This is a genomic window from Stenotrophomonas sp. IS26, assembly GCF_054188265.1.
The window spans coordinates 282753-340423 of the sequence record NZ_JBSZJV010000001.1; the positions used below are offsets into that span (position 1 = coordinate 282753).

At 67.1% G+C, this 57671-nt stretch carries 38 protein-coding genes (2 of these 38 cut by a window edge); 22 read left to right on the forward strand and 16 right to left on the reverse strand.

Annotation, left to right across the window (positions count from 1 at the left end; genetic code table 11):
- A protein-coding gene (locus tag ACW6W5_RS01250; protein ID WP_121040596.1) for a DUF4126 domain-containing protein crosses the window boundary here: on the reverse strand, positions 1–495 show its 5' portion. The gene continues 132 nt to the left of window position 1, outside the view; the window shows 495 of its 627 coding nt (coding positions 1–495); the start codon lies at positions 493–495; its stop codon lies beyond the left edge, outside the window.
- A gap of 181 nt (positions 496–676) precedes the next feature.
- Between ACW6W5_RS01250 and ACW6W5_RS01255 the strand changes: the two genes are divergently transcribed.
- The 5 genes from ACW6W5_RS01255 (at position 677) to ampE (ending at position 4325) form a co-directional block, all read left to right on the forward strand.
- The gene (locus ACW6W5_RS01255; protein WP_121040594.1) at positions 677–1426 is read left to right on the forward strand and encodes a DUF6776 family protein; all 750 of its coding nucleotides are present in this window, start codon (positions 677–679) and stop codon (positions 1424–1426) included.
- A 4-nt stretch (positions 1427–1430) separates the two neighbouring features.
- A complete protein-coding gene (locus tag ACW6W5_RS01260) occupies positions 1431–1892 on the forward strand; it encodes a bactofilin family protein (RefSeq protein WP_121040591.1) in 462 nt (153 codons plus the stop codon).
- Between the two features lie 54 nt (positions 1893–1946).
- Positions 1947–2336 (forward strand): iron-sulfur cluster insertion protein ErpA, encoded by a 390-nt coding sequence (gene erpA, locus ACW6W5_RS01265; RefSeq protein WP_019185327.1) that lies wholly within the window; start codon positions 1947–1949, stop codon positions 2334–2336.
- 69 nt (positions 2337–2405) lie between these two features.
- On the forward strand, positions 2406–3311 hold the full coding sequence (nudC, locus tag ACW6W5_RS01270) for an NAD(+) diphosphatase (RefSeq protein WP_152150924.1): 906 nt from the start codon (positions 2406–2408) through the stop codon (positions 3309–3311).
- 120 nt (positions 3312–3431) lie between these two features.
- Positions 3432–4325, forward strand: a complete 894-nt coding sequence (ampE, locus tag ACW6W5_RS01275; RefSeq protein WP_152150926.1) for a regulatory signaling modulator protein AmpE — start codon at positions 3432–3434, stop codon at positions 4323–4325.
- 8 nt (positions 4326–4333) lie between these two features.
- Here ampE and ACW6W5_RS01280 read toward each other — a convergent pair whose 3' ends face one another.
- The 8 genes from ACW6W5_RS01280 to ACW6W5_RS01315 form a co-directional block, all read right to left on the reverse strand.
- Positions 4334–4753: a DUF2752 domain-containing protein gene (locus ACW6W5_RS01280; RefSeq protein ID WP_152150928.1), complete on the reverse strand. Its 420-nt coding sequence runs from the start codon at positions 4751–4753 to the stop codon at positions 4334–4336.
- Positions 4753–5112 carry a CD225/dispanin family protein gene (locus ACW6W5_RS01285; protein ID WP_121040583.1) on the reverse strand — a complete coding sequence of 120 codons (360 nt, stop codon included), beginning with the start codon at positions 5110–5112 and terminating at the stop codon, positions 4753–4755. The genes ACW6W5_RS01280 and ACW6W5_RS01285 overlap by 1 nt, the downstream gene beginning before the upstream one ends.
- A gap of 111 nt (positions 5113–5223) precedes the next feature.
- Positions 5224–7113 carry an MFS transporter gene (locus tag ACW6W5_RS01290; protein WP_152150930.1) on the reverse strand — a complete coding sequence of 630 codons (1890 nt, stop codon included), beginning with the start codon at positions 7111–7113 and terminating at the stop codon, positions 5224–5226.
- Positions 7114–7252: 139 nt separating this feature from the next.
- Positions 7253–9430, reverse strand: a complete 2178-nt coding sequence (gene yccS / locus ACW6W5_RS01295; RefSeq protein WP_152150932.1) for a YccS family putative transporter — start codon at positions 9428–9430, stop codon at positions 7253–7255.
- A 225-nt stretch (positions 9431–9655) separates the two neighbouring features.
- Positions 9656–11758, reverse strand: coding sequence for a TonB-dependent siderophore receptor (locus tag ACW6W5_RS01300; RefSeq protein ID WP_226956564.1), 2103 nt, complete (start codon positions 11756–11758; stop codon positions 9656–9658).
- A gap of 241 nt (positions 11759–11999) precedes the next feature.
- The gene (locus tag ACW6W5_RS01305) at positions 12000–15125 is read right to left on the reverse strand and encodes an efflux RND transporter permease subunit (RefSeq protein WP_152150934.1); all 3126 of its coding nucleotides are present in this window, start codon (positions 15123–15125) and stop codon (positions 12000–12002) included.
- Between the two features lie 34 nt (positions 15126–15159).
- A complete protein-coding gene (locus ACW6W5_RS01310) occupies positions 15160–18399 on the reverse strand; it encodes an efflux RND transporter permease subunit (RefSeq protein ID WP_152150936.1) in 3240 nt (1079 codons plus the stop codon).
- Between the two features lie 88 nt (positions 18400–18487).
- Entirely contained in the window at positions 18488–19663 is a 1176-nt protein-coding gene (locus tag ACW6W5_RS01315; RefSeq protein ID WP_428999809.1) for an efflux RND transporter periplasmic adaptor subunit, read from the reverse strand.
- Positions 19664–19957: 294 nt separating this feature from the next.
- Here ACW6W5_RS01315 and ACW6W5_RS01320 point away from each other — a divergent pair, with 294 nt between their 5' ends.
- The 8 genes from ACW6W5_RS01320 (at position 19958) to ACW6W5_RS01355 (ending at position 29399) form a co-directional block, all read left to right on the forward strand.
- Complete coding sequence (locus ACW6W5_RS01320) at positions 19958–21286, forward strand: M20 family metallopeptidase (RefSeq protein ID WP_152150941.1); 1329 nt, start codon at positions 19958–19960, stop codon at positions 21284–21286.
- Between the two features lie 83 nt (positions 21287–21369).
- Positions 21370–22188: an NADPH-dependent 7-cyano-7-deazaguanine reductase QueF gene (queF, locus tag ACW6W5_RS01325; protein ID WP_152150943.1), complete on the forward strand. Its 819-nt coding sequence runs from the start codon at positions 21370–21372 to the stop codon at positions 22186–22188.
- Between the two features lie 94 nt (positions 22189–22282).
- On the forward strand, positions 22283–22576 hold the full coding sequence (locus ACW6W5_RS01330; RefSeq protein ID WP_121040566.1) for a LysM peptidoglycan-binding domain-containing protein: 294 nt from the start codon (positions 22283–22285) through the stop codon (positions 22574–22576).
- 40 nt (positions 22577–22616) lie between these two features.
- On the forward strand, positions 22617–23120 hold the full coding sequence (locus ACW6W5_RS01335) for a hypothetical protein (protein ID WP_121040564.1): 504 nt from the start codon (positions 22617–22619) through the stop codon (positions 23118–23120).
- Between the two features lie 319 nt (positions 23121–23439).
- Positions 23440–24009 carry a hypothetical protein gene (locus ACW6W5_RS01340; protein WP_226956565.1) on the forward strand — a complete coding sequence of 190 codons (570 nt, stop codon included), beginning with the start codon at positions 23440–23442 and terminating at the stop codon, positions 24007–24009.
- Positions 24010–24279: 270 nt separating this feature from the next.
- On the forward strand, positions 24280–26505 hold the full coding sequence (locus tag ACW6W5_RS01345) for an NADP-dependent isocitrate dehydrogenase (protein ID WP_152150945.1): 2226 nt from the start codon (positions 24280–24282) through the stop codon (positions 26503–26505).
- A gap of 183 nt (positions 26506–26688) precedes the next feature.
- The gene (gene aceK, locus ACW6W5_RS01350; RefSeq protein WP_152150947.1) at positions 26689–28401 is read left to right on the forward strand and encodes a bifunctional isocitrate dehydrogenase kinase/phosphatase; all 1713 of its coding nucleotides are present in this window, start codon (positions 26689–26691) and stop codon (positions 28399–28401) included.
- A 146-nt stretch (positions 28402–28547) separates the two neighbouring features.
- The gene (locus ACW6W5_RS01355) at positions 28548–29399 is read left to right on the forward strand and encodes an energy transducer TonB (RefSeq protein WP_152150949.1); all 852 of its coding nucleotides are present in this window, start codon (positions 28548–28550) and stop codon (positions 29397–29399) included.
- 8 nt (positions 29400–29407) lie between these two features.
- Here the strand turns inward: ACW6W5_RS01355 and ACW6W5_RS01360 are convergent, their stop codons facing one another.
- From ACW6W5_RS01360 to ACW6W5_RS01370, 3 genes are all read right to left on the reverse strand, one after another.
- Entirely contained in the window at positions 29408–30994 is a 1587-nt protein-coding gene (locus ACW6W5_RS01360; RefSeq protein ID WP_152150951.1) for a sensor domain-containing diguanylate cyclase, read from the reverse strand.
- A 174-nt stretch (positions 30995–31168) separates the two neighbouring features.
- The gene (locus ACW6W5_RS01365) at positions 31169–32185 is read right to left on the reverse strand and encodes a cupin-like domain-containing protein (protein ID WP_152150953.1); all 1017 of its coding nucleotides are present in this window, start codon (positions 32183–32185) and stop codon (positions 31169–31171) included.
- A gap of 111 nt (positions 32186–32296) precedes the next feature.
- Positions 32297–35308 (reverse strand): TonB-dependent receptor, encoded by a 3012-nt coding sequence (locus ACW6W5_RS01370; RefSeq protein ID WP_152150955.1) that lies wholly within the window; start codon positions 35306–35308, stop codon positions 32297–32299.
- Between the two features lie 421 nt (positions 35309–35729).
- Between ACW6W5_RS01370 and ACW6W5_RS01375 the strand changes: the two genes are divergently transcribed.
- A complete protein-coding gene (locus ACW6W5_RS01375) occupies positions 35730–37007 on the forward strand; it encodes a sugar MFS transporter (RefSeq protein ID WP_183073714.1) in 1278 nt (425 codons plus the stop codon).
- Between the two features lie 9 nt (positions 37008–37016).
- Here the strand turns inward: ACW6W5_RS01375 and ACW6W5_RS01380 are convergent, their stop codons facing one another.
- Positions 37017–38024, reverse strand: coding sequence for a LacI family DNA-binding transcriptional regulator (locus ACW6W5_RS01380; RefSeq protein WP_152150957.1), 1008 nt, complete (start codon positions 38022–38024; stop codon positions 37017–37019).
- Positions 38025–38413: 389 nt separating this feature from the next.
- Here ACW6W5_RS01380 and ACW6W5_RS01385 point away from each other — a divergent pair, with 389 nt between their 5' ends.
- Positions 38414–40945 carry a glycoside hydrolase family 3 protein gene (locus ACW6W5_RS01385; RefSeq protein WP_152150959.1) on the forward strand — a complete coding sequence of 844 codons (2532 nt, stop codon included), beginning with the start codon at positions 38414–38416 and terminating at the stop codon, positions 40943–40945.
- A gap of 60 nt (positions 40946–41005) precedes the next feature.
- Here ACW6W5_RS01385 and rho read toward each other — a convergent pair whose 3' ends face one another.
- Positions 41006–42784: a transcription termination factor Rho gene (gene rho, locus ACW6W5_RS01390; RefSeq protein WP_152150961.1), complete on the reverse strand. Its 1779-nt coding sequence runs from the start codon at positions 42782–42784 to the stop codon at positions 41006–41008.
- A gap of 222 nt (positions 42785–43006) precedes the next feature.
- Entirely contained in the window at positions 43007–43336 is a 330-nt protein-coding gene (gene trxA / locus ACW6W5_RS01395) for a thioredoxin TrxA (protein ID WP_019183509.1), read from the reverse strand.
- 559 nt (positions 43337–43895) lie between these two features.
- Here trxA and rhlB point away from each other — a divergent pair.
- From rhlB to ung, 5 genes are all read left to right on the forward strand, one after another.
- Positions 43896–45605 (forward strand): ATP-dependent RNA helicase RhlB, encoded by a 1710-nt coding sequence (rhlB, locus tag ACW6W5_RS01400; RefSeq protein WP_121040408.1) that lies wholly within the window; start codon positions 43896–43898, stop codon positions 45603–45605.
- 151 nt (positions 45606–45756) lie between these two features.
- Positions 45757–46443, forward strand: coding sequence for a cell division ATP-binding protein FtsE (ftsE, locus tag ACW6W5_RS01405; protein WP_121040406.1), 687 nt, complete (start codon positions 45757–45759; stop codon positions 46441–46443).
- On the forward strand, positions 46440–47390 hold the full coding sequence (gene ftsX / locus ACW6W5_RS01410) for a permease-like cell division protein FtsX (protein WP_152150963.1): 951 nt from the start codon (positions 46440–46442) through the stop codon (positions 47388–47390). The genes ftsE and ftsX overlap by 4 nt, the downstream gene beginning before the upstream one ends.
- Before the next feature lie 7 nt (positions 47391–47397).
- Positions 47398–48240, forward strand: a complete 843-nt coding sequence (locus tag ACW6W5_RS01415; protein ID WP_121040403.1) for a response regulator — start codon at positions 47398–47400, stop codon at positions 48238–48240.
- Complete coding sequence (gene ung, locus ACW6W5_RS01420) at positions 48237–48956, forward strand: uracil-DNA glycosylase (RefSeq protein WP_121040401.1); 720 nt, start codon at positions 48237–48239, stop codon at positions 48954–48956. Before ACW6W5_RS01415 ends, ung begins: the two co-directional genes overlap by 4 nt.
- A 17-nt stretch (positions 48957–48973) precedes the next feature.
- On the opposite strand, the gene ACW6W5_RS01425 is transcribed toward ung, so the two are convergent.
- A complete protein-coding gene (locus ACW6W5_RS01425) occupies positions 48974–49333 on the reverse strand; it encodes a helix-turn-helix domain-containing protein (protein WP_121040399.1) in 360 nt (119 codons plus the stop codon).
- Positions 49334–49801: 468 nt separating this feature from the next.
- Between ACW6W5_RS01425 and ACW6W5_RS01430 the strand changes: the two genes are divergently transcribed.
- Positions 49802–51829 (forward strand): DUF11 domain-containing protein, encoded by a 2028-nt coding sequence (locus ACW6W5_RS01430; RefSeq protein ID WP_193222734.1) that lies wholly within the window; start codon positions 49802–49804, stop codon positions 51827–51829.
- Between the two features lie 46 nt (positions 51830–51875).
- Positions 51876–57671, forward strand: the start of a protein-coding gene (locus tag ACW6W5_RS01435; protein WP_152150968.1) for an Ig-like domain-containing protein. 6564 nt of this gene lie beyond the right edge of the window; 5796 of the gene's 12360 nt are visible here — the first part of the coding sequence; the start codon lies at positions 51876–51878; its stop codon lies off the right edge, out of view.

Here is a 57671-nt window from a genome sequence, read left to right on the forward strand (position 1 = left end):
CACCAGGATCAGCGCCAGCCATGGGTGCGCCAGCGCGAGCGCGAGCCCGCCGACCACCACGGTGTCTTCGGCGGCGGAGGCGATCCAGTTGCTGGCCGGTTCGGGCGAGGTGTTGAGCAGGGCGCGGGTACCGGATTTGAGCCCGTGGCTGGCCAGCGCGACGCCGGCGCCGGCCACCAGCGCGGTGCCGCTGAGCTCGCCGCTGGGCGAGAGCGTGGCGGCGGCCAGGAACGCACCGGCCGGGACCCGGGCCAGGGTCTGGACCAGATCCCAGACCGAGTCGACCCCGGGGATCTTGTCGGCGAAGAATTCGGCGATGGCCAGCACGGCCGAGGTGCCCAGCACCCACCAGGACTCCGTGGCCTGCAGCGCGGGCGGCAGGTCGACCCAGCCGAGCAGGCCGGCCAGGCCGACGCCGAACACGGTCAGGTACACGCGGATGCCGGCCAGCCAGGCCAGCAGGATGCCGATCACGAACAGGTGGGCTTCGGTCATGGCACGCGCTCCGGCTGCAGAATGTGCACAGGCGCACACTATCGGGGATGACGTCCATGAACGCCACTGCCTCGATCCCGGCCCTGCGCGGACAAGGTCTTTCCCCTGACTTACACTAGCCCGTCGTTCCAGACAGGGGCCGTTGCGACAGCGCCGGCAGGCGCGGTCGCCCAGGACTGCCATGAATAAACCCACACCTTCCCGCATCCAGATCCGCCGGCCGGGCGCGCCGCCCGTGCAGGACCGCAAGCGCCTGCTGGTGCTGGGCGGGGCCTGGCTGCTGTCGCTGATCCTTGCCGTGCTGCTTGGCGCCTGGCTGGGCTCGCCCGGCGGTGACGTCGGCACCCAGCTCAAGGCGGCCGAGACCCGCAACGAGCGCCTCCAGCAGCAGCTCATCGAACTGCAGCAGCGCCAGGCGACCCTGCAGGCCTCCGACCGCATCAGCCGCGCCGCCAACAACGAAGTCCAGACCTCGCTGGGCGAGCGCGATGAAGAAATCGCCGGCCTGCGCGCCGACGTGGCCTTCTATGAGCGCCTGGTCGGAGCGACCAGCCAGCGCAAGGGGCTGAACACCCATTCGGTGGAGTTCTCGCCGGAGACCGGCGGCACCTGGCAGTACGCCGTGGTGCTGACCCAGAACCTGAACCGCGGGGCGATCAGCCAGGGGCAGATGCGCTTCACGGTGGAAGGCGTCAAGGACGGCAAGCTGACCTCGGTCAGCTGGGACGAGCTGCACCAGCGCACCAAGGTACCGGGCCAGGACTATTCCTTCCGGTATTTCCAGCAGCTCACCGGCAGCGTGATGCTGCCACCAGGCTTCACCCCGCAACGTGTGCGGGTCACGCTGGGATCGGGCGCGGGGGGCGCCACCCAGGTATTCGATTGGAAGCAGGCCGGAGCACCGGCGGCATCGGCAAAAGAAGGGGAGTAAGCCCATGTTTGGCAGCAACAAATCCAACCGCGACGGACATCTGGTCGTGGACGCGCTGATCGGCGCGCAGGTGGTGATCCGCGGGGACGTGGAATTCAGCGGTGGCCTGTATGTGGAAGGCACCATCCAGGGCAAGGTGATCGCCCAGGACGGCGCCAGCAATGCCACCCTGACGGTGGCCGAGCACGGTGCCATCGAGGGCGAGATCCGCGCCCAGGTGGTGGTCATCAGCGGCCGCCTGGATGGCGATGTGCACGCCACCGAGCGGGTCGAGCTGACCCCGAGCGCCCGCGTGACCGGCAACATCCATTACCAGGTGGTGGAAATGCACGCCGGCGCCCAGCTGACCGGCCGCCTGATCCATACCTCGGCGCAGATGGCCCTGCCGCCGCCGTCGGGGGATGCGGACCAGGGCAAGGGCAAGGACACTGCGGCCCGCAAGAAGCTGGCCGAGGCGATGGCCTGAATCGCGCCCGCGCGACAACTTGAAACCGTGCTCATGCACCCCCATGCTGGGGGCATGAGCACGCTTGTTTCCCTGCCCGGCGCTCCCGCCGCCGCGCCGAACTACCAGTCCCTGGACCGTCCGCTGAACTTCACCGAGGCCGCTGCGGCCAAGGTCAAGGAGCTGATCCAGGATGAGGGCAACGCTGCCCTCGCCCTGCGCGTCTACATCGAAGGCGGCGGTTGTTCCGGCTTCCAGTACGGGTTCGAGTTCGATGAGAACCGCGCCGAGGACGATCTGGCGGTGGATACCGCCGGCGTCACGCTGCTGGTCGATCCGCTGAGCCTGCAGTACCTGATGGGCGCCGAGGTGGATTACACCGAAAGCCTGACCGGCGCGCAGTTCGTGATCCGCAATCCGAACGCCAAGACCACCTGCGGCTGCGGCAGCAGTTTCAGCATGTGATGTGCGCGCAACCGGCCTGACGGTCGGTTGCCGCTTGCCAGTCCCGCCGAATGTGGGCAGGCTCTTGCGATGTCCAAATTCTCTTCGCAGCTTTCCGGTTTCGCTTTCGTCAGCGAGCCGCTGGAGCGCGCCGATACCCTGCGCGATGACGCCGATGCGTTGTTGCGCCTGTGGCCGGACGCGCGTGTATTGGTGCTCGACCAGGACGGCACCGCGCTGGCCGGCCACGATGGTCAGCCGCTGCCGCTGACCGGCGCGGATCTGGGCGGTGGCCCGGGCACCGCGATCTTCCTCGGCCTGCGCGGCGAGCAGGCGTGGTTCTCGATGGAGGCCGCCGGGCTGTCGGTGACGGCGCCGCAGCGGGTCGACCTGCGCCAGTCCGCCGCGACCTGGTCCATCGCCGATTCCACCGCCTTCTGTTACGCCCGGGGCATGTCCTACTGGCAGTCGCGCACCCGCTTCTGCGGGGTGTGCGGCGGCGCGGTGACCTTCAGCCGCGGCGGCTTCGTCGGCCGGTGTGGCCAGTGCGCCACCGAACACTACCCCCGGGTCGATCCGGCGGTGATCGTGGCCGTGGAGAACCAGGGCCGGCTGCTGCTCGGCCGCCAGGCGAACTGGGCCCCGCGCCGTTATTCGGTGTTGGCCGGCTTCGTCGAGCCTGGTGAATCCCTGGAGCAGACCGTGGTCCGTGAGGTCTTCGAGGAGAGCCGGGTGCGCGTGCGCGAGTGCCGCTACCTGGGCACCCAGCCATGGCCGTTCCCGGGCGCGCTGATGCTGGGCTTCGCCGCCACGGCCGAAGACGACGTACCGACCGTGAACGGCGAGCTGGAAGATGCGCGCTGGTTCACCGCCGAGGAAGTGGGCGCCGCCCTGGCCCGGGATGTCGAGGATGACGGCGAAGGCATCCGCCTGTCCCCGCCGATCTCGATCTCGCGCAGCCTGATCGAGCACTGGTACCGCCAGCAGATCGCCTGACCGTCGCCTGCCGTTGCCGCAGGCTGAACACGCGGCGCGGTACATTACCAACGGCCCGGGGAATTGCCGGGCCGCAAGGCATAGTAGCGGCGCGTCCCACGTCCCGAGCCGGAGGCTTACATGTTCACCACCCTGGTCGCCGTGCTGGTTGCCTTGGCCCTGGGCCATGTCGCGCCGGGCGCGGCCGTCGCGCTGCGGCGTTTCGGCCTGTACCGGCGCTGGCTGCAGTGGCTGGGCCGGCACGCCGCCGAAGACGGGGTCTGGCGCGGCCGCAAGGGCGCCTGGCTGGCGGTGCTGCCGTTCGTGGCAGCGCTGGGCCTGCTGCAGTGGCTGTTCGATGACCGCGTCTACGGCCTGCCGTCGCTGTTGTTGGGCGTGCTGGTGCTGGTGATGTGCTGGGGCCCGCGCGACCTGGACCGCGATGTCGAGGCGGTGATCGACGCCGATGACCCCCACGCACGCCACCTGGCGATCGCGCAGTTGCAGTCCGCCGGTGGCAGCCTGCAGGAAGACGTCCCCTCGCTGGTCGAAGCAACCGTGCTCAACGCGCTGAGGCGCTGGTTCGCGGTGCTGTTCTGGTTCCTGCTGCTGGGCCCGGTCGGCGCGCTGCTGTATCGCCTGCTGGCCTCGCTGGCGGTTGGCCCGATGCGCTCGCTGGCCAGCGTGGAAGCGGTCGCCGGTGCGCGCGGCGTGCTGGCCTGGCTGGAGTGGCCGGTCGCGCAGCTGATGTCGCTGTCGATGGCGCTGGTCGGCAATTTCGATACCGCGTTCAAGGCCTGGCGCGAGGCGCACGGCAATCAGTGGTCGGCCTCGACACACTTCCTCGGTGCGGTCGCGCGGGCAAGCGTGAGCGCCGAGCTGCGCGAGGATGCGCACGATTACAGTGATGCGGGGATGGTGCCGGTGTGGCGTCGTCTGCCGGAGCTGCGCGATGCGATGAGCCTGGTGTGGCGCATGCTGCTGCTGTGGATGGCGGTGCTGGCGCTGCTGGTGATCGCCGGTTGGGTCACCTAGCGGTAGGCTCAGCCCGGCGCCAACCAGGTAAACGGCACCCACGGCAGGTTGCGTGCGATCCAGTACGCGGGCAGCAGGATCAGCCAGAAGGCGGGCTTCATCAGCAGCGTGATCAGCGGCTGCAGCGCGCGTGGCCGCCAGCCCAGTGCCCAACCAAGTACCAGCGGGGCGATGGCCAGCATCAGCATGGCCAGCGGATTCATCGAGAACGCGGTGACCACATCGCCGTGGGCCAGCGCGTGCAATGCACGCGTCAGCCCGCAGCCGATGCAGTAATACCCGGTGACCGCCAGAAAGCTGCACGGCGGGAACGGACTGCTGGCGCTGTTGGGGTCGTAGTGCCGCAGCACCCAGACCCCCGCACCGGCCGCCAATGCGGCCGGCGGCAACGCCGCCAGCAACCAGCGCCTGCCGTGCAGCGCGATCATCAGCTGGCGCTTTCGATCTGCTGCTGGAACTGCTGCATCTGTTCCATGTAACCGTCCACGCCCATGAAGGCCAGCGAGATCACGAACAGCACCACGCCGGCGATCAGGAAGCCGGTGGTGACCCAGGCCCAGATCTTGGCGTTCTTGGAGGCACGACGTGCGCCTTCCAGGTCGCCCTGGTTGAGCAGGCCGTTGACCTTGCTGGCGAACACGATTGCGACCACACCGGTGACGATGCCCGGGAAGCTCAGGCACGACAGGCAGCACACGAAGAACGCCAGGATGGTGACGACGATCGACCAGATCAGGTGATTCGGGATGCTGCCCGGGGCGGGCGGCAGGGGGGCGGTGGCATTCATCAGCGAAACTCCATTTGCTTGGGTGGGTGGGTGCGTACGAGGTGTCCCGGGCGGTAATCTAACCGATGTGCCTGCCTCTATGTATACGGTTACATGCAGGCAGGGCAGGGCTCATGCCTGATCGCCGCGAAGTTGCCTGACCTGGGTTTCCAGCATCGGCGCGGTGGCGACCTCGCCGGCGATCGGCGCGGATGCGACGACCTCGACATGCGCGCGGAAACGGCGTGGCACACGCATGCGGCCCAGGCGCGTGTCGCGGCGGCTCCACATGCTCGACCACATTCCGCGCAACGCCATCGGCACCACCGGTACCGGGCGACGCGCCAGGATCTTCTCCACGCCCGATTTGAACGCGCCCATCTGCCCATCGCGGGTCAACGCGCCCTCGGGGAAAATGCAGACCAGCTCGCCCTCGGCCAGCGCCTTGTCCACCTCATCGAACGCGGCCTGCATCAACGCCGGATCCTCACGTACGCCGGCAATCGGGATCGCCTTGGCGGTGCGGAAGATCCAGCGCATCACCGGGATGTTGAAGATCTTGTAGTACATGACGAAGCGCACGGGGCGCGGAAGGGTCGCCGACAGGATCAGCGCGTCCATGTAGCTGACGTGGTTGCATACGATCAGTGCCGCTCCCTCGTCCGGCACGTTGGCTTCGATGCCGTGCGGACGCAGCCGGTACAGCGCGCGCACCATCACCCAGCTGAGGAAGCGCATCAGGAACTCGGGCACGATCGTGAAGATGTAGATCGACACCACGGCATTGGCGATCGCCAGGGCCAGGAACAGCTGCGGGATGGTCCAGTCCAGCACGCGCTGGGTGAGCAGGCCCAGGCCGGCGGCCAGGACGATGAAGCCCGAGTTCTGGATGTTGAGCGCGGCGAACACGCGCGACATTTCCGATTTGGCCGTGCGGCTCTGGATCAGGGCGAACAACGGCACCACGAAGAAGCCGGTGAACAGGCCGATGCCGATCAGATCGATGATGATGCGCGCGCTGCCCGGGGCCTGCACGAACTGCCAGATCGACAGCCCGGCCGCGGCGGCTTCGCCGACGCGGGCGAAGTACAGGTCGAGCATGAAGGCGGTCATGCCGAACGCGCCCAGCGGCACCAGGCCGATCTCCACGGTGCGCCCGGACAGCTTTTCGCACAGCAGCGAACCGGTGCCGGTACCCAGCGAAAACAGCGCCAGCGCGAAGATGTAGAGCAGGGAGCCGCCACCGAGGTTGACCTCGGCATAGGTCGGCAGCTGTGAGGTCAGCATCGTGCCCACGAACCAGAACCAGGACACGCCGAGAATCGCGTTGCGCACGGCCTTCTGCTTCTTGGCCATGCGCAGCACCGCCAGCGACTCGGGCAGCGGATTCCAGTTGATCTTCAGATCCGGCGCGCCGGCATCGACCTTCGGGATCATCCGCGCGGTGAGGTTGCCCGCCACGGCCAGTACGATCACGGCGGTCGCGGCGACGATCGGGCCATGGCTGCCGGACACCGCGAAGATCAGGCCCCCGGCGATCATCCCGGTGAGGATCGACAGCGAGGTGCCCATCTCGACCAGGCCATTGCCGCCGGTCAGCTCCTCGGGCTTGAGGATCGAGGGCAGCACCGAGTACTTCACCGGCCCGAACAGGGTGGACTGCATGCCGGTGCAGAACAGCGCGACCAGCAACACCGGCATGCTCTCGGTCAGGAAACCGAGTGCGGCCAGCGACATGATCGCGATTTCCATGGTCGTGGTGATCACGATCAGCCGCGATTTCTCCAGCTTCTCCGCGATCTGCCCGGCCAGCGCCGAGAACAGGAAGTACGGCAGGATGAAGATCGCCGGCGCCAGGTTGGTATACAGCGAGCGCTCTTCGATCGGCGTGCCGAGGAAGAACAGCAGCGCGATGATTGCCTGGCGGTAGACGTTGTCGTTGAACGCGCCCAGCGACTGGACGATGAAAAACGGCAGGAAACGGCGTTGCCTGAGCAGAGCGAACTGACTATGGCCGGACATGGAGACTCCTTGCGAACCGGCGCAGCCTAGCATTCTCCCTGTTGGCGCAGCATGGCAGCGGCGCGCGTCGCCCCGGGGCGGTCGCTCACGACCGTGGGTCGTGAGACGTTCAACATCCGTAGCGGCCAACGGTCGATACCTACCCCAGCGTGCGCGCGGCCTCGTTGGCGGCACTGCGCAGCTTGGGCAGCAGGCGCAGCATCAGCCCCATCTGGGTGCGGATCAGCTGCAGCTTGGGCGGCATGTCGTCCGGGATCTGCTCCAGCTGCTCGGCCAGGGCCCGGTCGCCCTCGTTGGCGTCTTCGGCCACCGGTTCGCGCTGCTCCAGCGCGCGCGCGATCTGCTGCATCGCCTGCTGCACCCGTTCGCCGCCAGACAGCGCGAGCGGATCCTGGCCGTAGCTGTCCAGCTGGGTGCGGTGGGCGCCCAGTGCGGAGAGATGGCCGAGCAGGGTGTTGGACAGCGCCAGGAAGCGGAAGCCGGCATCCAGATTGCGGCGCACGTGACCAGGCTCGCGCAGCATGTTCGACAACGCAGTGGACAGCGCCGCATCGGCGTTGTGCATGTCACGGCGCGCGATACGGTACGCCAGGTCGTCCTGCATGCCGCTGCCGTACTGGCCGAGCACGGCGTGCAGGTACTTGGCGCAGTTGTCGAGCACACGCGCCATCACCAGGTTCAGTCGCCGGCCTTGCCAGTCGGGCAGGATCAGGAAGGCGGCCGCCGCGGCGATCGCGCAGCCCAGCAGCGTATCCACCAGGCGCGGCCAGATCAGCAGGAAGCCATCGCCGATCAGGTTGAAGCAGGTCAGTGCCATCACCGTGATCGCCGCCGAGGCCACCAGGTAGCGATCGCTGCGGGTGAAGAAGAACAGCAGTGCCGAGAGCAGCGCGATCAGCAGTTCGATGCGCAGGTCCTGGAACAGCTGCATCAACGCCCAGGTCAGCACCAGACCGATCAGCGTGCCGGCGATCCGTTGCGCCAACCGCTGGCGGGTCGCACCGAAGTGTGGGCGGCACACGAACACGATGGTGAGCAGTACCCACGAGCCGTTCTGGGCGTTGAACAGGCGGATCGCGGCGAAACCGACGATCAGCGCCAGCGCCATGCGCAGGCCATGCCGGAACAGCACCGAGCCGGGCGTGAGCTGCTGGCGGATGCGCACGCCCATCTCGCGCAGGGTGTGCGGGTTGGTATCGCGCAGGCGGGTATCGACGTTGTCCAGGGTGGACTCGGATTTCTCGGCCTCGGACAGGCGACGTTCGATGCTCTGCAGGTTGTGGCCGAGCAGTTCCAGCGAGGCCAGCAGACGCTGCCACTGCGGGTTGTGCTGGGCGCGCAGCCAGGTGAGCGAATCGGTCAGGTCGGCGGTGGCCTGCTTGGTGCGCTCGCCGTACTGGAACGGCTGGCGCAGGCGGATTGCCTGGCCGAGGTTGGCGCAGGCCTCACCCTGCAGCGCAAGCAGGCGCTGGCAGCGGTACAGCACGTCGCTGTGGAAGAACGCTTCAGTCAGGGCGCCGTAGGGGTAGTGCGAGGAGCTGGCGCGTTCGTGGAAGTCCTGGGCCATGTAATACAGGCGCAGGTACAGGCCGGACTGCACGCCGGGCCGGCCGGAGCGGCCAAAGCGCGCCAGGATCGCGGTCTTGGCGATGTTCAGCGCCTCCACCACGCGCCGGTTCTGCTCGGCCAGGGCCAGCTGGCGCTTCTGCACGTCGGCATCGCGCACCGGTTCGAACAGATCGGCCTTGAGCTGCAGGTAGCGGCCCAGCTCCAGGTACAGGCGCGCCACCCGCTCGCGAACGGGGCGATTGGCGAACAGGGCGGTCCACAGGATCGAGAGCAACGCGTACCAGACCGCACCGGCCAGCAGGTGACTGACCGCATTGATCGCCTGGGACAGATCGGCCGCGCCGTGCTGCTCCAGCCCGATCATGGTGTAGATGGCCAGCGTTACCGTGGCCTGCGCGATCGAGGCATAGCGCTCGCCGAGCGCGCCGAGCAGGGTCAGCCCGAAGGTCGCGACCGCCAATGCGGTGATGAACCACCACGGATGCGGGAACAGCAGCACGACCGCGGCGGCGGCGGCCACGAAGCACAGCAGCGACAGCGCCACCGATTTGATCCGGCCCCACCAGTTGTCGTCGGTCTCGGCGATCGCGCTGGCGATGATGCCCAGGAACACGCCGGGCAGCGCAGGCAGCTGGTCCAGATACCAGCACAGCCCCATCGCCGCGGACAGCGCGATGAACACCCGCAGGCCATAGCTGGCCTTCTCATGCGCCCACAGGCGGCTGACGCGGGTTTCGAACGAAGGCATGGCGACTCGGCGGAAGGCAGGCCACCATTATTGCCGGAGCGGGGTGAAGGGGACACCTCTGTCTGCGGGGCTGGGTCGGCGTGGGTGGGTTGCCGGGACACGCAGCAAGTACGTCCTTGTAAGCTCGATTCGCGCCATCCATGGCGCGAAACGGTCCCGTCCACCCACCCACGCCGACCCTCCGACAGTGGGTCGGTGCGCATCGAAAAGCGGGACCGGTGCAATTTACATATCGAACCGCACGCTCACCGCGAAGGTGCGCGGCAGGCCCACGCCTGCGTTGGACCAGTACTTCTTGTTGGCCAGGTTCTCCACGCCGGCGCGCCAGGTGACCGGATGGCCGGCGGCCTGCATGCGGTAGCCCACGCCGGCGTTGACCAGCGTGTAGTCGGGCAGCTTGAGCGTGTTGTCGGCGTCGTAGTAGACGTCGCCGTAGTAGCGGGCCAGTGCGTACACGCTCAGGCCCTCGATCTGCGGGATGCTGTAGTCGGCGTGCAGCACGCCCTGCCAGCGGGCCGCGCCGGCGGTGCGGTTGCCTTCCTGGCTGGCGCTGCCCGGGGAGAGTTTGTCGTAGGTCGGGTCCAGCCAGGTCACGCCGCCACCGAGGGTGAAGGCATCGGTCAGGCGCACATCGCCACTGACTTCCACGCCTTCGTACAGGGTGATGCCGTCCTGCACCAGCAGCTTGCCGGCGGACGTGATCAGGTCGATGTTCGCGCCGCGCTCCAATCGGAAGGCGGCCGCATTGGCGCTCCAGCGCGGGTACTCGATCTTGGCGCCGATCTCGTACTGCTTGCTGATGGTGGGGTCGAGCACGTCGCCGGCGTTGATGTAATCGCTGCCCACGCGGCTGCCGGCTTCCAGCGATTCGACGTAGCTGGCATACAGCGTCACGGCATCGGTCGGCTTGTACATCAGGGCGTAGGTCGGGGTGACCGGATAGGTGTGGTACGCGCCCTTGTTTTCGAAGTCGTTGTAGCGCGCGCCGGCCAGCAGCGACCAGCCATCGGCGAAGCTGACGGTGTCGCTCACGAACACCGCCTGCTGCACGGTTTCGCTGCCGCGGCTGAGCACGCGTGAGCCGACCGCATCATGGCGCAGCGTCGGACGCTGATAGATGTTGCCGCGGCCGAGCGTGTTCCATTCGTACGGGCGGTCCCAGCCCAGGCCCGTCTGGTGGGAGACGCCGGCAACGACCTGGTGCGACAGCGGGCCGGTCTGGAAGCGGCCCTGCACGATGGCCTGGGCCAGCTTCCACTCGCTCTTGCCGCCGAGCTCGTAGGTGTTGATGTCGTAGTCGCCGTTGACGTCATCGATGTAGGCGAAGATCTTGTTGACGTCATTCCAGGAGGTGGTCACGCCATAGCTCAGGCTGGCCTTCCAGTCGCTGTTGATCTGCCAGTTCAACGCGGTGGAGAGCAGGCTGGAGCGGGTGTCGTAGTAGCTGCCGTCGATGCTGTTGTCGATGTCGCCGGCCAGCGGGCGCGGCAGCTCGGTCAGGCCGATGAAGTAGTACTGCGGGGATTCGTTGCTGAGATCGCGCGACTGGAACACGCCGTCGAAGGTCCAGGTGAGGCGGTCGCTCAGGCGTGCATCCAGCGACAGCGCGCCGACCTTGCGGTTCACCTCGCCGCCGTTGAAGGTCTCGCCTTTCTCCTGGTACGCATTGAAGCGGTAGCCGAACATGTCTTCGTTGCCGAAGCGCCCGCCCACATCGACCTGGCCGCTGACGATGCCCGCCTCGCGCCAGCCGAGCTGCGCCGACAGCGTGGTGACCTCGGTCGGCTTCCTGGTCACGTAGTTGACGATGCCGCCGGGCTGGCCGAAGCCATACATGAAGCCACCGGGACCCTTCAGCAGTTCCACCTGCTCCATCACTTCCAGCGGCCACTCGGTGCCCCACGAAGAGACCTGCAGGCCGTTGACGCGGTAGCTGTCGTAACTCAGATCGATGCCGCGGTTGCGGATCGGCGAGCTCCAGCCGCTGGCGTAGGCGCTGACCTGGGTGACCACGGACGGATCGGTGAGGAAGGCCTCGCCAAGCGAGACCACCTGGCGCTTCTCGATGTCCTCGCGGCCGACCACCGAGATCGCGAAGGGGGTATCGCGCACGGCACGGTCGCCCAGGGCGCCGGTGTCGGTATGGGTGCGTTCGGCGGTGACCTTGATCGCATCCAGGTCGGTGGCCGAGCGCGTCCGGACGCCGCCATCCGGTGCGGACTGGGCGTGGGCGGTGCAGGCCGCGGCCAGGGAAAGAGCGAGCAGGGCCGGGCGCAGGGCACGGCGGCCCGGCACCACGGCCGGGAGCGAAGACACAGACTGGCGCATGTTGTGGGGGTCCTCCGCGGACAGCAGCACACCGTCCGCGATCAGAAGAAGGCGGAAATAGAGGGGTGGCTGAGTCGTCAGGCGTGCCGCGTCAGCGGCAGCGGGGCATCGCGGGGGGCAGTGCAGGACCGTGGCTGATGCGAATTGTTCTCTTTTGGGCCGGAGGCGTCAATCCGGCGGGATGCCGACCCACGGTCGGTACCCCGCCGCGCAGGGGCCACTCACTGCAGACGCACTGCCTTCATCGCGCGGCAGCGGCCCGTTTCAACGCACGCTTCTCACGGCGCCGCGCCCGGCGAGCCACCCAGCGCTCGCGCAGGCACGAGAAGATCACGTACAGCGCCGGGGTGCTGAGCAGGGTCAGGCTCTGCGAGAACAGCAGGCCGCCGATCATCGCGATGCCCAGCGGGCGGCGCAGTTCGGAGCCTTCGCCCAGCCCGATCGCCAGCGGCACCGCGGCCAGGATCGCCACCATGCTGGTCATCATGATCGGGCGGAAGCGCACGATGCTGGCTTCGCGTGCGGCTTCCAGCGGCGTCTTGCCATGCTCGCGCTGCGCCACCACCGCGAAGTCGATCATCATGATCGCGTTCTTCTTGACGATGCCGATCAGCAGCACCAGCGCGATCATCGAGATCACCGACAGCTCGGTGTTGGTGCCATACAGCGCCAGCAGCGCGCCCACGCCCGCCGCCGGCAGCGTGGACAGGATGGTGACCGGGTGGATCAGGCTTTCATACAGCATGCCCAGCACCAGGTAGACGGTGATGATGGCCGCCATCACCAGGATCAGCATCGCCATCGGGTCCGAATCGAAACCGAACCCGGCATCCTCGGCCAGGCGGATGTCGCCAGGCATGCGCATGCCATTGACCGTGCTGTCGATGATCGCCTTGGCCTCGCCCATGCTGGTGCCGGGGGCGAGGTTGTAGCTCAGGTCCATCGTGGTGTACTGGTTTTCGTGGGTGATCTGCGACGGCGCCAACCCTGGCACCTGTTCGGCGACCGCTGTGATCGGCACCATCTCGCCATTGCCGGCCCGCACGTAGATCTGGTCCAGCGCGCCCGGTGTCGCGGTCTGCTCGGGCAGGGCGTTGACCACCACGCTGTACTGGTTGATGTCCGAGTAGATCGTGGAGATCTGGCGCTGGCCGAAGGCGCCGTAAAGCGCGCCATCGATGGCACCGACCGACACACCCAGGCGAGCGGCCTTGGCGCGGTCGATCACGATGTTCTGGCGCAGGCCGGCGCTGTCCACGTCGGTGCCGACGTCGGCCAGCTTCGGGTTCTTCTTCAGCGCGGCCTGCAGTTTGGGCAGCCACTCCTGCAGCTGGGCCAGGTCGTTGCCCTGCAGCGAGACGCGGTACTGCGCGCCCTGGCTGGCCCCCCCGCCGTCATTGCTGGGCAGATCCTGGATGGCACGCAGGCGCAGCTGCAGATCGGGGTAGCGGTCGGCCTTGGCGCTCAAGCGCGCCAGGGCCTGAGCGGTGGTTTCGCGGCGCCCGTCCTTGCGTGATTTCAGTTCAACGTTGAACTGCGCGCTGGAGCCCTGGCGGCCACTGCCCAGGCGCACGCCCACGGTCTTCACCGCCGGGTCGGCCATCAGCATGTCGGTGATGCGCCGCTGGCGGTTGACCATATCCTCGAAGGAGACCGTGGCGCTGGAGTTCGCGCGGCCCCAGATCAGGCCGGTGTCCTGGGGCGGGAACGCGCCCTTCTTGACCGCGCCGAACAGGAAGATGGTCGCGCCGATCAGCAGCAACGGGGTCAGCGACAGCAGCAATGCATGACGCAGCGAGAAGTCGAGCAGCTTGACGTAGATCCGCAGCATGCGGTCGTGGCCGGCATCGAGCAGGCGGCCGAAGCGACTGGGTGCGCCGGCGTCGGCATGCGCGCTCAGGAAGCGGCTGCACAGCGCCGGGGTCAGGGTGAGCGAGATGACCATCGAGACCACGATGGCCGCCACCAGGGTGACGGTGAACTCGCGGAAGAACGCGCCCATCATGCCCTTGGCGAACAGCAGCGGGATGAACACCGCCACCAGCGAGGCGGTGATCGAGACGATGGTGAAACCGATCTCGCGCGCACCGGTGAGGGCGGCCTGCATGCGCGTCATGCCTTCATCGAGGTGGCGCATGATGTTCTCGATCACCACGATCGCATCATCGACCACGAAGCCGATCGCGATCACCAGCGCCAGCAGGCTCAGGTTGTTCAGGGTGAAGCCCAGCACGTACATCACCAGTGCCGCACCGGCCAGCGACAGCGGCACGGTCACTGCCGCGATCAGGGTCGGTGCCAGCCGGCGCAGGAACAGCGCCATGGTCAGCACCACCATCGCCAGTGCGATCAGGAGGGTGATCTGCACTTCATGCAGCGAGGAGCGGATGGTCGGGGTGCGGTCGAAATAGGGGGTGAGCGTGGTGCCCGGTTCCAGGTAGTCGCGCAGGGTCGGGATCTGCGCCTTCACCCGGTCCACGGTTTCCACGATGTTGGCACCGGCGCGGGTGAACACGTACATCACCACCGCCGGTTTGTGGTTGAACCACGCGGCCTGGTAGGCATCCTGCTGCCCGTCGTAGACGTTGGCGATGTCCTGCAGGCGGATCACGCGGCCGTTGTCGGCGGTCTTGATGACGAGCTGGGCGAAGTCGGCTGCGCGCGCCACCGAGTCGTTGGCGATGATCGCGGTGGTGGTGTTGCCATCGGTGAGGAAGCCGGTCGGCGAGGTCACGTTGGCCGCGCGCACCGCGTTGCGCAGGTCATCGGCGGTCAGGCCGAGGGCGTTCATCAGGCGCAGGTTGACGTCCACGCGCACGGCCGGCGTGGAGGCACCGGCGATATCCACCGAGGACACGCCGGTGATCTGGCGCAGGCGCTGGGCCAGCAGCGAATCAGCGACGTTGTAGAGATCATCAGCCGACTGCGTTTCCGAGGTCAGCGCGATCGCGATGACCGGGTCATCGTTCGGGTTCGCCTTCTGGAACATCGGCGTGCCCAGCCCGGCGGGCAGGTCGGCCTGGGCCGAGTTGATCGCGGTCTGCACATCCAGCGCGGCCGAATCGATGTCGCGGTCGCTCTGGAAGATCATGAAGACCAGCGAGCTGCCTTCCGAGCTGGACGAGCGCATGCGGTCGATGCCCGGCAGCTGGCCGAGGTGGCGTTCCAGCGGCGCGGTCACCGTGGAGGCCATGGTCGTGGCATCCGCGCCGGCCTGGTTGGCGTGCACGAAGATCACCGGGATCTGGATGTTCGGCAGTGCCGACACGCCCAGCTGCAGGTAGCAGATCACGCCGACCACGAACAGGCCGATGGCCAGCAGGGCGGTGCCGATCGGGCGGCGGATGAACGGGCCGGAGATGTTCATCGAACGCCTCCGCAACGGCCTGCGGTGCTCATCATCACGCTTGCGGCTCCTGCACCGGGCCATGGCCATGGCGCAGCGCACGCTGTTCGCGGCGCTGGCGCAGGCGCTCGGAGAAGCGCTCCATGTACAGGTAGATCACCGGCGTGGTGTACAGCGTCACCAGCTGCGAGAGCAGCAGGCCGCCGACGATGGCGATGCCCAGCGGGCGGCGCAGTTCCGAGCCGATGCCGGTGCCCAGCGCCAGCGGCAATGCGCCGAGCATCGCGGCAGCGGTGGTCATCATGATCGGGCGGAAGCGCAGCAGGCAGGCACGACGGATCGCTTCATGCGCGTTGGCACCGGTGCGGCGGGCCTCGATCGCGAAGTCGACCATCATGATGCCGTTCTTCTTGACGATGCCGATCAGCAGCACGATGCCGACGATGCCGTCCACCGACAACGGCAGCCCGCACACCATCAGCGCCAGCAGGGCGCCGACGCCGGCCGGGGGCAGGGTGGAGATGATGGTGAACGGATGGATGTAGCTCTCATACAGCACGCCCAGCACGATGTAGATCAGCACCAGCGAGGCCAGCAGCAGCCACACCACGTCGGTCTGGCTGCCCGTGAACTCGGCGGCCTTGCCGATGAACTGCGCATGCACCTGCGAGGGCATGTCCAGGCCGGCCTTGGTCTCTTCGATCGCCTTGACCGCATCGGACAGGGAGTAGCCCGGCGCGATGTTGAACGACACCGTGACCGCGGGCAACTGCTGCTGGTGGCTGACCACCAGCGGGGTACTGGTGACCTTGCCCTCGGCCAGCGCCGCCAGCGGGATGATGTTGCCGGCGCCGACCGGAATGCCGGTGTTCTGCGCGCCGATGCCGGTGGCGGTGGACGAGTTGGACGAGGTGACCTGGCCGAAGTTGGTGGCATTGCTGCCGGTCAGTGCGCCAGCGCCATTGGAGGCCACCGCCAGCTGGTTCATCAGCGCGGTGCTGGTACGGAACTCCGGGGCCACTTCCAGCACCACGCGGTACTGGTTGAGCTCGGTGAAGATGGTGGAGATCTGGCGCTGGCCGAAGGCGTCGTACAGGGTGTCGTCGATGGTCTGCATCGGCACGCCAAGCACGCTGGCCTTGTCGCGGTCGATGGTCAGCTCGAGCGCGCGGCCCTGGTTGGACAGGTTGTTGTCCACGTCGGCCAGTTCCGGCCGCTGGCGCAGCGCCTCGGTCAGGCGGGTGGCCTGCAGCGCGACCTGCGCGCTGTCCACGTCCGACAACGAGTACTGGTACTCGGTCGCGGCCACGCGGGTATCCAGGGTGACGTCCTGCACCGGCTTGAGGTACAGCGCCACACCGGGAATGCCGGCGACGGCCTTCTGCAGCCGCGGCAGGATCTTGTCGAGCCCATCGCGGTCGCCGCGCTCCTTGAGCACGATCGACAACTGGCCCTGGTTGAGCGTGGGGTTCATGGTGCCGGCGCCGATGAAGGCCGAGACACCGGTCACTGCCGGATCGCTGCGCAGCGCTTCGGCCACGGCCTTGGTGCGCTGCTCCATCTGCGGGAAGGCGATGTTCTGGTCGGCCTGCACCACGCCGGTGATCAGCCCGGTGTCCTGCTCGGGCAGCAGCCCCTTGGGGATCACGATGTACAGCACCACGGTCAGTACCAGTGCGCCGGCGGCGACGGCCAGGGTCAGCGGCTGGTGATCCAGCACCCAGTCCAGGCTGCGCTCGTACAGGCCGACGGTGCGCGACCACACGGTGGTCCTGCCCGCCGCGGCGGCGCGCTCGTGCGCATCCTCGCCTTCGGGCAGCGCATCGGGCTTGAGCAGGTAGGCGCACATCATCGGGGTGAGCGTCAGCGAGATCAGCATCGACAGCGTCACCGCGATGCTCAGCACCCAGGCGAATTCGTGGAACAGGCGGCCGGTGACGCCGGGCATCAGCAGCAGCGGCAGGAACACCGCCACCAGCGAGATGGTCAGCGAGAGCACGGTGAAGCCGATCTGCTGCGCGCCGATCTCGGCCGCTTCCGGCCCGCTCTTGCCCTGTTCGATGTAACGCACGATGTTCTCGATCATCACGATCGCATCGTCGACCACGAAGCCGGTGGCCACCACCAGCGCCATCAGCGAGAGGTTGTCCAGCGACATCCCGGCAAACGCCATCACACCGAAGGTGCCGGCCAGTGACAGCGGCACCGCCACCGAGGGGATGATGGTGGCCCACAAGCGGCGCAGGAACACGAAGATCACCGCGACCACCAGGCCGATGGTGAGGATCAGGGTGAACTGCACTTCATGCACCGAGGCGCGGATGGTCTCGGTGCGGTCGTTGAAGATGTCCAGGTGCACGTCGGCCGGCAGCACGTTCTGCAGCTGCGGCAGCAGCGCCCGGATGCGCTCCACGGTCTGCACGATATTCGCGCCCGGCTGGCGGCGCACTTCCAGCAGCACCGCCGGCTTGCCATCGGCCCACGCGGCCAGCTGGTCGTTCTCCACGCCGTCGATCACGTTGGCCACATCGGACAGGCGCACCGGGCGGCCGTTCTTGTAGCTGATGATGGTGTCGCGGTACTCGGCGGCGCTGGTCAGCTGGTCATTGGTGCCGATCGAGTAGGACTGGGTCTTGCCGTTGAGCGAACCCTTGGGCGCGTTGACGTTGGCCTGGGTCAGCGCGCTGCGCAGTTCTTCCAGGGTCAGGCCCATGTTGGACAGCTGCGCCGGGTTGACCTGGATGCGCACGGCCGGGCGGACGTTGCCGGCGATGGACACCAGGCCGACGCCCTGCACCTGCGACAGGCGCTGGGCGAGGATGGAGTCGGCGTAGTTGTTGACGTCGCGCAACGGGCGCGTGTCGGAGGTGAGCTTGAGGGTAACGATCGCCGCGTCGGCCGGGTTCACCCGGTTGTAGACCGGCTGGTAGGGCAGCGAGGAGGGCAGGGTGGCCTGGCGGATCGCGGCCTGCACATCCTGCGCGGCGATGTCGATGTCGCGGTCCATCGAGAACTGCAGGATGATCGTGGACAGCCCCGCCGACGAATCGGAGGTCATGATCTCCAGCCCGGATATCTGCCCGAACTGGCGCTCCAGCGGCGTGGTCACCAGCGAGGCCATGGTGACCGCGTTGGCACCGGGGTACTGGGTGGTCACCACCAGGCTGGGCGCATCGATCTCGGGCAGCGCCGACACCGGCAGCTGGCGGTAGCCGAGGATGCCGAGCAGCAGCAGGCCCGCCATCAGCAGCGAGGTGGCGATCGGGCGGCGGATGAAAATCGTCGAAAAGCCCACGGGCGGGTCCTTGCTGGTGCGTCGTGCTGCGTTGGATCAGGCGAACGCCGGCGCATGGGCCGGCGTCAGGAACGTGGGGCGGGCGCGATCAGCGCGGACCGCCACCGCGGCGTCCACCGCCACCCTGCTGCTGGGCGGCCTTGAGCTCGGCTTCGGTGGGTGCGGCCGGGGTTTCGCCCGGCTTGAGCGCGGTCACCTTGGCGCCTGGCTTGAGCCGGAACTGGCCTTCGCTCACGACACGCTCGCCGCCCTTCAGACCCTCGGTGATCTGCACCTGGCTGTCGCCGACTTCCACGCCGCTCTTCACCGTCTGCATGGCCACGGTGCTGTCCGGCTTGACGATGTAGACGTATTCGCCGTCCGGCCCGCGCATCACGGCCTGGGTCGGGATCACCACGCCGCCGGCGATGGTGCGCAGCTGCATGCGGACATTGACGAACTGGCCCGGCCACAGCGAGTTGTCTTCGTTGTCGAACAGGGCGCGCGCGCGGAAGGTGCCGCTGTCGCTGCTGATCTGGTTGTCCACCACATCCAGCTTTCCGCCGTCGGTAAGGACGTGCGCGTCGTTGCGGTCCAGTGCGGCGATGTCCACCGGGCCGGCGGCCTGGGCCTGGCGCACGGCCGGCAGCTGGCGCTCGGGCAGGTTGAACACGACATGGATCGGGTGGATCTGGGTCAGCGTCACCAACGCCGTGCCGGCGCTGACGATGTTGCCGGCGTCGACCGCACGGATACCGGCGATGCCGGAAATCGGGGCGGTCACGCGGGTGTACTGCAGCTGCACCTGGGCGGCGCGCATGCTGGCCTCGTTGGCGGCCACGGCACTTTCGAACTGGGCCACCTGGTTGCGCTGGGTATCCAGGTCGGTCTTGGCCACGTACTGGCGGTATTCGGCCGAATTGGAGCGCTGGTAGTTGGAGCGGGCGGTGGCGAGCTGGGCCTGGTTCTGGCGCTTGGCGGCCGCGGCCTCGTCGTAGCTGGCCTGCAGGGTGCGCGGATCGATCTGCGCGAGCAGGTCGCCCTTCTTCACTTCCTGGCCTTCCTTGAAGTTCAGGCTGATCAGCTGGCCGCCGACCTGCGGGCTGACGGTGACGGTGTTCATCGCCGCGACCGTGCCCAGTGCGCTCGCGTAGACCGGCACATCCTGGCGGACGGCATCGATCACCGTGACCGGGACCGGGCCGGCATTGGCCGGATCACCGCCCTGGCGCCCTTCAGCTGCCGGGCCGCCTGCATCCCCCTTCTTGCCGCCGATCAGGCGCATTCCGACCACGGCAATCACCAGCACTGCGACCACCAGCAGCACGATCTTCCAGAAACGCGACATTCAATAACTCCTGAGGGGGCTGGCGGAGGGCGGGGGGCCCGGTTGGCTAGGCGCAAAGCATACTCGTCGCCCGTGGCCTTTCATGCATGACGGATGGGACGGGCGATCAGACCGGATGTGACGGGTGAGGTTCCCTCCATGAACGTTGGCCGGGGCAGAAAGTTACAGCGCGTCCGGCGCTGATGCCCTACATTCAGGTTCGACCGCCGTTCTGACCCGTGGAGACCTTCAATGCCCCGTCTGTCGCTGTTGATGTCCGCCCTGCTGCTGGCCGCCCCCGGCCTGGCTGCTGCCGCCCCCGCCGAACGCCCGGAAGTGGCCGCCGCCGCGACCCGCCTCAAGGCCCAAGTGATCGACTGGCGCCGCGACTTCCACCAGCACCCGGAGCTGTCCAATCGCGAAGAACGCACCTCGGCCAAGGTGACCGAGCGCCTGCGCGCGATGGGCCTGAAGCCGCAGACCGGCATCGCCCACCACGGCGTGGTGGCGATCATCAAGGGCGGCAAGCCTGGCCCCCGGATCGCCCTGCGCGCGGACATGGACGCGCTGCCGGTGACCGAGCAGACCGGCCTGCCGTTCGCTTCCAAGGCTACCAGCACCTACCGTGGTGAGACGGTCGGAGTGATGCACGCCTGCGGCCACGATGCCCATACCGCCACCCTGCTGGGCGTGGCCGATGCGCTGGTGAAGATGCGCGCGAACCTGCCCGGTGAGGTCATGCTGATCTTCCAGCCCGCCGAAGAGGGCGCGCCGCCGCCGGAAGAGGGCGGTGCGGCGATGATGCTCAAGGAAGGGCTGTTCAAGGACTTCAAGCCCGAAGCCGTGTTCGGCCTGCATGTGTTCTCCAGCGTGCCGGCCGGCCAGATCGCGGTGCGTGGCGGCCCGCTGATGGCGGCGTCGGATCGTTTCGGGATCAAGGTGATCGGCCGCCAGACCCATGGCTCGGCGCCGTGGAACGGGGTGGACCCGATCGTGGCCACCGCCGACCTGGTCGGCACCGCGCAGACCATCGTCAGCCGCCGTGCCAACCTCTCCAAGCAGCCGGCGGTGGTGACCTTCGGCGCGATCAAGGGCGGCATCCGCTACAACATCATTCCCGATGAAGTGGAGATGGTCGGCACCATCCGCACCTTCGACGAGGGCATGCGCCAGCAGATCTTCGCCGACCTGCGCAACGTGGCCGAGCACACCGCCGCCGCACACGGGGCCAAGGCGGAAACCGAGATCTACGAGTCCGAGGGCAACCCGGCCACGGCCAACGATCCGGCACTGACCGCGCGGATGCTGCCGAGCCTGCAGGCCGTGGTGGGCGAGGGCAATGTGTACGAGCCGCCGCTGCAGATGGGGGCCGAGGACTTCTCGCTGTACGCCCAGCAGGTGCCGGGGATGTTCTTCTTCGTCGGCTCCACCAGCGAGGGGATCGATCCGGCCACGGCGCCGGCCAATCATTCGCCTAAGTTCCTGCTCGACGAAAAGGCGCTGGATGTGGGCCTGCGCGCGCTGCTGCAGGTGAGCCTGGATTATCTCAACGGGACGCCGGCTGTGCCTGCGGCGGGGTGAAACGACGGTAGGTCCCGGCCGTTGGCCGGGGCCCTTCGTTTTCGCCGCCGGACGCCGCGCGCCTACCGGCGTAAAATGGCGGCATGAATACCCCCCAGGACTCCAGCCTCGGTCGCGAGGTTGCTTACCCGTCGCAGTACGATCCCGGCCTGCTCTTCCCCATCCCGCGCCGCGGCGCCCGCGAGGAGATCGGCCTGGACGAAGCGGCGCTGCCGTTCGTCGGCCATGACCGCTGGCAGGCCTATGAGCTGAGCTGGCTGGACGGGCGCGGCAAGCCGCGTGTGGCCGTGGCCACGGTCAGCGTGCCGTGCACCTCGCCGAACCTGATCGAATCCAAGTCGTTCAAGCTGTATCTCAACTCGCTCAACAGCACGCGTTTCGATGATGACCAGGCGGCGCGCCTGTGCATCACCCGCGATCTGTCGGCGTGTGCCGGGGCGGTGGTGACGGTGGTGCTCGGGGTGCCGCCGCTGGTGGAAGAGGCCGAGGGCGAGTCCTTGGACGAGCGCGAGGTGACCATTGAGCGCTACGGCCCGCCGGCCCCGGAGTTCCTGTTCGCCGATGCCGATGAGGTGGTCACCGAAACATTGAGTTCGGCCCTGCTCAAGTCCAACTGCCCGGTCACCGGCCAGCCGGACTGGGCCAGTGTCAGCGTGCGCTACCGCGGCCCGAAGATCGACCGCGACGGCCTGCTGAAATACCTGATCAGCTACCGCGAACACGCCGAGTTCCACGAGCAGTGCGTGGAGCGGATCTTCAGCGAGATCACCCAGCGCTGCCAGCCGCAGTGGCTGGAAGTGGAAGCGCGCTACACCCGCCGCGGCGGGCTGGACATCAACCCGTGGCGGGCCAGCCCGGGCATCGCCGCCCCGGCGCGCACCGTCCGCGACCTGCGCCAGTAGGCGTTCCGCACGTCTTCACATCCACGCCATGCCCCATTAACAAGGGCTGTGACACCGTGCCTCCCATGTCGTCAATCAAGACGGGAGTGTATGGATGAGTACCGATAAGAAAGTCGACTTTTCCGGTGTCAGCGCCAGCGTTGATACCACCGCGCAGAAAGTCGATCAGGTCGATTTCTCGGGCGTGACCTCCTCGGTGGATACCACTGCGGAAAAGGTCGGAGGCACCTACACGGTGCAGAAGGGCGATTCGCTCTCCAAGATCGCCAAGCAGGAACTGGGTGATGCCAATGCGTGGAAGCGCATCTTCGAGGCCAACCGCGATGTACTGGACGACCCGGACAAGATCCAACCGGGCCAGACCCTGAAATTGCCGCCCAAAGCCTGATCCGCTGTACTGCCTATCACCTACAAGGGAGCAACCTCACATGAAGAAGTCGTCCATCAGTACTGCCGTCCTCGCCGCGCTTCTGGCCACCGTGGCCCTGGCCGGCTGCAAGAAGAAAGAAGACACCGCTGACAACAACGCGCAGCCCGCCGCGATGACGCCGGCCGCGCCGGCGCCGATGACGGAAGCCGCGCCGCAGCCGATGACCGCTGCAGCAGGCGTGAACGTTTCGGCCGTTACCGTTGGCAAGACCGCCGCAGCCGACAAGACCGTCACCTCGGTCGCGCTGTTCGCGCCGAAAGACGACATCATCGTCTCGATCCGCACCGATGGAAGCGCCAACAACGCCAACGTGGCGGCCAAGCTGACCTTCCAGAACGGCCAGGTGGCCGGTGAGCAGAACCAGGTGGTCAATACCACCGGTGCCGAGACCACCAATATTTCCTTCAAGAATGCCAATGGCTGGCCGGCGGGCAAGTACCGCGCGGAAGTCATGGTAGATGGTAAGGCGGCTGGATCGCCGCAGGAGTTTGAGGTCAAGTAAGCCCAGACGCCGACTCTCTCCCGGCAACAGGCTCACGATGGACGCAGCCGCGAGGCTGCGTCTTTTTTATGGTTCTTTTTCCATCGGCGTGGCAAGCAGAAGTGCGCTTCATGCTATTGCGCGCACAGCAGCCGGTGTGGGTCGAGCGCAGCACGGTCCGCGTAGCCAGATGATTGCCGCCTCACGGAAGGGCCCGGTTTCACGCTCGCAGCAGGCTTCAGCGGGGGTATCAGCGGATTCACACTGAGCGTGGATTGCAGCAGTCGTATCGTCGCAGAATGGGGGTATCGCTCGGCGCCGGAATTTCAAGGGAGAGGCAATGAACAAGAAGGGGGTTTGGCGATTCCTTGCGCCTGTTGTTGCGCTTGTACCCGGATACGCATATGGGCAGGAAGCAACGCTGTGGAGCTATAGTTGCGATCACTTCCTCCATGGCGCGTGCCTTCGTGTCCCCACCGGGATGTCGATCAGCTACGCATCACCTGCGGATTTCGGGATTCATGACGTTCTGAAAGACCAACGGAGCGTGCTGTTGGTCTATGAAGGCGACGCACCGCAACCGCCCAGTCCGGGATCCTCCATCGATCTGAAACTAACCCTTCCTGGCTATCAGCTTTCAGGCTACAGAACAGCCGAGGGCGATTCGACCCGATACGACATCTTCGTCAAGCCTGACCGATCGGGTGTCATGCCGCTGCATCTGATCGGCACGGCGACCGGCGCCTCACAGCGAAAGGATCTGGCAGCGGCAGTTGGCAGCTTCCGGGTATGTAGTTTCAAGCGCAACCACAGCAGCCAGACACTCACGTGTCCTCGCCAAAGCGTGTGGGGAAAGCCCCTTGCGGAATGGGTGGACGGTCTCCCGGAGGCCGCCGCAGTTTCCGAATGAGCGGTTCTGCACCCGGAAGGCCCCTGAGCTGCCGCCTGGCGCTGATGCATCACACCGTTCCAGTACGTTTGCGTATGGGATGGCTTTGCTCCGGGGGGATGAAAACGCGACAATGCTGGGGTTTCCCGCCGTGCGCGCCGTTGGTTGGCGCGGTCCCCGGGGAAAGTGCGGGCCAGGCTGTGCGAGGCCCTGCACGCGACACGGTTGCACGCGGCCCGGCATTGCCGTCGGCCATCATTCACGAGATCTGCAAGAGAGCCCTGATCCCCCATGTCGAACACGCCCAAGATTCTCTACACGCTCACCGATGAAGCCCCGTTCCTGGCCACGCAGTCGCTGTTGCCGATCGTCGAGGCCTACACCGCCACCGCCGGCATCGCCGTGGAAACCCGCGACATCTCGCTGTCCGGCCGGATCCTGGCCCTGTTCCCGGATTACCTGAAAGACGACCAGAAAGAAGCCGACCACCTGGCCGAACTGGGCCAGCTGGCGACCACCCCGGACGCCAACATCATCAAGCTGCCCAACATCAGCGCCTCGGTGCCGCAGCTGAAGGCCGCGATCAAGGAACTGCAGGACCAGGGCTTCGCACTGCCGAACTACCCGGATGTGCCGACCGACGACGTTTCGCGCGACATCAAGGCGCGCTACGACAAGGTCAAGGGCAGCGCGGTGAACCCGGTGCTGCGCGAAGGCAACTCCGATCGCCGCGCGCCGCTGTCGGTCAAGAACTACGCCCGCAAGCACCCGCATCGCATGGGCAAGTGGTCCAAGGACTGCAAGTCGCATGTTTCGCACATGGATGGCGGTGACTTCTACGGCAGCGAAAAGTCGGCCACGCTGGCCACTGCCGGCAGCCTGAAGATCGCGCTGTTCAAGGCCGACGGCAGCAGCGTCGTGCTCAAGGAAAAGACCGCGGTCAAGGCCGGTGAGATCGTCGACGCCGCGGTGATGAGCCGCAATGCGCTGGCCTCGTTCGTGCAGGCGCAGATCGCCGATGCCAAGGCCAAGGGCGTGCTGTTCTCGCTGCACCTGAAGGCCACCATGATGAAGGTGTCCGACCCGATCATGTTCGGCGTGGTCGTCGAAGAGTTCTACAAGGACGTGCTGGCCAAGCACGCCGACGTGCTCAAGCAGGCTGGTTTCGATCCGAACAACGGCATCGGCGATCTGTTCGCGCGCCTGCCACAGCTGCCCGAAGCGACCCAGGAAGCGATCAAGGCCGACCTGGCCGCCGAGTACGGCAAGCGCCCGGGCCTGGCCATGGTCAATTCGGACAAGGGCATCACCAACCTGCACGTGCCCAGCGATGTGATCGTCGACGCCTCGATGCCGGCGATGATCCGCGACTCCGGTGGCATGTGGAATGCCGACGGCAAACTGCAGGACACCAAGGCCGTCATCCCCGACCGTTGCTATGCGGGTGTGTACCAGGCCGTGATCGATGACTGCCGCACCCACGGCGCCTTCGACCCGGCCACCATGGGCTCGGTGCCCAACGTCGGCCTGATGGCACAGAAGGCCGAGGAATACGGTTCGCACGACAAGACCTTCCAGATCCCGGCCGACGGCACCGTGCGCGTCACCGATGAGGCGGGCACCGTGGTGTTCGAGCACGCCGTGCAGACCGGCGACATCTGGCGCATGTGCCAGACCAAGGACGCCCCGATCCAGGATTGGGTGAAGCTGGCCGTCAACCGCGCCCGCCTGAGCGGCACCCCGGCGGTGTTCTGGCTGGATGCCGCCCGCGCGCACGATGCGCAGGTGATCGCCAAGGTCGAGACCTACCTGAAGGACCACGACACCAACGGCCTGGACATCCGCATCCTGGCGCCTGTGGACGCGACCGCCTTCTCGCTGGACCGCATCCGCAAGGGTGAGGACACCATCTCGGTGACCGGCAACGTCCTGCGCGATTACCTGACCGATCTGTTCCCGATCATGGAGCTGGGCACCAGCGCCAAGATGCTCTCCATCGTGCCGCTGATGGCCGGTGGTGGCCTGTTCGAGACCGGTGCCGGTGGTTCGGCGCCCAAGCACGTGCAGCAGTTCGTGGAAGAGGATTACCTGCGCTGGGATTCGCTGGGCGAGTTCCTCGCGCTGGCGGCCTCGCTGGAGCACCTGGGCAACCGCTACGACAACGCCGGCGCGACCGTGCTGGCCAAGACCCTGGACCAGGCCAACGGCCAGTTCCTGGACAACGACAAGTCGCCGTCGCGCAAGCTCGGTGGCATCGACAACCGCGGCAGCCACTTCTACATCGCGCTGTACTGGGCCCAGGCCCTGGCCGCGCAGGACGACGATGCTGCGCTGAAGGCCCGCTTCGCTCCACTGGCCAAGGCACTGGCCGACAACGAGCAGGCCATCGTGGGTGAACTGGCGGCGGTGCAGGGCAAGCCGGTCGACATCGGCGGCTACTACCGTCCGGACGTGGCCAAGGCCAGCGCCGCGATGCGTCCGAGCACCACCTTCAACAGCGCGCTGTCTGCGCTGTAACGAAGCGGTCCCGCGGCTGCTGTGATCGATGAAGAACCCGCGCTTCGGCGCGGGTTTTTTTGTGGGCGCCCGCTGGGCAAGCGCCCGGTCGCTGCCGTATGGTGGCAGCAGGTCCTGTGGAAGTGGATGTATGCACGGTCGCTGTTCCTGCCAGAGCTCTCCATGCCCCGCCGGGGCCGCCGCATGAGCGCAACGCCGGACGGACTCGCGCGGTTGATCCGCGATGGGTTCGAGGATTACCACGCGCGCTTCGCGGCGATCTCGCGGCGTGCGCGGCAGCGCTTCGAACAGCGCGACTGGGCCGGTGCACGGCAGGACGCCGTGGAGCGCATCGCGCTGTATGACCAGTGCATCGCCGAGACCGTCGATACCCTGCGCCGCGCAGTCGGTGAGCATGTGGGCGAGCGCGCGCTGTGGCTGGAGGTTCGCGCGGCGTATGCCGCGCTGCTGGCCGGATTGATCGACGCCGAACTGTACAAGACGTTCTACAACACGCTGGCACGCCGGCTGTTCGCCACCCGCGGCGTGGACGGGGCGATCGAGTTCATGGCGATGGATGTCGAACCTTCCGACGCCATTACCCATCCCGTCGCGCGGCACAGCTATACCTTGTCCCCCACGCGCCCGGCCGATGCCTTCATGCGCGTACTGGGGGACTATCGCTTCGACGTGCCGTACGCGCACCAGCTGCGCTGTGCCGCCGCGATCGCAGTGCGCCTGCAGGACGATCTGGCGCACTGGGGCGACTACCCGGTGCGCAGCATTGAACTGCTCGACACCGTGTTCTATCGCGAGCGTCGCGCCTATCTGGTGGGGCGCGTATTCGGTGAGCATCGCTTCTCGCCCTGCGTGATCGCGCTGGTCCATGACGAGCGCGGCCTGCGCGTGGATGCGGTGTTGAGCCGGCGCCGTGACGTCGCGCATCTGTTCGGCGTCTCGCGCAGCTATTTCCAGGCCGATCTGGCCACGGTGGGCGATGCGGTGGTGTTCCTGCGCAGCCTGCTGCCGGGCAAGCCGGTCGATGAGATCTACACCGTGCTTGGGCGTGCCAAGCAGGGCAAGACCGAGCGCTATCGCACGTTCTTCCGTCACTTCCACGAACAGCCCGGTGAGCAGCTGGTGCATGCCGACGGCACGCCCGGCATGGTCATGGCGGTGTTCACCCTGCCCAGCTATCCGCTGGTGTTCAAGCTGATCCGGGACCGTTTCGCGTGGCCGAAAACCATGACCCGGCACCAGGTCGAAGAAAAGTACGCCCTGGTGTTCACTCTGGACCGCGTCGGCCGGTTGCTTGATGCGCAGCCGTATCGGCACCTGCGCTTTCCGCGGGCGCGATTCTCCGCGGCGCTGCGCGAGGAGCTGCTGACCCAGTGTGCCAGCAGTGTGCGCGAGGAGGGCGACGAACTGGTGATCGCGCTGTGCTACGTGCAGCGGCGTTTCCGTCCGCTCAATCTGTACCTGCGCGAGCAGACCGCCGAGGCACGCCGTGTCGCCGCGCTCGATTACGCGCAGGCGATCACCGACATGGCGCGCAACAACATCTTTCCTGGCGATATGTTGCCGAAGAACTTTGGTGTGTCACGCCACGGGCGCGCGGTCTTCTACGACTACGACGAGCTGTGCCTGGTCACCGAGTGCAACTTCCGTGCGTGGCCGGCGCCGCGCAATGAGGAGGAAGCGCTGGCTGATGAACCGTGGTTCGAGATCGGCCCGCGTGACGTGTTTGCGGAGCGGTTCTGGATGTTCATGGGCTTGCCGGCGCCCGAGCTGGCGGCCGTGCGCGAGCATTTCGGCCATCTTTTTGATCCCGTGTGGTGGCAACAGCTGCAGGCAGGTTTTGCCAGCGGTGATTTTCCGGACACGCCGCCGTATGCCGGGGCGCTGCGGCTGGCCTGATTGTCTGCAGGATCGCCACTGCGCGCCCGGACAGCGGCATGGGCGCTGGTGCTGATCCAGCGATGCGATTGGACACGGGATCAGCAGTCGTTATGCTGACGATATCGAACACGATGGATCGTATAAGGAGCAACAGCAGGATGGACATGATCAAGGGAATCGCCGTGGCACTGGTGTTGGCAGCAGCGCCAGCGCACGCGGCCAAGCCGTCGGCCGATGTGCCGGTGGAAATGGGCATGCGTGTCGAGGGCACCCTCGCCATTGGCGACGACGGCCGCATCACTGCGCTGGAGATCGACAAGCAGGACATGCTTCCGGAGGCAGTGGCCACGCTGGTGCGCGACACCGTGAAGAACTGGGAATTCGAGCCGAATGTGCGTGACGGCGCCCCGGTACCGATGGACGCGCGGATGACCGTGCGTGTCGTCGCGCAACCGGGTGCGAACGATACGTTCAACGTGCGACTGATCAGTGCACATTTCGATGGCGCCCCGAAGGATGCCTCGGGACGTGAGATCAAATCCCAGGCCCATACGCCGCCCCCGCGCTACCCCGCCGAAGTCTTCCGCGTGGGGGGGCAGGGCACCGTGTACCTCGCACTGAAGGTTGACCGCGAAGGGCGTGTGGTCGACCAGTTCGCCGAACAGGTGAATCTGAGAAGCACGGGGACGGCGGCCCAGATGGATCTCACCCGCAGGCGCCTGGGCAAGGCATCGCTGGATGCCGCGCGCAAGTGGCGTTTTCCGCTGAGCGCAGAGGACGCCAGCCTGGAGGCGCCGTTCCGCACCTACCGCGTGCCGGTCAGTTTCGCGATCGACACCGCCATGCCTGACGACCTGGCGCAGTGGCGCGCTTACATTCCAGGGCCGCGCAACGCCATCCCGTGGTCCACGCGCCCGGAGAGCGCCGGCTTCTCGCCGGATCTGCTGACCGACGGTTCGGCTACGCTGGCCGGCGACCCCAACGCGCCGCGCCTGCGTACCCCGCTGGGCAGCTGACCCTTGCCTCAACCGGTAGCCGGGCCGTCGGGCTGCGGGTACACCACGGTGCGGTTGCGGCCCTGTTCCTTGGCCATGTACAGGGCCTTGTCGGCCAACCGCAGCGCCTGCTGAGGATCATCGTGATAGGTCGGGTAGTGGGCCACGCCCAGCGACACGGTGACCGTGCCGACCTGCTCGACTACCTCGGCGGCCACCTGGATGCGCAGGCGCTCGGCCACCTGCGCGGCATCGAGGACAGCGATGCCCGGCAGCAGGATCAGGAACTCCTCACCGCCGTTGCGGCAGAGCAGATCGGTGTCGCGTGAGCCATCGCGCATCAATTGCGCGATGCGCAGAATCACCGCATCGCCGACCGCATGACCGAAGCGGTCGTTGATGCTCTTGAAGCGGTCGATGTCCAGCGCGATGATCCCGAACGGCTGGCCGCGTGCCTGCCAGTCTTCCAGCCCCTGCTGCAGGCCGCGCCGGTTCTGCAGGCCGGTGAGGGGATCGGTCATGCTGGCGCGGTTGAGCTTGCCGATGCGGTCCTGCAGCAGGTTGAAGCTGTACAGCAGGGCGGTTTTGAGCTGGGCGACTTCGTAGTACCAGGCGCGGATACCGGTGACGTGGCGGATCGCGATGCCGGTGTCGCGGTTCTGCACGTTGCGCGCCAGCTGCCATAGCGGCAGCGAGATGCGCCGCGCGAACCACCAGGTGATCAGCAGCGACAGGATGCCCAGCGGAATCGCATTCCAGATCACCGCCGACATCAGCTTGGACAGCGATGCCAGCGTGGCCGCGGTCGGCCGCTGCGCCACCACGCCCCAGCCGACGCTCGGCACCGGCGCGTACCCGGCCAGCATCTGCACGCCGTGGCTGTTGCGTACCTGCTGCGCGCCGGAGTGGCCCCGGGTGACCGCCTGCACGGCCGGGTTCTCCAGCGCGAACTGGCCGACCCGGTCCTGTTCGATGTGGTACAGGATGCGGCCGTTGCGGTCGACGACGTACAGGTACGACCCATCGCGGTAATAGTGCTTGCCCAGCAGCGATTGCAGGATGCTGCGCTGGCGCAGGTAGATCGTGCCGCTGACATAGCCCTGGTACCTTCCCTGCGCTGAGAAGATCGGATGCGAAATCGCTACCACCAGGCGCCCGGTCGCGGCCTGGTAGGGGTCGCTGATGAAGGGCACGCGGCGCTCCAGGGCATCGCGGTTGCCGGCGCTCTTGAGCAGTACGCCCTGCAGGGCCAGGCTCTGCGGGGAGGTCGCCAGCACGGTACCGCCGGCATCCACGATCAGCACCGAGTTGAAGCTGTTGGTCTGCAGTTGCAGACGTGCAGCTTCTGCTTCCAGTTCGCTGCGATCGTGCACACGCTGGCCGAGCAGGGTGGCGCTGTAGGCCACCTGCTGCTGCGCTGACAGAACGAAGTTCCGGGTCGACTCGGCCAGCTTGCTGGCATACACACGGTTGGCTTCCAGCGTATTGCCGATCAGCTGCTCGCGCTGCACGCGGTAGCTGGCATGCAGGGTATTGGCCAGCGCGATGAGCGCGCTGAGCAGGGCCAGGGCGAGGATCAACTTGCCCAGGTTCAGGCGGGTGGACAACGGACGCATGCGGTTCACGGGCAGCAGGGTGCAGCACCAACCCGAACATGCGGATGGAACGGCAGCAGCGAAACAGTCAGGAGCGCACGACCCCGCCCCCGGGCGGTCAACAACTCGTTGGGCGGCGATTATTGCGGATTACACCCCCACGTGGGTGAAGTCGGCGCCGCCGTGGTGGCCCGTTCAGCGCTCCAGGCGCTTGCGCAGCACGCCGCGCAGATGATCGGCGCCGGCCGGGTCGAGCGGCCCGAGCACGCCGCGCACCGTTTCGGGAATATGCGCGGCGGTGTGGTCATCGGCCTCGAAGACGTAGTGCTGGAACATCGCCTGCCAATGCGCACGCTGCGCCGGTGGTAGATCGCGGATGGCCAGCAACGAGAGCATCAGTGCGTTCATCGGCGCATCCCGCCACGCCGGCACCGGCCGCCACCAGTAATTGACCAGTACATTGAATGCCGCCAGCCCCTCCATGTGGTGCCACCACAGCGAGGGAATGAACACCGCATCGCCGGGGCCGAGGTCGGCCACCTGCGCGTGGGCCAGCGCCTGGCTGAAGCGCGGGAAGCGTTCCAGGTCCGGTGCGGCGAAGTCGACCAGGCTGACGGCCTGCCCGGCCGGCGTGAAGTCCAGTGGCCCGATATACAGATTGCCCACCTGCGCCGGCGGAAACAGGGTGACCCGGCGGCGGCCGGCAGCCACGCAGGCCAGGTTGTCCGGCACGTCCTGGTGCGCGGCGATACGCGAGCGGTTGCCGACCCAGATACTGGCCAGCGGATCGTCCACGCCGAGCGCCAGCGCATTGGCCTGGCGGAAGCCGGGCAGGAAACTGTCCAGCGTGGTCGAGGCGACGTAGATCGATGGCGGCGTCGGCGCGGTGGCGTACTTGAGCAGGGTGTCGAGCACGACCTTCAACGGAATCTGCTCGCGGCGGAAATTGAAGCCGCTCATGTCTGCGTTGTAGAACACACGCCCCTTGGCCTCCGGCGGCGCCGTGGTAGCGGTGACCGGCATCGTGCCGTGGTCGAACTGTTTGAGATGGGCGACCGCCGCCTGTGCGGACTGCGTCGCCGCGCTGACCAGCGGCCACTGCGCCACCAGCCCGCGGATCACTTTCGGTGTCGTCCAGCCGGGCAACTGCGTGTGCAGCTGCGCCGGATCCAGATCATGCAGTTCTTCGATCGGGCCGGGCATGGCGGACATCGGCATCCTGTCAGCAGGGGCGGGTGGTACCCACGGTAGCGTGGAGGTGCGGGAAGCGAAAGGCCGCGGGGTGAGCGCGGCCTTTCGGTGCTGCAGGTCGGAACAACCGAGTCAGAACTTGTAGCGCACGCCGAACATGTAACGCGGCCCGGTCTGGGTGGCGTAGCGCAGCATGTTGGAATGGCGTGCGTAGGTGCGCATGGTCTCGTCGGTCAGGTTGATCGCCTCCAGACTCAGCGTCAGCTGGTCGCTGACCGCATAGCTGATGTTGAGATCGAGCTGGCCGTAGGCTTCGGTGTAGTTTGGGTTGGGGCCCTGGCCGCCGATGCCGTTGAGGAACTTGTCGCGCCAGTTGTAAGCCGCACGTACCTGCCAGGCATTCTTTTCGTAGAACGCCACGAGGTTCGCCGAGTCGCTCAAGCCGATCATCGGGTACTGGTCGCCCAGGCTGTAGTTATCGAAGGTCAGGCCGGACTTCACCTTGGTGTAGTTGGCCGCCAGGCCGAAGCCTGACTGGCCGAACAGGTGCTGCACGGCCAGGTCCCAGCCATCCAGGTGATCGGAGTGCTGGTTGGCCGGCACGGTGGTGTCGAACCCGGCCACCGGGTCGCCCGGCTGGCCGACGATGGTGCCGGTCATCTGCCCGGCCGAATTGCGGCCGGTGTAGGTCACGCCCGGGTCGCCGGCATGGTTGGTGAAGATGTAATCGCGGATGCAGGGCATGTCGGTGGCGCCGCAGCCCGACCCCAGCGCCTCGTTCCAGTACGCGCCGCCCACCGGTGTATGCAGGGTGCCGGTGTTCTCGCGCACGATGGTGTTGCTGATGAAGTTCTTGATGTTCTTGCGGAAGAAGCCGACCGAGGCGTAGCTGGATTCACCGTAGTACCACTCCAGCGACAGGTCGAAGTTGTCCGAGACCAGCGGTTCCAGCCCCGGGTTGCCGCGCGAGCCGGTACCGCCCTGGGTGCGCACGATGTCGTCCACCCGGGAGCCGCTCTGGATCTGCGTCCAGCCTGGGCGGCCGATGCTGCGGCTGTAGCTGCCACGCAGCGCCAGCGCATCGTTGATGTCCAGCTTCAGATCGAGGTTGGGCAGCACGTAGTTGTACTTGCCGGTACCGCCGACGAACGTACCGTTGGCGTCGTAGGTGACGTTGAACTCGTTGGCCGAGCCCCAGCTGATCCCGGTCGGGAGGCGGACCAGCGCCTGCGATTCCACTTCGGTCTGCTCGTAACGCACACCGGCGGCCACGTGCAGCGGCATCGACCACTCGAACGTCGTACGGTACTGCGCGTAGGCGCTCTTGGATTTCTCCGTGGTGCGGATGTCCTCGGAGTACTCGGTCGGGGCGACATAGCAGGTCGGGCAGGCCGGTTCGGCATCGGTGGCGACCCCGGCAGCCTGCGCACGCAGGCGGTCGAAATCGAAGACCAGGAAGCGGCCGGTCATGCGCGGATCGTTGTGGCCGGAGAACGCCTTGAAGTAGCGGCTCATGTCGTCGGCGTACCAGATGTTGTCATCGTAGTCCGACGGATTGCCCAGGCCACCCCAGCTGTTGCGCTGCATGATCGCCGAGGCCGAGCGGTTCTCCACCTGGGTGTAGCCGACGCCGAAATCCAAGGCCGAGTAATCGGCGAACTTGAACGTACCGCGGCCCTGGTACTGCTCGACCTTGGACTTGTTGTAGCTGTTCTGGAAGACCGAGCCGGTGACCAGCGCATCGGAGGCCTGCACGCCGCCCGGCGGCAGGTCCATGTGGATGATCGGCAGGTCGCCGCTGTAGTCCACGGTGGTGGTGCCGCGCACGAAGGCGGCCACGCCGAGCACGCCGGCCGAGCCGTAGGGGCCGTCCGGCTGCGATTCGGCGGTCGAGTTGTGGACGTCGAAGGACAGCTCCAGTGCGTCGTTGACTTCCCAATCGACGTTGAAGCCGAGCGAGTCCATCGAGTTCTTGGTGGCCAGCTTCATGCCGCCCATCGAGACGTCCGAGCCGGTCATGTCTTCGCTGTAGATGATCGGTGCTGCGATCGGGCCATTGGTCCAGGTGCTGTCGCCCGGACCGTAGTTGAACCATACCGACAGCTCGCTGCGCTGCTGCTGCACCTTGTTCTCGACGAAGGTGTAGTCCAGCGTGGTGGTGATGTTGTCGGCCGGCTTCCACTGGAACGTGGCCTGGCCGTTGGTGCGCTGGCGCTGTACGCCATTGACGTTGTACGCGGTGTTCTGCGGGCGGCCGTAGATGTCGTCGGGATCCGGACGGTTGGTGATGCGGTCCGAATAGCCCTGGCCCGGCAGCGGCAAGGCACGCCAGTCGCTGGCTTCATTACCGCGGAAGGTCGCCCAGCCCTCGGCCACGGTGGCTTGGTTGAAGCCCGAGTCGCGTTCCTGGTGGCTGGCGCTCAGCGCCACGCCGAAGCGGCCATCGGCGTAGGTCTGGCTGAAGATGCCCGACAGTTCGCCGGTCACTTTCGAGCCCTGCAGCGTGCGCGGCAGGTTGTCGTTGGAGGAATCGTTGACCGCCTTCAGCCCGAGGCTGATCACCGGCTCGGATTCCAACGGGCGCATCGTCTTGATGTTGATCGTCGCACCGATGCCACCGGCTGGATTGTCGGCACGGCCGGTCTTGTAGACCTCCACCGCCGACACCGACTCGGCGGCCAGGTTGGCGAAATCGAACGAACGCGAGCTGTTCAGGCCGGCGCCGCCGGCGCCGAGATTGGAGGCCGGCATCTGCCGCCCGTTGAGCAGCACCAGGTTGTAGTCCGGGCCGATGCCGCGCACGGTGACTTTGGAGCCTTCGCCACTGGCGGTGCGGTCGATCGAGACGCCGCTGATGCGCTGCAGCGATTCGGCCAGGTTGGTATCCGGGAACTTGCCGATGTCCTCGGCAACGATGCCGTCGACCACACCCTGGCTGTCGCGCTTGAGGTTCATCGACGAGGTGAGGCTGCCACGGATACCGGTGACCTGCACCGTATCGAGCGTGGTGGGATCGACGCCATCGGGGGCCGTCGTGGTGTTCTCTCGGGCCGCGGGATCCTGCGCCCAGGCCGGGCCGGCCAGGACAGCGAGAAGTGCGGAGGTGAGCATCGCCTTGCGGGGTACGGCCTTGTACGTCTTCATGATGATCCCTCCCCAGGGAATTCGATCGTGGCGGTTCTGCGTTGTGTCGGCGCGGGGTCCAGTGCGCACGGCCCGGATTGGAGCCATGGTTGACAGCGTTGTCAACAAACGCACGTGGCGATGCGCTTGCGACCGGCAGCGACGGGTGTCGTGCGTTGCAGTCGGGACGGCCGCGCGTGAGGCGGAAACACTGCAACGCCGGTGTTGTGGCCCGATTCTGCCGGGACATGCGCAGCCGGATTGGCGATGCTGATCCGTTGTGCAGTGCAGAACGAAACTGCGCGAAGGCATTCGGGTGCGTGCGCCGCTGCATGGGCCGACCGCCCGATCCGATTGCTGACAGCGCTGGACAATCGCGGTCCAAGCAGGTTCCATGTCTGGCCGCCGACTGGCCGGCACTCCCAATCTGGAAGGACATGCAATGGACACTCCTGCTGCCGTCCGCGGACAACATGTGCAAAGCAATGGCGTTGCACTGGCCGTGGTCACCGCCATCTTTTTCATGTGGGGCTTCCTCACCTGCCTCAACGACATCCTGATCCCGCACCTCAAGGCGGCATTCGCGCTGACCTGGGTGCAGGCGATGCTGGTCCAGTTCACCTTCTTCGGTGCGTACTTCCTGATGTCACTGCCGGCGGGGCGCCTGGTCGCGGCGGTGGGCTACAAGCGCGGCATCGTGGCCGGGCTGGCCATTGCCGGTGTCGGTGCGCTGCTGTTCTGGCCGGCCGCGCAGGCGCACGTATACGGTCTGTTCCTGGGGGCGCTGTTCGTGCTGGCCACCGGCATCACCGTGCTGCAGGTCGCCGCCAATCCCTACGTTGCGCTGCTCGGGCCGGAACAGACCAGTTCCAGCCGGCTGACATTGGCGCAATCGATGAATGCGCTGGGCACCACCATCGCGCCGCTGTTCGGTGGCCTGCTGATCCTCTCGGCCGCGCCGCGTACGGCTGATGAACTGGCGCTGCTGCCGCACGCTGAAGCGCTCGCGTATCGCGCTGCTGAAGCGCAATCGGTGCAGGTGCCGTACTTCGGCCTGGCAGTGGCGCTGTTCGTGCTGGCAGTGGCGATCTGGATGTTCCGCCTGCCGACCATTCCCGGCGTGGAAGGCGAGGCTGCCACCGGCAGGGGCCGCCTGCGCGATGCGCTGCGCCACCGCCACCTGCGCTATGGCGTGCTGGCGATCTTCTTCTATGTGGGTGCGGAAGTGTCGATCGGCAGCGTGCTGGTCAACTTCCTCTCGATGCCGGGTATCGGTGAGGGGCTGACCGAGCAGGAGGCCACCCGTTACGTATCGTTGTACTGGGGCGGTGCGCTGGTCGGGCGTCTGCTCGGTGCGGCATTGCTGACCCGTCTGGATCCGCGCCGCATGTTGGGGGTCTTCGCGCTGATCGTGATGGCCCTGCTGGCGGTGACGATGCTGGGCACCGGCAACCTGGCCAAGTGGAGCGTGGTCAGCATCGGCCTGTTCAACTCGATCATGTTCCCGACCATCTTCGCGCTGGCGATTGCCCGCCTCGGTACGCTGACCGGCCAGGCATCGAGCCTGTTGGTGATGGCGATCGTCGGTGGGGCGGTGATCCCGCTGGCGATGGGCTGGCTGGCCGACCATCATGGGCTGCAGGTGTCTTTCCTGCTGCCGATGCTGTGCTACCTGTTCATTGCGTTCTACGCGTGGCGCGGTTCACGCCACAGCGGCTGAGGCAGGCGGTCAGCGGCGAAGCGGTGGGTGCGTGGATTCGCGCACCAGCACCGCGTGATCGACGGTGACCATGGTGCCGGCCTCCGGCGAGCGGATGCGATCGATCAACTGCTCGGTGGCCAGCCGCCCCATGGCGGCGGTCGGCTGCCGCACCGTGGTCAGTGCCGGGTAGATGTGGCCGGCAATCGGGGTGTCATCGAAACCGCAGACCGACAGGTCCCGGGGGATGCGCAGGCCGCGTTGGCCGGCGACGCGGAACACGGCGGCGGCCATGTCGTCGTTGGCGGCGAAGATCGCCGTGGGCGGCTCTGGCAGATCCAACAGTGCGTTGGCCGCATCGATGCCGGATTCGAACGAGAACTGGCCGTTGACGACCAGCGCCGGATCGTACTCGATTGCATACTGGCGCAACGCCTGGCGATAGCCGGCGTGGCGCCACTGGCAGGCGCCGTGCGCGCGCGGGCCCTTGATGTGGCCGATGCGGCGATGGCCCTGCGCGACCAGATGGCCGATCAGTTCAATCACCGCCGTGGTCTCGTCCATGCGCACGCCGATGCAGCCCTCGGGGTGCCGCGGCGCAATGGAGGCATACGGAATCTCGTGCTCGTCCAGATAGGCCAGCACCACTGCGTCGTCGGTCAGTGGCGGGATCAGCACCACCCCGTCGGGGCGCGAATTCTCGAACAGCGCGGCCAGATCGGGCAGGGTACGGCGCGCCGTGCCGACCGGGCCCAGGATCAGGTTGTAGTGGTTGGCGTGGCAGGCCTCCAGCATCCCGTTCTGGATTTCCATCAGGTAATTGCGCGAGGGGTTGTTGTAGACCAGCGCCAGCGCATACGAGCGCTGACCGGCCAGGCTGCGCGCGGAGAGATTGGGCTTGTAGCCGAGGCGGGCCACCGCGGCCAGCACGCGATCACGGGTTTCCGCGCGCACGTTGGGCTCGTTGTTGAGCACGCGGGACACCGTCTTGATCGATACACCCGCAACGGCGGCGACATCCTCGATACGACTACGCATGGTGCGGGGGTTCCTCTTGGAGGGGCGGGCGGGCAGATGCCGATGGTAGTGCGCGTGTGTCACATCGATGTTGCCGATACAGGCGGATGTTGCCATGCCGGCGGCGTGCGTGGCGGGTTCGTGTTTTTCCATGCCGCGATGCAGCAGTTCACGGGAGGGTCGGACACGCGCTACGCCGGTGATCCCTGCTGCAGCGGGACTTCGGCTGCAACCCTGTCGGCAGGCGGTTGACAGCGTTGCCATGGGCTTATATGACAGCGCTGTCAGACAAGGGCGCTGACCAACGCAGCATCGCTACCCTGCCGGCCATCGACATCGCAGCGCGAGCGGTGCCCGGCTGCGGTCGCGCCCGTCCCGTTCGCGCGTATTTCATCAGAGGAAGATGTCCAGTGACCAGCTTCAACAAGACGATTCTCGCCACCTGCCTGTTGGCCGCGCTGGCCTCGACGGCCGGTGCCGCACCGGCCACCGGTGAACGCCTGCAGGACTGGCCCCACGTGACCAGCGCGATCGGTCCGGATGCCGCGCTTGAGGCGCGGGTACGGGAGATCGTGGCGCAGATGACGCTGGCGCAGAAGGTGGGCCAGATGACCCAGCCCGAGATCAAGATGATCACGCCCGATGAGGTCCGCCAGTACTACATCGGCTCGGTTCTCAATGGTGGCGGCTCCTGGCCGGGCATGGACAAGCACGCCACGGTGGCACAGTGGCTGCAGCTGGCCGATGCGTATCGCGCGGCCTCGCTGGCCACCGATGCACGCATGCCGATCCCGGTGATCTGGGGCACCGATGCGGTGCACGGCCACAACAACGTCTACGGTGCCACGCTGTTCCCGCACAACATCGGTCTGGGCGCGGCGGGGGATGCCGCCCTGATCGAGCGGATCGGCCAGGCCACCGCACACGCGGTGCGCGCGACCGGCATCGACTGGGTGTTCGCGCCGACCCTGGCGGTGGCGCATGATCCGCGCTGGGGCCGCACCTACGAAAGCTATTCCTCCGATCCGCACGTGATCCGCGAATTCGCCCAGGCTTACGTCAAGGGCGCGCAGGGCCGCTTCGGCGATGACGGCAACGTAGTCGCCACTGCCAAGCACTACATCGGCGATGGCGCGACCGACAACGGCCGCGACCAGGGCGAGGCGCTGGTCGACAAGGCCACGATGATCAACGTGCACGGGCAGGGCTACTACGGCGCGCTCGGCGAAGGCGTGCAGACGGTGATGGCCTCGTTCAACAGCTGGAACGACCGCAGTGGCGGCGTCGACTACGGCAAGATGCACGGCAACAAAGCCCTGTTGACCGGTGCGCTGAAAGAGAAGATGGGCTTCGACGGTTTCGTCGTCTCGGACTGGAACGGCATTGCCCAGGTACCCGGGTGCCGCAACGACAGCTGCGCGCAGGCGATCAACGCCGGCATCGACATGGTGATGGTGCCCGACGACTGGAAGGCCTTCATCGCCAACACGCTGGCCCAGGTGGAGAGCGGGGAGATCCCGATGGCGCGCATCGATGACGCGGTCACCCGGATCCTGCGCGTGAAGCTGCGTGCAGGCCTGTTCGATCACAAGCCGTCGGACAGCCGCTACGCCGGTGATGTCGCTGCCGTGCAGCACCGTGAGCTGGCGCGCCAGGCGGTGCGCGAGTCGCTGGTGCTGCTCAAGAACGATGCCAAGGTGCTGCCGCTGCGCCGCGATGCACGCGTCATGGTGGTCGGCAAGAGTGCCGACAACCTGTCCGACCAGTCCGGCGGCTGGTCGCTGACCTGGCAGGGCACTGAGAACCGCAATGCCGATTTCCCCCATGCCGATTCGGTGCTCGGTGCGTTGCGTGCCGAGCTGGGCACACAGCGGGTTGCCTACAGCGCCGATGCGACGGCGCTCGATCCGACCGGGTTCGATGTGGTCGTGGCGGTGATCGGCGAGACGCCGTATGCCGAGACCAACGGCGACATCCTGGCCTCTGATTCGGTCAGCCACAGCCGCGCCTATCCGCAGGATCTGGCGGTGCTGCGCGCGGCCCAGGCCAGCGGCAAGCCGGTGGTGACCGTGTACTTCTCCGGGCGCCCGATGTACACCAACGACCTGCTCAACCAATCGCAGGCCTTCGTGGCGGCGTGGCTGCCGGGCACCGAGGGCAAGGGCATCACCGATGTGCTGGTGGCCGGCAAGGACGGCAGGCCCGCGCATGACTTCCGCGGGCGCCTGAGCTTCCCGTGGCCGGGCGTTCCCTGCCCGGCGCCGATCGACCGCCCGGATCCGAAGCAGCCCCCCCTGTTCGCGCTGGGCCACGGCCTGAGCTATCGCACGCCGGGCAAGGTTGCCCGCCTGCCCGAAGCCAACCCGGACAACTGTGGCGAAGTGACCACCCTGCCGATCTTCAACCGGGCTGACACGCCGCCGTTCGCGCTGCATGTGGCGGCCGGCGGCGCGACCCAGCCGCTGGGCAACGATCTCAATGCCACGCTGCGCTGGCCGACCGCCGCGCCCGTGGTACAGGTGCGCACCGTGCAGATCAACACTCAGCAGGACGCGAAGGAAGTGACCTGGCTGGCACCGGCGCAACTGCTGGCACGCAGCAGCTCGCGTCGCAACCTGGGCGCGCTGGCCCGCACCCAGGGTGCGCTGCAGTTCGACGTACAGCTGCTGCACCGTCCGGCTTCACCGGTGAAGGTGACCATGCAGTGCGGCACGGGCTGCGAGGGCGGCGTGGATATCGCCCCGGCGCTGGCCAGACTGGCGCCGGGGCAGAAGCAGACCGTGACCGTACCGCTGGCGTGCTTTGCCAGGCACGGGGTGGATCTGGGGGCGGTGGAAGCGCCGTTCGTGGTGACGGCGGACAAGCCGTTCGCGGCGGCGTTCACCCAGGTGCGGGTGTCGACCAACAGTGCCGGGGTGGAGGGGGCCGTGGCCTGTCCCTGAGTCCCGTAATGAAAAAGGCCCCGCAATGCGGGGCCTTTTCCTGTCCGGATGATGCGCCGATCAGCGCTTCATCGAACCGAAGAACTCGTCGTTGGACTTGGTGTTCTTCATCTTGTCGAGCAGGAATTCCATCGCAGCCATTTCATCCATCGGATGCAGCAGCTTGCGCAGGATCCAGATCTTCTGCAGCAGTTCCGGTTCGATCAGCAGATCTTCACGGCGGGTACCCGAGCGGTTGATGTCGATCGCCGGGAACACGCGCTTTTCGGAGATACGACGGCTCAGGTGCACTTCGCTGTTGCCGGTGCCCTTGAACTCTTCGTAGATCACCTCGTCCATCTTGCTGCCGGTATCGACCAGCGCGGTAGCGATGATGGTCAGGCTGCCGCCTTCCTCCACGTTACGCGCCGCGCCGAAGAAGCGCTTGGGGCGGTGCAGGGCGTTGGCATCCACACCACCGGTCAGCACCTTGCCCGAGCTGGGCACCACGTTGTTGTACGCACGTGCCAGGCGGGTGATCGAGTCGAGCAGGATCACCACGTCCTTCTTGTGCTCGACCAGGCGCTTGGCACGCTCGATCACCATTTCGGCGACCTGCACGTGACGGGCGGCCGGCTCGTCGAAGGTGGAGCTGATGACTTCGCCGCGCACGGTGCGCTGCATTTCCGTCACTTCTTCCGGACGCTCATCGATCAGCAGCACGATCAGGTGGACGTCCGGATGATTGGTGGTGATCGCCGTGGCCACCTGCTGCATCATCATCGTCTTGCCGGCCTTGGGCTGGGAGACGATCAGCGAACGCTGACCCTTGCCCTGCGGTGCCATCAGATCAAGGATGCGGCCGGTGATGTCTTCGGACGAACCGTTGCCACGTTCCAGGGTGAAGCGCTTGCGCGGGAACAGCGGGGTCAGGTTCTCGAACAGCACCTTGTTCTTGGACGCTTCCAGCGGCTCACCGTTGATGGTGTCCACGATCGACAGCGCGAAGTAGCGCTCGCCGTCCTTCGGGAAGCGGATGCGGCCGGACAGGTGATCGCCGGTACGCAGGTTGAAGCGGCGGATCTGGCTGGGCGAAATGTAGGTATCGTCCGGGCCGGCCAGGTAGCTGGCTTCAGCCGCGCGCAGGAACCCGAAGCCGTCGGGCAGGATTTCCAGCACGCCATCGGCGGCGACGCCGTCGCCATGACGGGTCAGCACCTTGAGCAGGGCGAAGATCACGTCCTGCTTGCGGGCGCGGGCCACGCCTTCGGAGATCTGCAGCTGCTCGGCGATTTCCAGCAGCTTCTGTGCCGGCATGCGCTTGAGGTCACTCAGCGAATAGACCGGGAAGCCTTCGGGCACGTTGGCCTGCTGGCTGCGCACGAACGGCTGCTGTTCGCCGTTGTCCTGCGGCATGCCGTCGTCGTTGTAGCGATCGCCACCGCGGTTGCGGTCGCGGCGATTGCGGAAACGGTCGCGGCGGTTGCCTTGGCCCTGACCCTGGCCTTGGCCTTGATTCTGACCTTGACCCTGACCTTGGCCCTGCTGGTACGGGTTCTGGTTGCGGCCATTCTGGTTGCGCTGGCCACCGTCGCCGGTGTCCTGCTGACCACCGCCCTGCGAGGGCGATGCGTCGCCACCGGCAGAAGCTGCCGGCGCCGATGCCTGCGGGGCCGCCGAAGGAGCGGCAGCCGGCGCCGGCGCGTCAGACGCGGCAGCCAGAGGCAGAGCGGGTTGTGAAGGGGGGGAACCGGCTTCGGCAGCGGTGTTGGCGGCGGCCTTGGCGACGCGCGGCTTGCGCACGCGCTTCTCGGCGGGCGCGTCGGCGCTCCCGGGTTCGGAAGTAGTGATATCGGACAAGTGCTGGATTCCTCGCTAGAAGGTGCGAGCGCCCGGCAGGGCGGCGAACGTTGGGAAAGGATCTGGAAGGAAACTGCGTCCAGAAGATGCGGCGCGCGAATGCGGCCGGATATGCCGACACTAACACCGGCTCGCGGCGGCGCGCAAGCCGGGTGGGGCAGGGTCATTCATGCGGGCGACGGGCCCGCGTGGCAGCCGGACGGTGCCGGCTGCCCGCTGCGATCAGGCCAGGGCCTTGTCGAGCATGCCGGCCAGCTGGGCCTTGCCGACGGCACCGATCTGCTGCGCCTGGACTTCGCCGTCCTTGAATACCAGCAGCATCGGGATCGAGCGCACGTGGTACTTGGCAGCCAGGGCGCGGTTCTGATCCACGTTGACCTTGGCGATCTTGGCGCGGCCGTTGTAGGCGTCGGCCAGTTCATCCAGCGCCGGGGCGATCATCTTGCAGGGACCACACCATTCGGCCCAGAAATCGACCAGCACCGGTTCCTTGGAATTCAGCACTGCGCTATCAAAGTCGGCGTCGCCGACATGTACAACCTTGTCGCTCATCTTGGTTTCTCGTCTGGTAATGCACCCGGCAGGGCCGGAGGAAGTTGAATTTGGGCAACGCCAACCGGGCGTCACCCTCGTCTGGTGCCTCGTGGCCGCGGGCGGCCAGCGGTGCGTTCGGCGGATGCCTGGACGCTCACGGGGCGCAGTGTACCGCTATCGCCGTGACCGGACAGACGCTGGTTGGAAAGAAGCGTCCCGTGATCGCCCACCTGCGTTATCGCGACGATCCCGGTTGATATGCGGGGGCCAGGACGACGGTTCCAGCCCCGCCAGCCGCGCCGTTCAACCGGCGGCAGGGCGGGTGAATACGAGGTGCAGAGCGCATGCCAGCCGCTCCAACGCGCTGTAATGGCGCGCCGGGCGGGCATTCTCACGGGGTCGAGAGACGGGTGATCCCGGTTTGCCGCCGACATTGCGTTAAACTGGGGCATTGCGCGGCGCCCTGGACCCGAGTCCGGCCCCGCCAATCCCGGCGCAGGGGCCGTTTGCGACGGTGCCCCCCAAGATGATGCAAGCCACCCGCACCTCTGCCGGCTGGCCTTACCAAGACGGACTCATGAGCGACAAACCGCTGACCGATTTGACCTTCTCCTCCTTCGAGCTGCATCCGGCCCTGCAGGCCGGCCTTGAAGGAGCCGGATTCACCCGTTGCACGCCCATCCAGGCGCTGACCCTGCCGGTCGCGCTGCCCGGCGGCGACGTCGCCGGCCAGGCCCAGACCGGCACCGGCAAGACGCTGGCCTTCCTGGTCGCGGTGGTGAACCGCCTGCTGACCCGCCCGGCACTGGCCGATCGCAAGCCGGAAGACCCGCGCGCGCTGATCCTGGCCCCGACCCGCGAGCTGGCCATCCAGATCCACAAGGATGCCGTGAAGTTCGGCTCCGACCTCGGCCTGCGCTTCGCGCTGGTCTACGGTGGTGTGGACTACGACAAACAGCGCGAGATCCTGCAGCAGGGCGTGGACGTGATCATCGCCACCCCGGGCCGCCTGATCGACTACGTCAAGCAGCACAAGGTGGTCTCGCTGCATGCCTGCGAAATCTGCGTGCTCGACGAAGCCGACCGCATGTTCGACCTGGGCTTCATCAAGGACATCCGCTTCCTGCTGCGCCGCATGCCCGAGCGCAGCACGCGCCAGACGCTGCTGTTCAGCGCCACGCTCAGCCATCGCGTGCTGGAGCTGGCCTACGAGCACATGAACGAGCCGCAGAAGCTGGTGGTGGAGAGCGAATCCATTACCGCCGCCCGCGTGCGCCAGCGCATCTATTTCCCGGCCGACGAAGAGAAGATTCCGCTGCTGCTGGGCCTGCTCTCGCGCAGCGAAGGCGCCCGCACCATGGTGTTCGTCAACACCAAGGTGTTCGTCGAGCGCGTGGCGCGTTCGCTTGAAAAGGCCGGTTACCGCGTCGGCGTGCTGTCCGGCGATGTGCCGCAGAAGAAGCGTGAGAGCCTGCTCAACCGCTTCCAGAAGGGTCAGCTGGAAATCCTGGTCGCCACCGATGTCGCCGCCCGCGGCCTGCACATCGACGGCATCAAGTACGTCTACAACTACGATCTGCCGTTCGATGCGGAAGACTACGTGCACCGCATCGGCCGCACCGCGCGCCTGGGCGAAGAAGGCGATGCGATCAGCTTTGCGTGCGAGCGCTACGCGATGGGCCTGCCGGACATCGAGGCTTACATCGAGCAGAAGATCCCGGTCGAGCCGGTCACCAGCGAAATCCTGACCCCGATCCCGCGCGCGCCGCGTGCACCGTCGCCGGAAGGCGAGGGTGATGCCGAGGGCGACGAGAACGAAAGCGTCGGCCAGATCTTCCGCGAAGCACGCGAAGCGCGTGCCGCCGAAGAGCAGCGTCGTGGCGGTGGCAGCAGCCGTGGCGGCAAGCCGGCCGGTGGCCGTGGCGAACGCCGTGCACCGGGCGAGCGCAGTGCCGATGGCAAACCGCGTCGCGAGCGCAAGCCGCGCGTGGAAGGCGAGCCGCCGGTCGCCGCCGTCGATGCCGAGGTCAAGCCGCAGCTGGCCCCGACCGCCGCGCCGTCTGCCGATGGCAGCCCGGCGGTGGAAGGTGAGCGCGCGCCGCGCAAGCGTCGTCGTCGTCGCCACGGCCGTCCGGTCGAAGGTGCCGAGGGCGCTGCAGCGACCGGCCCGGTGACCCCGGTGCAGGTGACGGCCAAGCCGATGCGCGGCACGCCTGCCGCCGATCCGGGCGCCTCGTTCCTGACGCGCCTGGGCCGCAAGATCCGCCGGATGCTCTCCGGCAGCTGATCCTGTTGCCGATTCACAGGTAGTGCCGGCCGCTGGCCGGCGCTGCACGGTGCAGGCAGTACGGGGAGCCGGCCAGCGGCCGGCACTACCGATCAGCGCCCCATCAGGTTGCCGTTACCTACGCGCCACCCTCGTCCTGCATAATCAGGGAATGAGCGTCCTGCGTTTTGACAATGTCAGCAAACAATATGCCGGCGGCCACCAGGCACTGGTGGACGTCAGCTTCGATGTCGCCCCCGGGGAAATGCTGTTCGTCACCGGCCATTCCGGTGCGGGCAAGAGCACCCTGCTCAAGTTGATCCATCTCGACGAGCGGCCCAGCCGCGGCGCGGTGATCTTCAATGAGCGCAACCTGCTGAAGGTGCGCGGCGGGAGTATTCCACGGCATCGGCGCGAGGTCGGTGCGGTGTACCAGGACCATCGCCTGCTGATGGACCGCAGCATCGCCGAGAACGTCGCCCTGCCGTTGATCCTGCGCGGCACCCGCCGCAACGAGATCGGCAAGCGCGTGCGTTCGGTACTCGAACGCATGGGCCTGGGCCACCGCGAAAAAGCCCTGCCCTCGCAGCTGTCGGCCGGTGAACAGCAGCGCGTCGGCATCGCCCGTGCGATCGTCGGCGAGCCCACGCTGCTGGTCGCCGATGAGCCCACCGGCAATCTCGATCCCACGTTGGCGGCGGAAATCATGGCGTTGTTTGCCGAACTGCCCGATCGCGGTACCAGCGTGCTGGTGGTCAGCCACGATCTGGCCCTGCTGCGGCGCATGCGCAAGCGCGTACTGATCCTGGATCACGGCCGCCTGGTCGATGACATCTCGCCGCAGGACCTGGCCGAATGACTACTCCGGTGACCAAAGAAACCGCCGCGCCGTCGCGTTTGGGCGTGTGGCTGCACCATCACGGCCACAGCGTGGTCTTCAGCCTCGGCCGTGCGTGGCGCAAGCCGTGGGCGACCCTGCTCACCGTGATGGTGATGGCGCTCGCGCTGGCCCTGCCGCTGGGCCTGTCGATCGCGCTGGACAACCTCAAGCACTTCGCCGGCAGCGTGCAGCAGTCGCGCGACATCAACCTGTTCCTCAAAACCGATGCCGGTACCGATGCGGCCCGCCAGGTCGCCGAGACCCTGCGCGGCCGCGCCGATGTGGCCAACGTCACCGTGCAGACCCCGGAGCAGGGCTTGGCCGAACTGCGCGAAAGTGCCGGGCTGGGTGAAGCGATCGATGCGCTGCATGACAATCCACTGCCGACCCTGTTGATCGTCACCCCGGGCGAGGGTGCCGACGACGCGCGCCTGGCGCAGTCGCTGGAAGGCCTGCCGCAGGCCGATCTGGTCCAGCATGATGCGCTGTGGCGCAAACGCCTGGATGGCTGGCTGGGCTTCGGTACGCGCCTGGTGCAGGTGCTGTCGGTGCTGCTCGGCCTCGGTGCCGCGCTGGTGGTCGGCAACACCGTGCGCCTGGACATCCAGGCCCGCCGCGATGAGATCGGCGTGCTGCAGCTGCTGGGCGCCAGCGATGGCTTCATCCGCCGCCCGTTCCTGTATCTGGGCGCGTGGTACGGCCTGGGGGCCGGTGCCGTCGCGCTGGCGCTGATCGGTGCGGCCGGGCTGGCGCTGCGCTCGCCGTTGGCCGCGCTCTCGCAGAGTTACGGCAGCCCGTTCGTGCTGCACGGGCTGGACCTGCTGCATTCCTCGTTCGTGCTGCTCGGCACCGTGGTGCTGGGCTGGCTGGGCGCCTGGCTGGTGACGGGGCATTTCCTGCGCCAGACCCGCCCGACCGAAACCTGAGGCCCGCATGCGTCCGCAAGCCCTCAAGCACCTCGCCGACGACGCACCGCGCGTGATGGTCGTCGACGGCTCCAAGCTGGTCCGCAAGTTGATTGCCGATGTGCTGCAACGCGAACTGCCGGCAGTGGACGTGGTGGGCTGCGCGAGCATCGCCGAGGCGCGTGCGGCGCTGGATGCCGGGCCGGTCAGCCTGGTCACCACCTCGCTCACTCTGAGCGATGGCGACGGGCTCGACCTGGCGCGCATCGTGCGCGACGCGGCCGGCCAAGCCTACGTGCCGGTGATCGTGGTCTCCGGCGATGCGCAGCAGCATCTGGAGCAGCGCCGCTTCACCGAGTACGTCACCGATTATTTCGACAAGGCGCTCGGTCACGAAGCCTTGGCCACTTTCATCCGTGGCTATGTGCAGCCAGAGACCATTCCGGGCGCGACGATCCTGTATGTCGAAGACAGCCGCGTCGTCGCCGAGGCGACCAAGCGCATGCTCGAACGGCAGGGCTTGAACGTGCTGCACGTGTTGACGGCCGAAGATGCGTTCGCGCTGCTCACCGCCGAGTCGCTCGGCCGCAGCAGCCACCGCATCGATCTGGTGCTTACCGATGTCACGCTCAAGGGCGAGCTCAGTGGCCGCGATGTGGTGCAGCGCGTGCGCGTGGACTTCGGCTATGGCAAGCGCCGCCTGCCGGTGCTGGTCATGACCGGCGACGGCAACCCGCACAACCAGTCCGGCCTGCTCCAGGCCGGTGCCAACGATCTGGTGCAGAAGCCGATCGAAGAGCGTCTGCTCATCACCAAGGTGCTGTTCCAGCTGCGCCTGTCCCGCCTCAACGAAAAGCCTGTCGTGCGATGAATGACGATGTAGTGCCCAGCATCCAGCTCGAAGCGAGCTGGAAGACGCGTATCGGTGATTACCTGCTGCGCCCGGAGATGCGGGAACTGTCCGCGTTCCTGCGCCAGCGCAAGGCCGCCGGTGCCCAGGTGTTTCCCCCCGGCCCGCAGATCTTCGCCGCGTTCGACGCCACGCCCTTCGATCAGGTCAAGGTGGTCATTCTCGGCCAGGATCCGTATCACGGGTATGGCCAGGCCCATGGCCTGAGTTTCTCGGTCATGCCGGGCGTACCGGTGCCGCCATCGCTGCTGAACATCTACAAAGAGATCGAGGCCGATCTGGGCATCCCGCGCCCGGACCATGGCTGCCTGTTGCCGTGGGCGCACCGCGGGGTGCTGCTGCTCAATGCGGTGCTGACCGTGGAAGCGGGCAACGCCGGCTCGCATCAACGGCGCGGCTGGGAGGGCTTCACCGATCACGTGGTGGACACCCTCAACCGCGAGCGCGAAGGCCTGGTGTTCCTGCTGTGGGGCAGCTACGCCCAGCAGAAGGGCAAGGTCATCGATACCGGCCGGCACCGCGTGCTCAAGGCGCCGCATCCTTCGCCGCTGTCGGCGCATCGCGGCTTCCTCGGCTGCCGCCATTTCTCGATGGCCAACGAGTACCTGCAGCGCCGCGGCCACGATCGCATCGACTGGTCGCTGCCGCCGCGTGCCGCGCTGGAGCCGGCGGCGTAATCACTGGCGGTCGTCGTCTAGACGGCCAGCATCTCGATGATGGATTGCGCTACCTGCCGCTTGCGCGGTGGCAGGCGCCGCAGCAGCGACAGAACGTTGCCCTCCAGATCATCGCGCACGTAATCCTGTGCGGGCGCGGTCACCGTCAGTTCCTCCCCGCTGGCTTTGCACACGCCGCGGCCGGTGGCCAACCATTCGAAGCGCACTCGCGTACAGATGGCGATATGTGCCAGATGCGACACGCTCGGGTGGGTACCTCCACGGCGTTCCCACTGCGCTACGGCACTGCGCTTGACCCCGGTTTCCACTGCCAACTGCGTTTGTGACATCCCTGCGCTGGTGCGTGCTGCGCGAATCCGATCCGACATCGCCAACATGGCCTTCCCCTCTCTCGTTCCTTGAACAGTGGATGGTTATCGATACTTACCGGGCAGTGATTCTTTTCTCCGCCTGTACAGAACTGCTTGCCGGCCTTGTCGCTGCAATCGCTCCACCGATAATCCGACGGGCGACAGTGAAACTTCCCCCTGTGCACGATGTGGCCGGTTTGACGGTTTTCATCCGTGCACGTAGTTAATCCCTCAAGCCGGCCATGATGCGCCGGGACATCCAAAACATCGGAAGCAGGCCGATGCCCTGTCGATCATGGTCGGTACCCACCGGCCCGTGAAAGACCGCTTCGGCCAGGACGCAGGGGATGGCCGATGGATAGAGTTACTGGTGTGAAGTCAGCGTTACGGCGATTCAGCTTGAGGGCGTTTTCGCTGTTATTTGTGATGTTGATCGCATTAAGTGCGGGTATTTCTTCTGCCAGTGCGCAATCGGCCTGCACGGCCGGTGCGTGCGTGAGCGCCGGGCCCCGCCTGGCCTCGATTGATTCCACGCAGAGCCCCATCCTCAATCTGCTGTTCGGCGCACTGCTGCCTGGCACCACGCTGAATCTCAGCGTGGCCGACTGGAACAACCTGGCCGGCGCCAACATCAATCTCAACGCGCTGCTGACCCAGCTCAACGGCGGCGTGGTGGTCAGTGACCCCAGCCAAGTGCTCAACGCCAACATCACCCTGGGGCAACTGCGTGCGGCAATGGTGCAGGTGTTGCAGGCCGACGGGCAGACCGCGGCCGCCAACGTGCTCAACGCGTTGCCGCTCGGCGTGGCGGGCACGAGCGGCAGCATCCGCCTGGCGGACATCCTGCAGATCGCGCTCCCGACCGGCTCGCTGGCGACCGTGCGGCTCAACGTGCTGGACCTGCTCACTGGCGGCGTGCAGCTTTACAACTTCCGCAACGTCCTCACCACGCCTGCCCCGATCACGGTCAACACCGCTGCGCTCGGCCTCAATGGCGTCGCCAATGTGCGCCTGTGGCTGCAGGCGGTGGAACCGCCGGTCTACACCTGCGGTGCCGCAGGGGCTGCCTTCCACAGCGCGGCGATCCGCATCAAGCTGGATCTGGATCTGGTACAGGGGTTGAACACCGGCACGCTCTCGGCAGCGCTCAATGGGCTGAATCTGCTGGGCGTCAGCCTGTCCAACACCAGCGTCACTGCCGATGTCCTGCATCTGCAGGTCTACGCCGATGTCGCGCGCGCGGAAGGGTCGATCTCGGCGATCAACCTGGTCGGCAACGCGGTCACGCTGCAGGCGCGGCCGGGCCTGGTGAACCTGTATGTCGGACAGATCAGCGATGCGACGTTCTTCAACCGCAGCACAGTGCTGACCGACACAGCGCTGAGTGCGGCCACGCTGACCTCGCTCAGCGTGCGGGTGCGGGTGTCGGCCAACGTGTTGGGGCTGCTCACGCCGATCGCTGACATCACCGTCCCGCTGACGGTCAGCATCCGCAGTTTCGCCACTGCCACCCCCGGGCTGCAGAGCGCCAGCTTCACCGGCCCGTATCCGCAGACACGCACGTTGAATGCCGGCACGGTCAGTGCGGCGACCATGGTCTCCACCCTGGTCAATTCACTCAGCATCCAGGTCACCAGCGGCAATCCCACGGTGACACTGCTGGGTGGCATCGCGTTGCCGCTGCCGGTGGCGGACCTCGTCAACGGCATCGTCAACGTGCTGCTCACCCCGATCCGCACGCAGGTCAATGCGCTGGTCACGCCGGTACTGACCGCCGTGCTCGGCGGGGTGGTCGACAACCTGCTGGGCCTGCTCGGCATCCGCATCGGCCAAGCGGTCTTCACCGTGGAAGGCATTACCCAGGCGTGCGCGGCGACAGTGCAGCTGGTCAAGGACCTGCAGCCGACCAGCGATAGCGGGCGGTTCAATCTGTCCATCACCTACAACGGCAGCACCGTCGGTTCGGCCAGCAATGTCGGCAACAACGGTGCCACCGCGGCGGTGATCACTGTCCCCGGCGGTAGCTACGCCCTGGCCGAAGCCGCCGCAGCCGGCACCACGCTGACCCGCTATGCCAGCACCTGGCAGTGCACGGACCAGAACAACACCGTGGTGTCCTCGGGCAGCGGCGGCAGTTTCACGCTGCAGGCGCCAGCGATGACCGCCACCGCGGTGACGCTGGTCTGCCGGATCACCAATCGAACGCGCCAGGCGGATCTGTCGATCACCAAGACCGACGGCAGCGGCAGCTACACACCGGGCGGCACCGCCACCTACACCTTGCTGGTGCGCAACGACGGCCCGGATGCCGTCACCAACGCCGTGGTCACCGACAGCCTGCCCGGCGGCACCACGCTGCGTGGCGCCTGGACCTGCAGCGCCACCAGTGGCAGCACCTGCGCAGCGGCCAGTGGCGGCGCGGTGGGCGCCAACGCGGTGAATGTCGGGGTGAACCTGGTCAACGGCGGGCAGGCCACGATCAGCGTACCGGTCAGTTTCAGCAGCAACCCGGGCGCGTACTAGCGCCCGGTGCAGTACGGCGGGTAGCGCGGGCTGACCCGCGCAGGGGATGGATGGGACCACTGGCTTCGAGGACGAGCGCATGGCAGCAACCGGCAAACACCGCAGGGCAGGGATGGCCTCGGCCCGCATCGCATGCGCGGTGGCCCTGCTCGCGTTGCTGCCGCCGCCGCTGCTGGCGCAGAGCTATCCCAACCCGCTCAACAATACCGCCACCGTCACCGCACCGACCGACGTGGCCGATCCCGCATTGGGCAACAACAGTGCGACCGACAGCAACACACTGGCGCTGCAGGCCCAGCTGAGTGTCACCAAGACCCTGCTCAGTGCCACCCCGGTCGCCGCCGGGGGGGCGGTGCAGTACCGCATCCAGGTCAACAACGCCGGCCCGTCGGCGGCTTCGGGCGTGGGCGTGGTCGACACCGTCTCCGCGCTGCTCACCAATGTCAGCTGGACCTGCCAGGCCACCACCGCCGCCTCCTCGTGCGCACAGGGCAATGGCAGTGGCAACGCGATCAACGTGCAGGTCAATGTCGCGGTCGGCGACAGCGTGGTGCTGCTGGTCAATGGCACCGCACCCACCAGCACACCGGCCACGGTGCCGGCCAACAGCGTGTCGCTGGTACTGCCCACCGGTACCACCGATCCGACGCCGGGCGACAACAGCGCCACCACGCCGGCCGTGCCGGTACAGGCCAACGCGCTGGTCGCCAACAACGATGCCTTCACTGCGCCGATCTCCTCGACCACGGGCGGCAGCACGCCCACCGTGCTCGGCAACGACACGCTCAACGGCGCGCCGGTGAATGGAGCCGATCTGATCATCGCGCTGCAGAACGCACCGGCCGGCTTCACCATCAACAGCGCAGGCGTGATCACCGTGCCCGCGGGTGCGGCCGCCGGGGCGACCACACTGACCTACCAGATCTGCGAAAACACCTCGCCGACCAACTGCGCCACCGCCACAGCCAGCGTGATCATCGGTCCGACCGCGGTGAACGATAGCTTCAACGCCACCGGTGGCGCAGCGTCGCTCAGCGGCTCCGTGGCCAGCAACGACAACGCACCTGCCGGCGCAACCTTCAGCGCAGTCGGCACGCCGCCGACCGGGCTCACCCTCAACGCGGAGGGCAGCTTCGTCTATGCGCCCGCCGGTGGCATCGCCGCGGCGACCTCGTTCCAGTACCAGCTCTGCCTGCCGGCACCGGATGGCGGCGTGTGCGCCACCGCGACCGCCTCGATCGTGGTCAATGCCAATGCCCTGGTGGCCGCTGACGACACCTTCACCACGCCCCTGCCGTCCGGTGCTGGCGGGCTCACCCCGAGCGTTCTGACCAATGACACCTTCAACGGCGGCGCGGTGCCGCAGGCCCAGGTGACGATGACGCTGGTCGGTGCGCCGGCCGGGTTTGCCATCACCGGCAACGGCGCCATCCAGGTGCCTGCCACTGCGGCAGCCGGTCCCCTGGCCCTGACCTACCGCTTCTGCGAAAACGCGCTGCCGGCCAACTGTGCAACGGCCACCGCCAACCTGGTGATCAGCCCCGACGCAGTCAACGACACGGTGACCACACCCGGTGGCGGACAACCGGCCACCGGCAGTCTGGCCGGCAACGACAACATCGCCAGCGGTTCGGCCTACACGCTGGGCACCGCGCCCACCCGTGGCACCGCAGTGGTCAACGCCGATGGCACCTTCAGCTACACGCCCATCAACGCCAACACCGGGCCGGATTCCTTCACCTACCAGGTCTGCCTGCCGGCGCCGAACGCGACCGTCTGCGATACCGCCACGGTCAGCGTGAACGTGCAGGCCAACCAGATCGCCGCGGTCAACGACGTGTTCACCACGCCGCTGCAGCCGGGCACCACCACCACGATCAGCCTGCTCGGCAACGACACCCTCAACGGTGCGGCGGTCCTGCCCGCCGCGGTCACCCTGGCCCTTACCGGCGCGCCGGCCAACTACGCCGTCAACGCGGCAGGACAGGTGTTGGTTCCGGTGGGTGCTGCGGCCGGCGCGGTGAGCTTCAGTTACCAGCTCTGCGAACTGGCCGCGCCGACCAACTGTGCCACTGCCAACGTGCAGCTGGTGGTCGCGCCCGATGCGGTGGACGATGCTTTCGTGGCCGTCGCAGGTATTGCCCTGGCAGGCAGTGTCGCGGGCAATGACAACGTGCCGACTGGCGCCCAGTTCAGCCTGCTTGCGGTGGCCGCGCACGGCACGGTAGTGCTCACTGCCGACGGCAGTTTCAGCTACACCTCGCAGTCTGCCTTTACCGGGCCGGATACCTTCCGTTATCAAGCGTGCCTGCCGGCACCGAATGCGGGCGTGTGCGATGCAGCCAACGTGACCCTCAACGTTGGCGCGGCCGCCATCGCGGCCGGCAACGATGACTTCACCGGCACGCCCCTGACCAGTGCCGGCGGGCTGACCGCCAGCGTACTGGACAACGACACTGTCAACGGCGCGCCCATCCTGCCGGCGCAGACCACGCTGTCGCTGATCAACGCACCGCCGGCGGGCTACACGCTCGAGCCCAATGGCCAGCTGCAGGTGCCCGCTGGCGCGCCGGCCGGGGCGGTCAGCCTCACCTACCAGCTGTGCCAGGCGGGAACCAGCAACTGCGCCACCGCCAGCATCGCGGTGGTGATCGCTCCGGATGCGGTGGCCGATGCCTACACCACGCAGGTGGCCACGCCGGTCAGCGGCAACGTGGCAGTGAACGACAACGTCGCTGTCGGCACCACCTATGCGGTGACCGGCGCGACACCTGCCGGGCTGGTGTTCAACGCCGATGGCAGCTTCACCTACACCCCGCCGGCGCAGTACACCGGCACCTCCACCTTCACCTACCAGGCCTGCCTGGCCGCGCCGTTGGCCGCCGTCTGCGATACCGCCACGGTCACCCTCAACGTCAATGCCGGCACCCTGGTCGCCAACGACGATGATTTCCGCAGCGCGATCCTCAATCCCGCCACCGGCGGCACCACCAACAGCGTGCTCGGCAACGACACCATCAACGGCGCGATCCCGCCGGCGCCGGGGCAGGTGATCCTGAGCCTGATCGGTGCACCAGCCGGCTACGTGATCAACAGCAACGGCACAGTGTCGGTTCCCGGCGGCGCAGCGGCCGGTGCGGTGACCTTCACCTACCAGCTGTGCGAAGCGGCATTGCCCGCCAACTGCGCTACCGCGTCGGTGCAGTTGCTGCTGGCTCCGGTGGCGGTCAACGACACCTTCAGTACACAGGTCGGCGTGGCGCTGAGTGCAAGCGTGGCCGGTAATGACAACGTCCCGGCGAACGCGGGCTTCAGCCTCAGCGGCACGGCGCCGGCAGGGCTGGTGTTCAACCCCGACGGCAGCTTCACTTACATCCCGCCGGTGGCAACCCAGGGCGCGGTGACGTTCGCCTACCAGGCGTGCCTGCCGGCGCCGGACACCGCGGTCTGCTCGGGTGGGACTGCGACGATCAACGTCAATGCCGGCACCCTGGTCGCCAACGACGATGATTTCCGCGCAACGCCGATCAATCCCGTCACCGGTGGCAGTACCGGATCGGTGCTGGGCAATGACGGCCTCAACGGTGCGGTACCGCCGGCGTCGGCCGATGTGCTGCTCAGCCTGGTCGGTGCGCCGGCGGGTTACACGCTGTTGGCCGACGGCACACTGACGATCGGCAGCGGCGTGCCGGCTGGTGCGGTGACGCTCACCTATCAGCTGTGTGAAGCGGCGCTGCCGAGCAACTGCGACTCGGCGCAGATAAGCCTGGTGGTGTCGCCGCTCGCCGCCGCCGACATCTTCTCCACCCCGGTGGGACAGTTGCTGGCAGGCGCCGTCGGCAGCAACGACAACGCGCCGGCCGGCGCGGTGTTCACGCTGACCGCAGCGGCGCCGGCCGGACTGCAGTTCGGGACGGACGGCAGCTTCCTCTACACCCCGCCGGCCGGCGTCACCGGGCCGGTCGCGTTCACCTACACGGTCTGCCTGCCGGCACCGGAGAGCACGCAGTGCAGCAGCGCCAGTGCCACGATCAACGTCAACGCCGGCACCCTGGTGGCGTTGGACGACGACTTCAGCGCCACCCCGCTGGCACCCGGCAGTGGCAGCGCGACCAGCGTGCTGCTCAACGACAGCCTCAATGGCACTACGCCGCCGGCGGCGGGCAGCGTACTGCTCAGCCTGATCGGCGCGCCGGCCGGTTACACGCTCGATGCAAACGGCCTGCTGCAGGTGCCCGTGGGCGCCACGGGCGGCGCCACGGTACTGACCTACCAAGTGTGCGAGGCGGTGCTGCCCGGCAACTGCGCCAGCGCGACCATCCGCCTGGTGGTAACCCCGTCGGCCACCAATGACACGTTCTCCACGGCGGCCGGGCAGGCGCTCAACGGCAACGTGGGTGACAACGACAACGTGTCGGCGGGCGCGCAGTTCACCGTCACCGGCACCGCGCCGGCCGGCCTGGTGTTCAGCGGCAGTGGCAGCTTCACATACACCCCACCGGTCGGCACTACGGGCCCGGTCACATTCGCCTACCAGGTCTGCCTGCCAGCACCGAACGCTGCGTTGTGCGCGAACGCCAGCGCCACCATCACGGTCAACGCAGGTACGCTCGCTGCCAATCCGGATGACTTCAGCACCACGCCGATCAACCCGGTCACCGGCGGCAGCACTACCTCGGTGCTGGCCAACGATGCGCTCAATGGCAGCACGCCGCCGGCGGTAGCCGATGTGCTGCTGTCGTTGCAGGGCGCGCCGGCCGGCGTGGCCATCACCGCCGAGGGCGCGGTGACGGTGGCGCCGGGCACGCCTGCAGGGGTGAAGAACCTGACCTACCAGCTCTGTGAAGCGGCGGCGCCATCCAACTGCGCGACCGCCACCGCACGCGTGGTGGTCGCGCCGTCCGCCGTGGACGATGCGTTGTCCACGCCCTCGGGCCAGGTGCTGAACGGCTCGGTGGCCAGCAACGATAACGCGCCGGTGGGTGCCCAGTTCACCGTGCTCAACATCCCGCCGGATGGCCTCGTGCTCGCGGCCGACGGCACCTTCAGCTATACGCCCCCGGTCGGCTTCAGCGGCGCAATCCCGTTTGCCTACCGGGTCTGTCTGCCGGCACCGGATTCAGGCGTCTGCGCGACGGCCAGCGTCACCCTCAACGTCAACAGCGGCACGCTGGTAGCGTTGGACGACACGTTTGCCACCCCGCTCGCGCCCGGTGCCGCCTCGCCGTCGGTGCTGGCCAACGACACGCTCAACTCGGCCACGCCGCTGCCGGCCGAGGTGGTGCTGTCGCTGATCGGTGCGCCGACCGGTTTCGCCATCGCCACCGATGGCGCTGTCACGGTCACTGCCGGGACCGCCGCCGGCGCCACCACGCTCACGTACCAGATCTGCGAAGCCGCTGCGTCGTCCAATTGTGCCACCGCCAGTATCGCGCTGGTGGTGGCGCCTGCGCCGGTCAACGATGCATTCGCCGTTCAGGCGGGCCAGACGATCAACGACACGGTGTCGGGCAACGACAACATGCCCATCGGGTCGCTCTACAGCGTGCCGGGCGCACTGCCGGCCGGTGTGACCTTCAATGTCGACGGCAGCTTCAGCTACACGCCGCCGGCCGGCACCACCAGCCCCACCGGTTTCACCTACCAGGCCTGCCTGCCCGCACCGGACACGGCCATCTGCGGCACCGCCACGGTCACGCTCAACATCAACAACGGCGCGCTGGTCGCGAGCGACGACAGCTTCGGTGCGATCGCGCCAGGCGGTGCAACGCCCAGTGTGTTGAACAACGATACGCTCAACGGCGTCAGCCCGGCACCGGCCTCCAGCGTCTCGCTGAGCCTG

Excerpts from the sequence above, each read along its gene's own strand:
- nudC (WP_152150924.1), top strand. The coding sequence starts at position 2,406 with ATGTCCAAATTCTCTTCGCAGCTTTCCGGTTTCGCTTTCGTCAGCGAG.
- ACW6W5_RS01415 (WP_121040403.1), top strand. The coding sequence starts at position 47,398 with ATGCGTCCGCAAGCCCTCAAGCACCTCGCCGACGACGCACCGCGCGTG.
- erpA (WP_019185327.1), top strand. The coding sequence starts at position 1,947 with ATGAGCACGCTTGTTTCCCTGCCCGGCGCTCCCGCCGCCGCGCCGAAC.
- ACW6W5_RS01425 (WP_121040399.1), bottom strand. The coding sequence starts at position 49,333 with ATGTTGGCGATGTCGGATCGGATTCGCGCAGCACGCACCAGCGCAGGG.
- ACW6W5_RS01285 (WP_121040583.1), bottom strand. The coding sequence starts at position 5,112 with ATGAATGCCACCGCCCCCCTGCCGCCCGCCCCGGGCAGCATCCCGAAT.
- ACW6W5_RS01290 (WP_152150930.1), bottom strand. The coding sequence starts at position 7,113 with ATGTCCGGCCATAGTCAGTTCGCTCTGCTCAGGCAACGCCGTTTCCTG.
- yccS (WP_152150932.1), bottom strand. The coding sequence starts at position 9,430 with ATGCCTTCGTTCGAAACCCGCGTCAGCCGCCTGTGGGCGCATGAGAAG.
- trxA (WP_019183509.1), bottom strand. The coding sequence starts at position 43,336 with ATGAGCGACAAGGTTGTACATGTCGGCGACGCCGACTTTGATAGCGCA.
- ACW6W5_RS01300 (WP_226956564.1), bottom strand. The coding sequence starts at position 11,758 with ATGCGCCAGTCTGTGTCTTCGCTCCCGGCCGTGGTGCCGGGCCGCCGT.
- ACW6W5_RS01260 (WP_121040591.1), top strand. The coding sequence starts at position 1,431 with ATGTTTGGCAGCAACAAATCCAACCGCGACGGACATCTGGTCGTGGAC.
- ACW6W5_RS01320 (WP_152150941.1), top strand. The coding sequence starts at position 19,958 with ATGCCCCGTCTGTCGCTGTTGATGTCCGCCCTGCTGCTGGCCGCCCCC.
- ACW6W5_RS01365 (WP_152150953.1), bottom strand. The coding sequence starts at position 32,185 with ATGTCCGCCATGCCCGGCCCGATCGAAGAACTGCATGATCTGGATCCG.
- ACW6W5_RS01315 (WP_428999809.1), bottom strand. The coding sequence starts at position 19,663 with ATGCGCCTGATCGGCGGCAAGAAGGGGGATGCAGGCGGCCCGGCAGCT.
- ACW6W5_RS01255 (WP_121040594.1), top strand. The coding sequence starts at position 677 with ATGAATAAACCCACACCTTCCCGCATCCAGATCCGCCGGCCGGGCGCG.
- ACW6W5_RS01280 (WP_152150928.1), bottom strand. The coding sequence starts at position 4,753 with ATGATCGCGCTGCACGGCAGGCGCTGGTTGCTGGCGGCGTTGCCGCCG.
- rhlB (WP_121040408.1), top strand. The coding sequence starts at position 43,896 with ATGAGCGACAAACCGCTGACCGATTTGACCTTCTCCTCCTTCGAGCTG.
- ung (WP_121040401.1), top strand. The coding sequence starts at position 48,237 with ATGAATGACGATGTAGTGCCCAGCATCCAGCTCGAAGCGAGCTGGAAG.
- ftsX (WP_152150963.1), top strand. The coding sequence starts at position 46,440 with ATGACTACTCCGGTGACCAAAGAAACCGCCGCGCCGTCGCGTTTGGGC.
- ACW6W5_RS01340 (WP_226956565.1), top strand. The coding sequence starts at position 23,440 with ATGAACAAGAAGGGGGTTTGGCGATTCCTTGCGCCTGTTGTTGCGCTT.
- ACW6W5_RS01380 (WP_152150957.1), bottom strand. The coding sequence starts at position 38,024 with ATGCGTAGTCGTATCGAGGATGTCGCCGCCGTTGCGGGTGTATCGATC.
- ftsE (WP_121040406.1), top strand. The coding sequence starts at position 45,757 with ATGAGCGTCCTGCGTTTTGACAATGTCAGCAAACAATATGCCGGCGGC.
- ACW6W5_RS01330 (WP_121040566.1), top strand. The coding sequence starts at position 22,283 with ATGAGTACCGATAAGAAAGTCGACTTTTCCGGTGTCAGCGCCAGCGTT.
- queF (WP_152150943.1), top strand. The coding sequence starts at position 21,370 with ATGAATACCCCCCAGGACTCCAGCCTCGGTCGCGAGGTTGCTTACCCG.
- ACW6W5_RS01370 (WP_152150955.1), bottom strand. The coding sequence starts at position 35,308 with ATGAAGACGTACAAGGCCGTACCCCGCAAGGCGATGCTCACCTCCGCA.
- ampE (WP_152150926.1), top strand. The coding sequence starts at position 3,432 with ATGTTCACCACCCTGGTCGCCGTGCTGGTTGCCTTGGCCCTGGGCCAT.
- aceK (WP_152150947.1), top strand. The coding sequence starts at position 26,689 with ATGAGCGCAACGCCGGACGGACTCGCGCGGTTGATCCGCGATGGGTTC.
- ACW6W5_RS01355 (WP_152150949.1), top strand. The coding sequence starts at position 28,548 with ATGATCAAGGGAATCGCCGTGGCACTGGTGTTGGCAGCAGCGCCAGCG.
- ACW6W5_RS01375 (WP_183073714.1), top strand. The coding sequence starts at position 35,730 with ATGGACACTCCTGCTGCCGTCCGCGGACAACATGTGCAAAGCAATGGC.
- ACW6W5_RS01335 (WP_121040564.1), top strand. The coding sequence starts at position 22,617 with ATGAAGAAGTCGTCCATCAGTACTGCCGTCCTCGCCGCGCTTCTGGCC.
- ACW6W5_RS01360 (WP_152150951.1), bottom strand. The coding sequence starts at position 30,994 with ATGCGTCCGTTGTCCACCCGCCTGAACCTGGGCAAGTTGATCCTCGCC.
- ACW6W5_RS01345 (WP_152150945.1), top strand. The coding sequence starts at position 24,280 with ATGTCGAACACGCCCAAGATTCTCTACACGCTCACCGATGAAGCCCCG.
- ACW6W5_RS01305 (WP_152150934.1), bottom strand. The coding sequence starts at position 15,125 with ATGAACATCTCCGGCCCGTTCATCCGCCGCCCGATCGGCACCGCCCTG.